This is a genomic window from Shewanella sp. KT0246 (assembly GCF_019654955.1).
GTDB classification, from domain to species: domain Bacteria; phylum Pseudomonadota; class Gammaproteobacteria; order Enterobacterales; family Shewanellaceae; genus Shewanella; species Shewanella goraebulensis.
In genome coordinates this window covers 57,672-115,342 of record NZ_BPEV01000015.1, presented here as the reverse complement: position 1 = coordinate 115,342, position 57,671 = coordinate 57,672, and the positions used below count along the sequence as shown (strand labels likewise).

The window sequence follows — 57,671 nt, the reverse complement described above, 5'->3', positions numbered from 1 at the left end:
TAACGAGTGAGCGAGTCAACCAGTAACAGTACGCGTTTACCTTGGTCGCGGTAGGCGCAAGCAATGTGATGACATAAGCGCATTGCGCGCATGCGCATTAATGGTGTGGTGTCGGCGGGGGCGGCAATCACCACTGAACGCTGCCGACCTTCTTCACCTAAAGATTGTTCGATAAATTCGCGTACTTCACGGCCACGCTCACCGATTAAGCCAACGATGACAATGTCGGCTTCAGTAAAGCGGGTCATCATGCCTAGCAAAACACTTTTACCTACACCTGAGCCTGCGAATAAGCCCAAGCGTTGGCCGCGTCCGACTGGCAGCAGGGCGTTGATGGCTCTGATCCCCACATCCAGTGGTTCACTAATCGGCTTGCGCTTGAGTGGGTTAGTGCTCATTGGCACCATAGGAATTTGTTGAACTTGAGTCAGTGGGCCTAAGTCATCTAATGGCTGGCCTAAGCCGTTTAATACTCGACCCAATAATCCGTTGCCAACTGGAATTTGGCAGCGATCAGCGATGGGCATGACGCGTGCCCCAGGCATTAAACCTGAGGTTTGCTCAATAGGCATTAAGCACACGGTATCTTTGTAAAAGCCAACAACTTCAGCTTCAACGAGGCGACCATCGCGGCACTCAATATGACAGCGATCGCCTGTACCTAACTGACAACCAACAGCTTCAAGTAATAGACCGTTAACCCGAGTTAGCTTGCCGTAAACCTGCGCCACAGGCACTGTTGGCCAGTCAATAATTTGGGCGCTAGCCGGTGACGTATTAGCTATTAATCCAGCATCAGCCATGGGCTGTCTCATTCGCCAGCACGTCATTTTCGTCAATGTTAACTTCAGCGTTTTGTGCTAGTTTTTGTTCGATATCTGCGCGCTTTAAATGGTTTTCGACTTGGTCTAAACAGGCATTTAAACGGGTTTCCATTGAGGCATCAGCATCTGATTTTTCACTCACAATACGGCAACCGCCAGCGCTGATGCTGCTATCAGGCACTAATGTCCAGTGCTGAATTTTATCTGCTGCCAGTTCTTTGAGTTTATTCACAGCCGTTGGCTCTAAGTGAATTTTTACTTCGGTTGGATCGTCAGGAATAGCGGCTAATGTCTCTTCTACTAGTGCAAGAATTTGCTGTGGTTGTAGGGTGAGTTCGCAGCGAATCACTTGAATTGATACGCGGCGGACTAAATCTACAATCAGCTCTTGTTGTTGCATGATTTGATGGCTGTGACCTTCTTCCAGCAAGGATTTGACTGCAGACAGTGGTGCGATAAGCTGATTTAGCTGCTCATCAATGGCATCTTTGCCTTTTTGTTGGCCTTCAATTCGGCCTTGGTTAAACCCTGCTGCGTAACCAGATTGTTGACCTTCTTCATGGCCAGACACTAAGCCTGCTTCATGACCTTTTACAACACCTTCATCGTAGCCTTTATCGAAGGCTTGTTGATAATCTTGCCACGAAGGTTCACCTTGTGCTGGATCTGCTTCATTGGCGTGTAGTGGACTAAATTGGTGACGGCGAATACGCTCTCCATTGAGGCGAAATCGAATATCGGAGCTGCGAGTCTTGTTCATAAGGGCACTCTGTTGGTCGCTCAAAAATTGGCTCATTATTCAACAACCTGTTCTTCGAACAATTGCAGTTCAATTTGACCTTCATCCATCATTTGCTTAGCGAGCTCCATAATGTCTTTACGGGCTGCTGTTGCTTGGCTTAATGGTACTGTGCCGATGGCTTCAATTTGGGTTTCAATGGCGGAAGACATACGTTTTGGCAGTGCACGCAGTAAGGTCTTTTTCAGCTCTGGCTCAATGCCTTTTAGCGCTAACGCTAAGGTATCAGCCGGAACGAGTGCCATGATTTCTTGTAAGGTTTCAGCTTTTTGGCGACCCAAAATAATAAAGTCGAACATGTTGTCAGCGACTTCGCCTGCGAGCTTTTTATCATGGAGTTTAATCATTTCCATTAACTGCTCACGGTTACCTTCGAAGCGATTTAAGATATCTGCCACTTGGCGAACTCCCGACACTTGGGTATGGCTTTTTTCCATTGCAATCAGCATGCAGCGTTCAACTAAATGACGTAATTCTTCAACCACGCCACGTTCTAATTCGCCCAGTTGCGCAATACGTACCAATAATTCATCTTGGCCTGCCTCTGGTAATCCAGATAATACCTGTGCGGCACTTTCTGGTGGCAGTAAACCTAATAAAACAGCTTGTAACTGGCTGTGCTCATTAGTGATTTCTCGCGCTAGTAGTTTTGGATCTACCCATTCTAAGCGTTTGACTAGTGTTTTAATTTCATCGCCATAAATATTGTCGATTAAACTTTTAGCCACGCGATCGCCTAAGGCTAAATCTAACGTTTTTTGTAAGTATGAACGCGAAGCTCTGGCGATACCTGATTGCTCTTGGTAGCGTTTAAAAAAGCGTCCAATAACAAAGTCAGCTTCGTTTTGGGTAATGCTCGATAGCCTTGCCATCTTATGACTGAGATGCTGCACATCATTGCGGTCTAAATGTGCCATCACCTGTGCAGCGCCTTTTTCACCCATACTGAGCAGGATCATGGCAGCTTGATCTAGGTTATCTAAGTTGATATCAAGTTCATTCATCATTGTATTTATTCCTGTTCAGCAATTACTGTTGTTTAGCGTCTTTATCGCTGATCCAGTGAGCGATGACTTCAGCAACGCGTGCCGGTTCTTTTTCTGCTAGCACGCTAAGGTGTTCCATTTTCACTTTCAGTGGAGAGCTGGTTTCAGGTAACCCAATACTCATTAAGTCATCATCTGCTTGCGGTTGACCTAGACCCATTAGTTCATCTGCAAGGGATTGAGCATCATCACTGCTGCTGGCCAATTTCGCGTTACTGGTTTCTTGATATTGGTAATTTTCTTTTTCTTCTTCCACGTCTTTAAGCGCACTTAAATCAACGGTCTTGGTTAAGTGACGTACTAGCGGACGCAAGACAAAGAAGATTAATCCGATACCGAGCAATAGTCCGATAAAGTAGCGAAGATAAGATTCATACCCTTCAGTTTGCCACCAAGGCATTGGCTGGAATTCAGCGATTCTTACTGGAGCAAAGTCAAAGCTATTGATACTGAATTGATCGCCACGAACTGCCGCAAAGCCAATAGCGTCTTGCACCATAGAACTCATCGAGTCTAGTTGTGCTTGAGTCCAGCCATTTTCGCCAGCAGCTTGGTTGTTAAGCAGTACAGAAACCGAAATATTCTCTAACTGCATTTGCTGGAAACGAGTATGGGTGACGGTGCGACCAACGTCGAAATTACGATTGGTTTGCTGGGTTAAATTACGACGTTGGTTATTGTCTTCACCTTCAACAGCAGGGGCTGGCGGCTGGTTAGCTAACGCACCAGGAATACCCATGGCCATATCACCGTTAACTTCATTAGAGCTTTGCTGCTCAGTACGCATCACAGATTGTGGATCTAAAGACTCGTTTGTTTCTTCAACTTGGTTAAAGTTAACTTGGGCTGCAACTTGTACTTGGAAATTTTCTTGACCCAAAATAGGCATTAACATGCTAGATGCGCGGTTGATTAAGTTTTGTTCAAGCTCGTGAGTATATTTAAGCTGACGGTCACGGGCTTGGGTGATGTCATTGTTGAGCGTTAATGCTGAACTTAAATGATTACCTTGCTGGTCAACGACTTGCACTTGCTCAGCTGTCATGCCTGTGACGCTGCCTGCCACTAAATTTACAATCGATTCCACTTGTTCAGATTGAATATTGCTGCCCGCATAAAGGTCTAGCATGACTGAAGCTGACGGCAACTCAGGTTGCTGGCGAATAAATAAGGTCTTTTTAGGGATAGCAAGATGTACTCGCGCTGTTCTCACTGCGCGTAAAGCCATAATAGTGCGAGATAACTCGCCCTCTAAACTATAGCGATATTTAGCTTGCTCCATAAATTGGCTCGTGCCTATGCCTGAGTCCCCAAGCGACTCCATACCCATAGGCATTTGAGCTTTAACGCCACGAGCTGCCAAGATCATTCTTGCTTTACCCAATCTATCTTCAGGTACGAGTACTAAACCAGAATTGGTATCAAGGCGATAGCTAATTCCTTCAGTTTCAAGCACTTCAATAATTTGCGCCGTCTCAACTTTTTCTTGGCTGCCATATAGCGGGCGATAACCTTGACTGGCTGTCCATAGCATTAATACGATGACACAAGCCACTACAATGGCAAAAATAGCTAATACAGCGACTTGTTTGTCACCTTGGTTAAAGCTAGTCCATTTCTCTTTTATCGTCTTAAATGGCGATGCTTTCTCACCAACATCAGTAACGGGTTGGTTTGGTTGAGTAAGAGTTGTAGGCATTGTTTCTAATATCCTTGGGCTGAGATGCTTATTTATCTATAGGGATTTATCGTTTTTGAGCTCGTTAAGACTCTACATTTAAATAGGCATTTTCATTACTTCATCAAAGGCTTGCACTAAGCGGTTACGAATTTGGATCATGGTTGAAAAAGATAAGCTGGCTTTTTGAGAAGCAACCATAGCGCCAACTAGATCATCACTTTCGCCACTATCTACGGCGCGCATTAATGCGGAGGATGTATTTTGGTCGGTGTTTACGGCTGCGACTTTTTGTTCCATTAATTCTGTAAAAGAGGGTGTTTGTGTGCCAAAGTCCCGCGGGTTTGCAGCGACTTTGATAGCCCCCTTGGCCATTTCTGAATGCACATTCATCTGATCCATCATAGATTGAACGTTCACCATAGGTGTATTCACCATAGTTGCATTAGACATCTATTTTCCTATCTATTTCTAAGATACTAAGAGTAAGAGGGTTATTTAAGCCACTTTTCCAAGAGCAAGTTCAATATCAATGCCTTGTTCTCGCATTTGAGCCAGCTTGTAGCGCAGTGCTCGGGTCGTCATGCCTAAGGAATCTGCGGTGAGATTTCGTTGGCCGTTAAAGCGCTTTAAGGTATCGAGAATATATTGGAACTCAGCTTGACGTTTTGAGCCTTTAAGTCCCGATTCTTGGGTAGCTAATTGGGGCGATTGTGCTTGTTCAATACCAAGCTCGGCAACTTGTATTGCTTGGCCGCGGCGCATGACTAAAGCACGTTGAATCGTGTTTTCTAATTCTCTGACATTACCGCTCCAATCATGGCTCAGTAGTAAGTTTCGCGCTTGATCGCTGAAATAACAGGTCTGCTCGGTGTTGTTATTGTGGTAAATCGCTAAGAAATGTTCAGCAATGGGCAATATATCTTCGCGGCGCTGGCGTAATGGGGTGATTTTTAATGGCAACACATCAAGGCGATAGAATAGATCTTGTCTAAACTCTCCGTTATCTACCGCCAGTCGCAAATCTTTATTGGTTGACGCAATCACGCGAATATCTAAAGAAATAGATTTATGGCTACCTAAACGTTCCACTTCTCTCTCTTGTAGTACGCGTAGTAATTTTGCTTGCAGTAGTATTGGCATTTCGCCTATTTCATCGAGTAATAGGGTGCCACCGTTAGCTTGTTCGAATTTGCCTGGTTGATCGTTGACTGCACCAGTAAAAGCGCCTTTAACATGGCCAAACAAAATCGACTCTAAAATGCTTTCTGGGATTGCGGCGCAATTGATTGAAATAAACGGTGCATCAGCGCGGCTCGAGTGACGATGAATATATCGAGCTAGCGGCTCTTTACCTGTACCACTCTCGCCAGTGAGCAATACGGTGGCATTAGTGACTGCAGCGCGTTGAGCTAGCATCAATAATTGGCGACTCACCGCAGATGAAGCAATAATCTCAGAATCTGTTTTATCTAAGGTTTTGAGACGATTCAGTAAGGAAATAAGCTGTAGATTATCAATAGGTAATAATAAATAATCTTGCACACCTGACTGCATGGCAATCCCAGCGAGTTCAGTTTGTTCAGGATCTAGCAAGGCAATTTGATTATTGCTTGGATACATGGCTAATCGTTGAGCGACTTGTTCAGGCTCACAATCTGATAAGTTAACCAAATTAAGCCAAGGCTGAGTTTGCGGTGTATTCCAAAGTTGAAACCCATGTTTTAACAGCAATGTGGCACCGGCTTCAGATATCTGGGTATCAACTAATTGAATTGAATATTGCTGCTTCATCTAACTGCCTTATATGGCTGAACTGCAGCGAGCGTATTGCCTTTCACTAATCTCACCATTACGCGACGATTTAATTCACGACCTTGAGCGTTGTTATTACTGGCAATAGGATTTCGTGAACCATGGTTTCTGACTTGAATCATGTTTGCCGGCACGCCTAGCTCAACTAATCTTGATTGGATCTCGAAAGCACGTTCTTTACTCAGCTGTAAATTGACCAAGCGTTCGCCAGTTGCATCAGCATGTCCATCTATCAACACTTCTGTGATATTGGCATCGGCTTCAATGTAGCGCGCAATTGCCACAAGGTCAGGTTCGAAATGATTTTCTAAACGACTAGAGTTACTGTGAAAATGTAAGTCAACGCGACGTACATAGGAAAAGGGCTTTGGCAATAAATCTTGTTTGCATAAACGAAATTGTTTCACGACCCCACGGGTCGCTACAGGGGTAGATTTCACCTGATATTTGACGTTGCTGTTTGGGTCAATATTAACTTGCCACGTGAGCCCTTGTTCAAGCGCTTCTAAAAATGCAGCACTGTTGCGACTCGTGTGAGCAAAGTGACCTTGCCAGTTTAATTCAGACATTGCGAAAGGCTTATTGCGCTGCTGTTGCCAAGTAGAGCTTTCAATCACTATCTCACTGGATTGGTTCTGAAGTTTTAACCAATCGGCTTGCAAACTTATGATTAACTCTTCACCTGGAGTTGCTGTGAGTTTAAATTTCCCGAACCCTTCAACGTCATGGCTAATATCACACTGAAAGATATTGCCTGAGAATTCCCAAGAAGATTTTTCCATAGGTGTCTTATAAATATTCTCTATGGTTTCGGCATGGGAATGTAATGAAAAAATAAGAAATATAATTGTAATTGGTATTAATTTTTTCAACTATCAATATCCTATATTAATTTCTATTTGAATGGCTTAATAAAGTTTTGCAGTATTAAACACTAAATAAAAAACTATTCAAATGAATTTTTTGTAAAAGTTATAAATAGAACAAACTTTGTGAACTATTAATGATATTGGCGTTGTTATTGATTTAATAAATGATGTAGTATCTTGCCGAAATACTGGTTTTGCTGAGATATCTTAAAAGGAAGAGTAGATGTTTAATGTTTAAATATCTGATTTAAATCACTAAAAATTACTTGCTAACTTATTTTTAAATAATGTTTTAGTTTTTGTTTGATTAGGTCGCCTTGTATAAAGATTTTATTATTTAATTAAGCTTGTATTAATTTATTTTGTTATTTTGTTGTTTTGTTTTTTGAATGTACTGTCGCCATCATTAATTGTTTTACACCTTATTAATTTTTGCAGTATGTCAAAATTCATTATTTAGTCAAAATAATGTCGATTTAGTTTTTAATTGATGAGTTTGATTGGTTTTAGTTCGATTAGCTTCTTTGTAAGGTTAAGTGGAGCGATACAAATTATTACCAGTATTAATTATTCATTAATAAATGTATTTATGTTGAAGTGAGTTTTAAATTAAAATGAAAACCACAGCCAAAGCAAGTTTAATAAAAAAACAGCAACTTCAGAAAGTCAGAACTGTCGCGCTAGTACAAGAAAAATTAGCCCGTAGTCGCCTTGTTCTTCAATTAGAGCGGTGTCATCGCTCGTTGCTAGATAATATTAATGACTTACTCGGCCCAATTATCGGTCAAGGTCATCATGCGTTATCAAGAGTTGAGCTATCTACTGAGCTTAGCCCTGTCACACCTAACTTGAGTCATGCTTGGTTTTTAATGAGCTATAGACGTACGCCATTAGCATGGTGGCGAATTGATAAATGCACTTTAGATCAGCTAGCTAGTGGCTATTACGGTAGTTTCTCAAGTCCACTGCAGTCACCACTGCGAGCGCCAAGTTTGTCTGAATTTCGTCTAGTGAAACGGCTAATGCGTTCAGCATTAGATGTGTTGCCTGTAACCGAATTGGATGAGGATGGCTTAGATCTCGAATTGGTGGTGAATACCACTCCTATGGATGTGCCACTGGCATGGACTTTAAGTTTTCCTGCAGAACATGTTGGGCCGCCAATGATGTTATGTATGACGGAGTTTGCTCTCGGGCTTATGGCTGAGCAGCCAAGTGAATTTCAAGCTGCGACAGATCTAAGCGCTAAATTGAGCCAACGATTAAGACAAATCCCGATTAAAGCGACATTAGAGCTTGGTCATCAATTGGTGCCCGTAACGTCTCTTGAAGGATTGAAAGTGGGCGATATTTTACCGATGAATTTACATTCTCGCTGCCCCGTTACTATCGGTCGCAGACCATTATTTTACGCCACTGTTCATAATGATGATGGACAAATGGTTGCCAAACTTACCCAGGAAGCGTTTCGCTCAGAGGACACTACCCATGCCTGAAAATATACTTTTACAAGATGATGATTTCTTACTTGATGACGACTTATTGTTAGAAGATACCTTGGTAGAGTCTCAACCAGCACCAAAAGCAAAAACATTAAAAGATATGTCGTTTTTTCATCAACTGCCAGTGCAAGTGACGCTTGAGTTAGCCAGCACTGAAATGTCATTGGGTGAGCTAACCCAAATGGGTGAAGGGGATGTTGTTGCGCTTGATCGTATGGTAGGTGAGCCATTGGATATTCGTGTTAACGGTGCCTTACTCGGTCGCGGTGAAGTGGTTGAAGTGAATGGCCGTTACGGCGTGAGATTGCTAGAAGTAGAAGCTATCAGTTTAACTGGAGCGAACGACTAATATGGTTCGTGTCATCCTGCTATTGTTGTGCCTATTTTTAGCTCCCAATGTTTATGCTAATGATGGCTTAACGTTATTCACATTAGCGGATGGCGACCAGTCACAGACCGTCAACGTCAAGTTAGAAATCTTAGCCATGATGACCATGCTAAGTTTCATTCCAGCGATGTTGATGATGATGACCAGTTTTACTCGGATCATTATCGTATTAGCGATTTTAAGGCAGGCTTTAGGTCTACAGCAAAGCCCGCCTAATAAAGTGCTTATTGGTATCGCATTAGTGCTGTCGGTATTTATCATGCGCCCAGTAGGTGAGGTCATTTACGACGATGCTTTCTTACCATATGACCAAGGTGAAATTGAATTAACAGAATTGATTGTCCGTGCAGAAGTGCCAATCAGGCAGTTTATGCTGGCGCAAACTCGTGAGACCGATTTAGAGCAGATGTTAAAAATTGCTAATGAGCCAGTCACTTTAACTGCTGATGAAATTCCATTTTTTGTGTTGATGCCTGCGTTTGTACTAAGTGAGCTAAAAACGGCTTTTCAAATCGGTTTTTTACTTTATATCCCCTTTCTAGTGATTGATTTGGTGGTTGCGAGTGTGTTGATGTCGATGGGGATGATGATGTTGTCACCTCTGATTATCTCCTTACCCTTTAAATTAATGGTTTTTGTACTCGTTGATGGGTGGGCGATGACCGTTGGCACCTTAACAGCGAGTTTTGGTTAGCTGTGTTCAGTCAGAGTATTCAAATGATGAACGCCAGTCACGCGTCATTGATCAAACATGTAAAGCTCGTTTTCCTGCAGGAGCAATCTAATGGATGTGAATGAGTTAACGTCATTCTTTGCTGAAGCCATATTTTTAGTGGTGATGATGGTTGCGGTACTTGTTGTACCGGGCTTACTGGTGGGTTTATGTGTTGCAGTATTTCAGGCTGCTACCCAAGTCAACGAGCAAACCTTGAGTTTCTTACCTCGTTTAGTGCTGACATTATTGATGGTGCTGTTTGCAGGAGAATGGTTACTGATGAAAATCAGTGATTTGTTCGAGCGCCTGTTCTTTAGCATTCCCCATGTGATTGGCTAGGTTACTGTTAATGAATGCGAGTTTATCAACAAATGATTCAGCCTTAGCGCTAAGTTCAGCCATAACATGCTGTCGCTAACATCAATTCAAATCAGTTCATTTATCGGTACCTTTTGGTGGCCGTTTTGTCGTTTTATGGGGGCATTTATTGTGATGCCTTTTTTAAGCAGTAATTATATTCCTGCGAAGATTCGAATCTTATTTGCAGTATTGCTTAGCGCTCTAGTGGCTCCATTATTGCCGCCAGTGCCAGCAGTTGATGCTTTATCATTTGGTGCATTACTGCTCGCTATTGAACAATTACTAGTGGGCTTTATGTTGGCACTGTTTTTATTATTGCTTATTAGTGTGATGACAAAAATGGGCGCGATGATGTCGATGCAAATGGGTCTAGCCATGGCGATCATGAACGACCCTGCTAATGGCAACTCTAATCCAATATTAGGTCAGTGGTTCTTGCTATACGGCACACTATTATTTTTAGCTTTAGATGGCCACTTAGTGGCTATTGGGGTGATTGTTGATAGTTTCTATTTATGGCCAATTGGTAGGGGTGTATTCGAATTGCCGTTAATGGGACTTGTTGAGCGAGTCGGCTGGTTATTTGCTGCTGCATTTATGCTGGCTTTGCCTGCTATTGTAGCCATGCTGATGGTTAACCTGACCTTTGGTGTTCTCAGCAAGTCTGCGCCATCATTGAACGTCTTTGCTCTTGGTTTCCCCATGTCGATGTTAATGGGGCTGTTTTGCGTGTTCTTTTCATTTAGTGGTTTAGCAAGCCGCTATAGTGATATTTGCCTCGATGCCTTGTCTGCTATGCATCAGTTTATCGGGGGGTAATGCATGAGTAATAAAGATACTGGTCAAAGCAAAACAGAAGACGCAACTCCGCAGAAGTTAAAAAAAGCCCGCGAGCAAGGGCAAGTTCCCCGTTCAAAAGATTTAGCTGCATCAGCGTTGATTATTGGCTGCGCGGTTATGCTAACTAGTAGTGCCGATTGGATTGCCAGTGAAATGGCTGAAATCACTCGCTTTAATATGAATATCACTAGAGAGCAACTCGATGAACCCAAAATGCTAGAGATGCATATGGGCGCAGCTGTAATGGGTATTCTGCATATTCTTGGGCCTTTATTCATCTTAGTGGGCGCGATTGCGATGATTGCAGGGGCTATGCCTGGTGGGCCACTTTTTAGTATTAAAAATGCATTTTTTAAATATAGCCGTATTGACCCTATAGCAGGTTTAGGGCGAATGGTATCGATAAAATCCTTAGTTGAACTCGTTAAGTCGATACTTAAAATTACCTTGTTGATTGGCATTATGCTGTATTTCTTAAAAAGTAATATGCAGGGCATTATGGCCAGCAGTCAGTTGCCTGTTGATGAAGCGGTGCGATATAGCATTGATACGATTTCCGCTGGTATGTTCTACCTCGGTGTGGGCTTATTGATCATTACTTTTATCGACGTGCCTTATCAGTATTGGCATCATCACAAAGAGTTAAAAATGTCTCATCAAGAAGTTAAAGATGAGCATAAACAGCAAGATGGTAAGCCAGAAATAAAAGCTAAAATTCGCCAGATGCAGCAAAAAATCAGTCGATCTCGCGCTGATAATGCGGTGCCTCAAGCGGATGTATTACTGGTTAACCCAACTCATTATTCCGTTGCACTTCGTTATGATGCCGGTAAGGCAGATGCACCTTATGTCATTTCTAAAGGTGTAGATGAGCTGGCCTTATATATGCGTGAAGTTGCCCAGCGACATGATGTTGAGATTATCGAAATCCCAGCGCTTGCTCGCGCAATATATTATTCCACCAAAATTGAACAACAAATTCCGGCGGCATTATTTGTCGCCATTGCACATGTATTAAGTTACGTGCTGCAAATTAAAGCAGCAAGAACGGGCTCTCAGGATAAGCCTGAACCGTTACCGCATTTTTATATTCCTCCACATTTACGACATGATTAAAGGAAGCATTAAGCCATGAATTGGTTTGCGCAAGTATTTACTGGCAATCGGAGCTATATCGGTATTCCGATAATGTTATTAGCCATTTTGGCAATGGTGATTTTACCTTTGCCACCTTGGTTACTGGATATTCTTTTCACCTTCAACATTGTCTTAGCTGTGATGGTGTTACTGGTCAGTGTGTCTATTCGTAGGCCGCTAGAGTTTTCGGTGTTCCCGACAATTTTGCTCATCGCCACTTTAATGCGTTTAACCCTGAACGTGGCCTCTACTCGTGTGGTATTGATCGAGGGTCATAATGGTGGAGATTCTGCAGGTAAGGTAATTCAAGCCTTTGGTGAAGTGGTTATTGGCGGTAATTATGTTGTCGGTGCAGTCATCTTTTTAATCTTAATGATCATTAATTTTGTGGTGATCACCAAAGGTGGCGAGCGTATTTCAGAAGTATCAGCTCGTTTTACACTAGATGCCTTACCAGGCAAACAAATGGCCATTGATGCCGACTTAAATGCTGGAGTTCTTACTCAAGAGCAGGCACGAATTCGTCGCCAAGAAGTAGCGCGAGAAGCGGACTTTTATGGCTCGATGGATGGTGCTTCTAAGTTTGTTCGTGGTGACGCCATTGCTGGTATTTTGATTCTGATGATTAACATCATCGGCGGTATTTCCATTGGTGTGTTCATGCACGATATGGGCGCATCTGATGCTTTTAAAACTTTTGTACTCTTGGCTATTGGTGATGGTCTGGTTGCGCAAATCCCGTCGTTATTACTGGCAACAGCAGCTGCAATCATTGTTACTCGTGTTTCTGATGCTGAAGAAATGCCAGAGCAACTACAAAAACAGCTGCTTGCTAATCCAAAAACCTTAGCGACCGCCTCTATAGTGATGCTGATACTCGGTGTGGTGCCAGGTATGCCTGCGATGGTCTTTATTTCGTTTGCAGCGATACTTGCATTTGCATCGTGGAAACAGAGCCAGAATAAGCCCGAGGTGGTGGAAACCAAGCTTGAGCAAAAGCTAGAAAGCAATACCGCTGAACCGTCACCGCCCAGTTGGGATGCGCTGCCTTATACTGACTTAATTGAAGTTAGATTAGGCTATCAATTAGTGCATTTGGTTGAGCGCACTAAAGGTGCTGAGTTGCAAAAACGTCTAACAGGTATTCGCCGCACCTTGTCAGAACAAGCAGGATTTTTATTAGCAGAAGTGCGGGTGAGAGATAACCTGTCATTAGCACCCAATGCTTATCAAATTAATATGATGGGTAATCCAGCGGTGACAGCAGAGCTGCAATCTGAAAAGTTAATGGCAATTCAAAGTGGTCCTGTTTTTGGGGATATTGATGGCATTATTACTAAAGAACCTGCGTATAACATGGATGCTATTTGGATTGAGCAGGACTTAAAAGCCCGAGCGCTTAATTTAGGTTATTCAGTGGTTGATAACGCCACTGTGATAGCTACGCATGTGAGTAAACTCATTCGCGAAAACTTACCTGATATGCTGCAGCATGATGATGTTCTAGCATTAAGCGACCGCTTAGCTAAGCAGTCGCCTAAACTGGCTGAAGCATTAAATAATGCGCTAACGCCGATTGTGCAGTTAAAGGTGTATCGCTTATTGCTTAAAGAGCAGGTGTCGCTTAAAGATATCCGGACTATCGCTACGACGTTATTGGATTGCAGCGAAAACAGTAAAGATCCAGTGTTGTTAGCAGCTGATGTACGTTGTGCCCTTCGAAACAACATTGTTCACAGCATCGCGGGGGCCGAACCTAAGCTTAATGTGTTAACTCTTGCGCCTGAGCTTGAGCAAACATTGATGAACGCGCTTACTCAGTCGCAGCAGCAAGGGCAAGTGGCTTTAGATAGCTTCCCAGTTGACCCAACATTACTGGCTCAACTGCAACAAGGCATGCCGCAGATTTTAGCTGACGCGAAAGAGCAAGGTCATAGCCCTATGTTGTTAGTAGCGCCTCAATTAAGACCAATTCTCGCACGCTATGCACTAGCCTTTGCCAGAGGGTTACATGTGCTGTCTTACAATGAAATCCCTGAAAACCGAGAGTTAATGGTAGCGGGGCAGTTAGGCTAGTTATGATAGCTAACAGAATAAGTCTTAAGCCTTTTAAAGCGCTTTGCTTATGATCTAAGCGTGGCATATGTGTAAACGAAAAAGCCCAAATCAAGCTGATTTGGGCTTTTTGTTATCTGTTTAATGTGCGGATAATTTGGTTTTTTACTTAGCTTCTTATTCCTATTTAGAACTTAAGTCTTAATTCTTTAATTTTAACTCTGAAACCTTAATTAAAACCTCACTTGGTTACGGCCACGATCTTTGGCGCGATATAAGGCTTTATCCGCTTGTTTCATGCTTTGTTCAAAGCTTTGGTCTGACTTATGTTCAGCGCAGCCAATAGAGACAGTCACATTAACGGTTTTCTTTTTCACTGGTGCTTTACTGCGGTTTTTCTTGGAACTTGTTTTACGGCTCTCATCACGAAGGACAATGTCATAATCTTCAATGCTTTGTCTGACATCATCAAGGTGTGAGTAAACTTGGTCTATGTCTTTACGTGGGAACACAATGGTAAATTCTTCTCCGCCATAGCGGAATGTCTTACCACCGCCAGTGACTTTAGCTAGCTTTACTGCTACCAGCTTTAATACGTCATCCCCTACATCATGGCCATAAGTGTCGTTGAAGCTCTTAAAGTGGTCGATATCGACCATGGCTACGGTGTATTTTCGGCCTAAAGCTAGACTTAAATTGAACAATGCACGTCTTGAAGGCAGGCCGGTTAACTCGTCTCGATAGGCTAAAAAGTAGGAGTCAAATAACACTGTGACTAAGAAGCTCACCGCAATACAGCAAAATAAAATAGATAGGGGAAGGTTGGTTGGCACTAAAAAATAGCAAAGCCACAATAGTAAGCAAATGCCTAAGCTAGTTTGGGCTAAATTGCTGTTCCAACTGAGTTTGGCAAATAACACGATTGCCAGCGGATAAATGGGTAATAAGTGTAAAGGAGAGCCTTCGGTGCTCAGGCCAAAGCTCTGCTGAAATTGGCTTATAGCAACAGGGTACTTCATGGTGAGATAGACCCAAATATAAGCAATAATACCGCAAATAACGATCCCACCTATACGGAAGAAGCTATGCACACTTAGAACTCCACGGTCTTTAATAAAACAGAACATGCAAATCACTAAGGTGCCAAATAGAGGTGAAAATTGATGAATAATGGGTGAGAGAAATAATCGATTATTTTGTAATGTGTAAAAAATTAGCAGTAATAAGCCAATATAAAATAATCTACTGCGATTAAACTGTAAGCAGATTAATGAGGAAGCTGCGAGTAGCCAATAAGGCGCAAAATGTAGGGTGTCTTGCCAGTCTATCCAATGACTTTGAAAATGTACTAATAAGCCTAATGATAAAAAAGTGATAAAGATAGGCAGTATAAAAAAGCGCATGGTATGCATTAAGCTGCTCATTGAATCCACCGTAATAAAGCTAACGTTAGCGAGTTGAAAAGAAAATATTCACGGCGGCATTGCTGAATGAACCGTTTAAAACTGACAAGTTACATTTTTAATAAATTAAAAACTCCTCTATCAAAGCGACCTTGTCATCACCAAACTGAAATATAAATCAAATGGATTGATTGCTAAAGCGATTTGCAGATAATTTTGCAGCGCCAGCATATTCTGTTAATGCGTTATAGCTGGTATAAAAAAGCGCAACGGGTTAGGTTGCGCCTTTAGCGTAATGATTTAGAAAGTCAGTAATGAGCAAAAGGCTTAACCTTTCTCCATCGATTCGATGAATTTATTTGATTCAGCAATCGACTTATTCATTTCTGTTATCAAGCTTGAGATGTCAGACTGTAAGCTATTAAACTCGCCTTTAATAGCACCAATCGCTTGGGCATTAAGGTTATGTTTTAAGTACAGCATGTTATCTTTCATTGCCGTCAAAATTGGTGGCATTTTTGCTTCAGCGCGGCGCATTCCTTTCACTAGTGAGTTATATGATCGCTGAGTTTCGTTTAACTTATTAGTGCTGTTGCGGCGAAGATTCGCTTTGCTGATTTCTTGTATTTCGGTTTCCCACTCGTCAAATAAAGCTTCGGCAACGTCTTCCACTTTATCAATACGGTTACCGACTTCATCAGCTGCTGACTGGGCTGATTCATATTCATCTTTAGCTTTGTTGTAAGCGTCTTCTAAATCACCACCATCAAACGCGAGCAAAGCTTGCATTTCTTCTAGTGCTGAACTGAATTGCTCTTGAGCTTCTTCTTGAGATTCTTTCGCTTCTTGTACGCGATCGACCATGATGTCACGCTTGTGATAGCCCACTTTTTCCATCGCACCGTAATAGGCACTTTGACAACCACTAAGTAGTAAACTTACGCTGAGGAATGTGAGTGATATCCATTTCTTCATCTTGTGCTCTCTTATTGTCGTTAATTGTTGCTATTCGGCTTTGAACGTTGCCGCATCAATGATGCTCCAAAGATGGATTACCGCACCTATGATTGCTGGGATAATTAATACCCAGAAGAAATAACACACCGCTGTAATACAGAAAAATAGAATTGCAGCAATAATGCGGCCTTGAACCAGTTGTCCTAAGCCTGGGAAAAATACGCTGGCAATTGCAGCAATCACATTGCCTGCCGAACCTTGTTGAGACATTAAATTACTCCCTAGGAGTGTAACTATCGTGTTATAACATTGTACGAAGATAACCGCATAATTGAAATTAAATAATCAGAGAATATTGTGACAAATAAGATAGATGTAGCGTATTTCAAAAATATGAGAGTCAGTATTTGGCAATTTTTAGTTCATCTAAAGTGCAGGCTGCAGGAAGATCAAATAAATGTCAAAGCAGGTCATTTAGCTTATGTGACCTTATTATCACTGGTGCCGATGGTGGCTGTGATGATGTCGATGTTATCCGCTTTTCCCGGTTTTGAGGGGCTCCGCGGTAAAATCGAAAGCTTCATTTATAGTAATTTCATGCCAGCGTCGGGCGATACCGTGCAGATTTATATTAATGAGTTTGTCGATAATGCTTCTAAAGCCACCTTTGTAGGTGTCATGGCATTGGTCGTCGTGGCGTTGATGCTGATCTCAGCCATTGATAAAGCATTAAATAATATTTGGCGAACAACCGATAAACGCTCCTATGTGGTGTCATTTTCAATGTACTGGATGGTGCTGACATTAGGGCCGGTATTAATTGGCGCCAGCTTAGTGGCAACGTCTTACGTCGTTTCACTTAAAGTCTTTGAAATGTCGGAAATATCTGGATTAATGACTTGGCTGGTTGAACGTTTGCCTATGCTATTTTCTGTGGCTTCAATTTTGCTGCTTTATATGGTGGTGCCGAATAAAAAAGTCCATTTTTGGCATGCGTTAATCGGTGCGATAGTGGCTGCAATACTATTTGAAGCGGGTAAAAAGGGTTTTGCTTTTTATGTTACTCAGTTTCCGAGCTATGAGGCGATTTATGGTGCGTTAGCGACGATTCCTATTTTGTTTGTTTGGGTGTATTTATCTTGGGTCATTGTACTGCTGGGAGCTGAAATTACCGCTGCGTTACCTGAGTATTTAGATTCAGGCATTTTTTCGCTTAAAAAAAATAAACAGACTATTACACCTAATACGGTGGTTGAGCAGCTTGCCGAGTCGAATGTAGAGAGTGACATCAAACCTACATAGTTAAAGATAAAACTTAGTAACAGAGCGCGCGATGAGAATAGCGATAAAATAAAGTGTCTTAGATGAATAATTTAGTTGTGCTTAAATTGTCTCTACACGGTATATTGCTATGTAAGTGTTAAATAAAAAAATCTAAGTTGTTTTCACTCTAACCAAGAGTTTATGCAGCTGTACTCTACAAGGATAGCAAATGAAAAAATTGATTATTGCAGCATGTGTATTAGGTTTAACAGCTTGTGCTGCAACCGACAATTCATCAGAAACCAGCGAAACGAACGCGGCGCCTAAAACAATTAACATGGCTGGCATGACAGATCAGCAAGCGACTGATGAGCTTTATAACGCTTTATTAAAGTCGAGCTATTTAGCAACTAAACTTAGCCCTAATAGCGTCGCTGTGCAATTTGGTGATAACCAGTTTGTGTTACAGCCAAGCATGAGCGAGCAAGGCGTTGATAGAATTTTAACAAACCGTTTGTTCGCTGTTCATCCGCAATTACATGGCAGTAAAGAACTTTTGGTATTGATTGGTTCACTAAACCAAAAACTTAACTTTGCTAAATTTGTTATTCGTGAAAATGGTGGCGTGATTCAGGTGCAAGGTGCAGCTACTTTTGTTGATTCTATTGAGTTAGAAGAGTTGCGTCGTTTCATGCTGTGGACTGATGAAGGCTTGAAGCAAGTAGGCAAATCACTTCCTAAAGGCTCAGAAGAGCTGATTAAACCAATTCCTGTAATTAAGCCTGACACAGGGGCGTAATAGGGGAGTAATATTGTAGAATGTGTTCATCAACCATATGATGAACACAGCAATAGGAAATAACATTGATTGGGTTAATCCAAAGAGTGGCACATGCAAGTGTCACTATCGATACTGTTGAAGGCAAGCAGGTCACTGGCAGCATCAATAAAGGCTTATTAGTTTTGTTAGGTGTCGAGAAAGATGACGACATTGAAAAAATGCGTAAGCTTGCCAAGAAGGTAATTGGTTACCGAATTTTTAATGATGAAAACGGCAAAATGAACCTAAATTTGCAGCAGGCAGATGGTGAGCTATTAGTCGTATCTCAATTTACCTTGGCTGCAGATACGGGACGAGGCTTACGTCCAAGCTTTTCGAGTGCAGCAACACCAGATAAAGCTCACGAGCTATATGAAGCTTTTGTCGCGTTTTGCCGCGAACAAGGCGTTAATACACAAACGGGCTCATTTGGTGCAGACATGAAAGTCGAATTGCTCAATGATGGTCCTGTCACGTTTAACTTGCAGGTATAACTTACTCCTGATGAATACTGACTCAACTCAAACTCATATATGTTTGTCGCCACAAGATCTGCAAAAGTTTGAGGGATGGTTAACTGAGTTAAAGCAAACTTGGTATCAGACCATTCCGGTGAGTCAGTTTATGCAGATCTCACCACAGACCTTTAATAGGCAACACTTCACTGTGACCGCGCCCATGGCACCTAATATCAACCTTCATCAAACCATGTTTGCCGGCAGTATTTACACCTTAATGACCCTAACGGGCTGGGGGATGATGTGGTTGCGACAGCGGCTGCTAGGTGTTGAAGGTAATATTGTATTGGCCGATGCGCATATTCGTTACCATGCGCCAATCAATCAAGCTCCTATCATCAGTGTTGTTTGGCCAGAAACAGCCTCGCTGATGCCTCTAACAACAGGTGGAAAAGCGAAAGTAAAACTTGAAGTACAACTACATTGCGCGGATAAACTGTGCGCAACGTTTAGTGGCTTGTATTTTAGTTATTAAGGTTCAACAGAGATTTAGCGCTCAATAGTTATCAAGCACTCAACGACTCACAACACAGCAAGTCTTTCATTGCTCCGCCATTCACTGCGCAGCTAAACCCCTTTGCTTCAAAGATATCACAGCCTTTTTGAGCTCTAATACCAGCACCACAATAAACAACAAACTGCTGTAATTTATCATGTGCAGATAACCAATTATCTAATTCAGTAAGTGGTACATTAATCGCTTCAGGTAAGTGACCAGAGGCAAATTCATCTGGATTTCTGACATCTATTAGCGGTGCACCTTGCTTAACTAGTTGCCAGCAAATATTAGTTTCTTGTTTGCCTGAAAGCTTTATTGCAGTGCTAGTATCAGTCTCAGCCATCTTTTCTAAACTTACATCTTGCATTACTAGCCCACCTGTTTAGTTATAATTCACGAGTTATATCAGTTAATTGAATAAAGTTCATTAGATTTAATTTAATAAGATTATTCTAATGTGATATTTTAAGCAAGTTAAAAAAAGATAGTCTGTATTGATAGGTTGTTTATTTATCGAGAGGAGTTGAGCGGGAAGATGAAGGTAAGGTGCTAATATTTATATGAAATATTAACGATTTTAATTAAGCTATTGAGTTCCCATAAAATATTGCCAGGTGAAGTGATTATTTCTAAATGGTTTTTCGAAATGATTTTAGGTGTTTAACGTCAGATTCATGTCATGAACAAAGTATTCTAAATTCAATAAACGTGCTTTAACGATATAGTTTTGAATCCAAGGAAGGTATTTACCTTCCTTGAAATCACCGTTTTAAGCCTGCCAACGTTTAAAGATCAATGAGGTATTAATGCCGCCAAAGGCGAAATTATTACTCATGACATAATCGGTACTAAGCTGTCTTATATCGTCTTTAATATAATCAAGTTGGGCGCATTCAGGGTCGACCTCTTCGAGGTTAAGGCTAGGCGCAAACCATCCGGCATTCATCATTTCAATACTTACCCAAGCTTCTAAAGCACCACAAGCACCTAGAGTATGGCCGGTGTAACTCTTGAGTGATGAAATAGGTGTTTGTTCACCAAAGACGGCATAAGTCGCCTTAGTTTCAGCGATATCTCCGCGATCGGTCGCTGTGCCATGGGCATTGATATAGCCAATTTGGCTAGCATCAATATCAGCATTACTCAGTGCTTGTCTAATGGCCACTTCCATAGTGTCTGCATTCGGTTGAGTGATGTGCAAACCATCAGAGTTAGTGCCAAAACCGACAAGTTCTGCATAGATAGTTGCTCCGCGGGACTTGGCATGTTCGAGCTCTTCAAGCACTAAAGTGCAAGCGCCTTCGCCAATCACTAAGCCATCGCGCTGACTATCAAAAGGCCTTGGTGTGGTGTGTGGCTGCTCATTTTTAGTGCTGGTTGCGAATAAGGTATCAAATACTACCGCTTCTGTTGGGCATAGCTCTTCACCGCCGCCTGCAAGCATCAGTGTTTGCTGGCCAAATTTAATTGCTTCATAGGCATAGCCAATCGCCTGACTGCCAGATGTACATGCGCTGCTAGTGGTGTGTACGCGACCTTTAAGACCGAAGAAAACCCCGACATTAACCGCAGTCGTATGGGCCATCATTCGAATATAACTAGTGGCATTGATACCCGACATATCACCATTTTTTAGCATATCGCCAAAGCCAATAATGGGTTCAGTACTGCCAGTTGAGGAACCGTAGGCAATGCCCATTGCTCCCGATGACACGATAGGATCATCTAACAGGCCTGCATCTTCTAAAGCCACTTCGCTGGCGCGGGTAGCCATGATTGAAACTCGCCCCATTGAGCGGATTTTTTTGCGCGAATAATGTTTTGGTTGCTCAAAATCAGTAATCGGTGCAGCAAGGCGTGTATTAAGAGAAGGGTACTTATCCCACTCATCCATAGTGACGACACAATTATGTTTTTGTTGTAACCGCTTGGCGATCGTTGGCCAGTCATGACCTAATGCGGACACTCCACCAATGCCTGTAATAACAACTCTGCGGCTCATATCATGCCTCCATTAACAGAGATCACTTGGCGAGTAATATAAGCTGCGTCATCGGACATTAAAAAGTTAGCCAGTCCGGCGATTTCATTAACTTTGCCCATACGGCGCATTGGCACGATTTGATTGACCATATCTTTAGGGAAATCATTGACCATATCGGTTTCAATTAAGCCTGGTGCAATACAGTTAACAGTAATTTTTCGTTTGGCTAGCTCTAAAGACAGCGCTTTGGTTGCACCAATTAGTCCAGCTTTTGAGGCGCTGTAATTCACTTGTCCGCGATTACCCGCAATACCTGAGACTGAAGCCATAGTAATAATACGACCACCATTTCTGGCTTGTATCATTGGCATAATGGTGGGCTGAATGACGTTATAAAACCCATCGAGATTGGTGTGAATAACACTGTCCCATTCTTCTTCTGTCATGGCAGGAAAAGCGGTATCTTTGGTGATCCCAGCGTTTAAGATTACGCCATAATAGGCGCCATGTTGTTCAATATCTTGTTCAATATGCGCTTTAGCAGCTTGTCTGTCAGCAACATCAAATGCAATTAAACTGGCGCTGACACCAAGAGCTTGGATTTCAGCTTGGGTTTGCTTGGCTGCGGTAATATTGCTGTGGTAGTGAACTGCAATATCAAAGCCTTGGGATGCGAGTTTTAGTGCTATCGCTTTACCAATACCACGGCTAGAACCTGTGACTAAAGCTCTTTTATTTGTTGTCATCTTTTATAAATACCTCTTAATCTCCATAAAGTGCAGCATCAGCTCGATATTGTGTTGAACTGACATGATTGGCTACACCGAACTTTCCTGTATATATGCTTGGGTATCTTGGGGCTGAAATACGTTCACATTGGCTGAGGCTATAACGGTTTCATCTGCTAATATTTGGCAGTCAAAAACTGCTAAACCAGAGTCTTCTTGATATAATCTTGCTACGCTAATTTGATATTTATGACCCAGTTGATAAAGGGGCTGGTGCATTAGTAATTTACGCGTGCCCAGTAAAAATCCAACACGAATTTTATCATTTCTAAGGTGCGCTTCAACACCAGCTAAAGCGGCAATACTTTGCGCCATATATTCGATGCCGACGTAATTGGGGACGCCATTGATAGCTGCATTAAAATAAGCGCTTTGTTCAGTTATCTCAACTTGTGTAATCAGACTGTCTTGCTGATGTTTGATGACTCTATCTATCAATATCATCGGTGCTCTATGGGGCACAAACTCAGCAATATCCTTGGCTAGTAAAGCCATAGTTGCAATATGTTCAGACATCTTGGTTTCCTGCTTTCGCGAAAATGATACTGGCATTGCTGCCACCAAAAGCAAATGAGTTACTCATAATATAATTAAGCGGGTTTGACTGTGCTGAGCCCACCAAAGGTAATACTGGATTGTTTGGATCTTGTTGCTTATCCCATATATGAGGGGGCAGTAATTGATCTAGATTGTATGAGCTTAATAACAAATAGCAAAATGCAGCCTCAATAGCGCCTGCAGCACCTAAACAATGACCCGTTAAAGGCTTAGTTGAGCTGCATTGAGGGATTGCATTTGGAGTACTAGTGTTAGAAATAGTATTGGCTATTTTACCTGCAAACACATGATGCATGGCGACTGATTCCATCGCATCATTCTTAGGGGTCGCAGTGCCATGTAAATTAACGTATGACACTTGGCTTGCATTGATATCTGCATCATTAAGTGCAGCTTCCATTGCGGCTATTGCACCTAAACCTTGCGGATGGGGCGCCGAAATATGGTGTGCATCAGATGACTCGCCGATACCTGCCAATAACACTTCAGGAGCTGATTGAGCTTGAGTATCTTCAGCATCTGTAAGCTGTAACATAAATAATGCAGCACCTTCGCCAATGTTAATGCCATCACGATGTTCGCTGAATGGATTGCACAAACCTTTAGAAACTGATTCGAGCGCATTGAACCCATTTAACGTTAACTGACATAAACTATCGACTCCACCAACGATAACCACATCACACATGTTTGCCTTGAGTAATCTCTGTGCACTGGCAAACACTTTGGTACTTGAAGAACAAGCGGTTGAAACGGTATAGCAAGGGCCATTTAAGTCGTAAAGCTTGCGTAAAAAGTCACTGGTGCTGCCAAGTTCTTGTTGAGCGTAATGGTAACTTGGTGGAAATTTACCGTGTCGCTGATGATACTCAAGCGCTGCTTCGCCTTTTGAAATACCAGAAGTACTCGTGCCTAAAACCACGCCAACTCTTTCTTTACCATACACATTTTTGGCATGTTCAATACTGCGTGTTAGCTGCATAGCCGCTGTATACAACAAGCGGTTATTGCGACAATTAAATTGCTCTAGCTCATCAGGAATGGTCAACAAGTCAGTATCATTGATGGCGCCAACTCGCGTTTCAGCATTAAACATTAAGTCATCTCTCATCACCATCGCATCAGTATTTCCAGCAAGTAAATTTGCCAGTACTGACTCAGGCGTATGACCTATTGGGGTACATAGTCCAATGTGTGTAATTGCTATGGAACGGCGCATAGTGATTGACATAGTTATTGGTACTTATCTTAATGATGATGGTTTACATCAGTTTAGTTATAGGCTTTTATTAACGCTATCGAGTTAAAGCAATGGCGAAATCGATAAGGTGATATTCGCTGCAGGAAAATGCAATGTCACCTCAGAAATCCATGGATTCTTATTTGAGTAATCAATGGTAATTGCAGGCTCGTTATTGACGAACAAAGCGCTACAACGCTGCTGGTCACAATCTATATCGCGCATTTCACCTTGGCTAAAGTATGGGTTAACTTGCTCATGAGGCCAATATATCAACTGCATGATTGCCATTAAATACTCAGCTTTAAAATCCTCACCCATTAATACATTTTGCTGACTAATAACTTCATCGCCATCAAAGGTGACAGTGAATAAAGCTTGGCCAATAGGCGCAAGACCGACCATGGTCATTTTAGTTGTCGTCAGTTCAAGTTGAGTCAGTAATTCATGATGTTTCTCGCCATGGATGAAACTGATTTTTTGACTTAAAAATTGCTCGTCACTGGCCTGTGTTTGCAACATAGGTGCGAGGCAATAATTGACTTCAGGCGTCAGTTTAACGCAGGTTTGGCGCAGTAATTGTTGACTACAACCTGAAACTAACAAGGCTATAATCACAATCGAAAATTGAATGAATCGATGCATCATTAACTCGCTTTAGTGTGGTCGCGACATAAGTCGACAATCATATTCAGTCGACGCTCTGAATCTTTCACAAATGGGTTATTAGTATCCCAAGCATAACCCGCCAAGATAGAACAAATCATTTGTTTTATGATTGGGTTTGGATCTTCGTAAAAAATCACATCCTGAAAACGGCCATCGTACCAAGCTTGAACATAAGTTCGGAAGGTATTAACCCCTTGCATTAATGGCTGGGCGTAATCTTGTTGCCAGTCTATTTCTTCACCATCAAGCTGTTTGATTAAGGCCTCAACGGCCATTGCGGCAGATTGCATGGCGATGGTCACCCCTGATGAGAAAACAGGGTCTAAAAACTCACCAGCATTGCCGAGCAGAGCAAATTGCGATGTGGCTAAGGTTGATACGTTGGCAGAATAGCCCTTTAAAGTTGCACAAGGCTGTAAAACTGTCGCGTTGGCAAGTAACGCCTTTAGGCCCGGTTCCTCATTGATTAACTGCCAAAGTTGTTGCTCTAGTTCGTCTTTGTTGTCGTCTTTAATTTCACCTTTGGCGCCACGTTCAACCCCAGAGCGATAATGTTCAATTAAATGTGGCTCAGCCACTACGCCCACCGAGCAGCGACCATCACTGAAAGGAATTAACCAATACCAAATATCTTTTTGAGTTGGATGAACGCTAATTAAGATCTTTTCACGATCAAAATTAGGATCAGTAATATTGTCTTTGATATGGGTAAATATGGCGCTACGAGCTGGTAAGTCAGATGGCTTTTCTAAATCTAATAATCTCGGTAACACTCGGCCAAAACCGCTGGCATCAAGGACATATTTCGCGGTAATTTGATATGGCTTTTTTTGCTCATCTGTGACACTTAGCTTAGGTGATGATGACAGGCTATCTCCCAAATCGATATCGTTAACGCTATGCCCGTAACGGATCTCTACGCCTTGGGATACAGCAGTGTCTGCTAACAATTTATCAAATTGACCACGCTGAACTTGAAAAGTGGTACCTGGGCCTTGGGTGAATTTCTCAGTAAAGTTAAATGTGGTGTATGTGCCATCATGGCGAAAAGCTGCGCCATTTTTAAACTGAAATCCAGCCTGCTTAACTGCGTCTAACATGCCCGCTTGTTCAATAAACTGCATGCAATAAGGCAGTAAACTTTCACCAATTGAGAAACGAGGGAAATGTTGTTTTTCAATCACCAAAACTTGCTTGCCTTGCTGATGTAATAAGCTTGCGGCAATGGCTCCAGAAGGCCCAGCACCTATGATAACCACATCAGCATCAATATTATTACCACTGATAGCTTTATCTTGTATTGCATCCTTGCTTAAACTTACTGGGTTACTTTCCATTATGTGCTACTTCTCTAGTTGTTTTTTCAACATGCATGCTTATGAGTGGTGCGAGTAAAAATGTAAATCCGATACCAAATAATAACGTGAGGCCAAAGTAATGAATGGCGTTTGTTTGACTTAAAGCGAGTAAGCCAAAAGCCAACAGCGTTGAGCAGGCTGACATTAATACTGCCATCATTACTCCGCTTGCAGAAGCCGTAGAGTTTGATTTAACGGAGGCGAAAAACAAACTGTAATCAATACCAATTCCCAAAACGAGGATAAGCGCTAATGCGTGGAATAAACTCAGTGGTGAGCCTACTAAACCAAGGCAAGCTAGAGTCAGTAGGATTGAGCTAGCTGGAATCATTACAATACGAACAGCAAGTTTAACCCCAAATTTGAAGCTAAAGATGCCAATGGCAATCACGCAGACCAAGACTAATAGCTGCAGAGTGAGTTGTTTGAACTTAGCCATTAATGCTGATATCTCACCGACCTTATCAACCACTTGCATTGATAATTTACTTTGAGTGACCCGAAGGTTAAGTGCCGCTAAATCATTAATTCCGCCTAATAAAATGATACTGCCAAATTGTGTTGACTGGGCCCCAGCTCCGATATCAGTTCCGGTATCAGCTCCAACATCAGGGCTTAACCAAAGCCCCGCTAAGTCTTTACCAGCAATATCAAGAACCGCATCGGGCGTTATAAAATCATTTTTACTTTGAGCAAGACTATTTAGTAAGTCAGGCTTGATGGACTCATCTAAACCAAGGGTATCAATAATTTCATCTAAATGCTGATGATATAACTGCTGGTAAGCGAGGTAATTATCTTGTTGTATTTGCTTGCTAGGTAAATAGCGACTCAAGCTAACAAAACTACTGATTTCTTTCGCATTAACTGCTGTTGATAACACTTTTGCGGCGAGTGTTAACTCAGCTAATAGGCTTTGCTCGGTGGCAGCGCTGACGAGGATAAATTGATTATCTGTGCCGCCGCTTAATACCTGTCTTAACTTATTTTCTTCGGTGATAATATTCGCTGGGCTTTGCTGAAGATTCCGAATATCGTCATTACTGGTGAGCTTGCTAAAGCCTACAGTTAAAAAGGCTACCGTTGCTAACGCTAGTAATGCCATTTTTAGGGGTTTATTCGTAGATTGCTGAGCCGTGACGTTATGCGTAAGCTTTGTTAGCCAAAGCAAATATTTTTCTGACCACACAAGCAGGTAAGGTGAAGTGGGCAGATTATGATTAGCCAGTAATGGATAAGCAAATACCAAAGTCAGATACGCGCCTATAAGGCCTGCAGCGCAGAATATAGCGACCTGCTGCATGCCCGGAAACGGTGTAAAGCCAATTGCAATAAACGCGATTGCACTGGTTAACAAAGCTAATGTCATCGCAGGTAAAATCTGTTGAATAACATCAATTGCGCTTGAGATTTTAAGCCGCAGTTTTTCGCAGTAAAAATGAAAGCTGTAGTCGATGGCAACGCCAATCAAGCTAGTGCCAAATACTAATGTGAGAAGGTGTAACTCGCCAAAAATGGCCAATGTAGCTACGGTGGCAAACAAAAAACCACAGGATAAGGTCAACATCGCTAACGACAGCGGCATGATACTTCTAAAGCCAAGCCAGACTAATAGCATCACCCCTAATAACGATAAGCTGCCGATAGTAGACACTTCGAATTTGGCGGTTTGCGTTGCCGCCTGAGCATGGAAGAGGGTGCCCGCCTTTATCACTTCAATATCAGGGTATTGAAGGGTTAACTCGGAAAAGGCATCGTTTAACCTAGAGATCTGTTGTTGCTGGCCATCAGGGTTAAATGCACTTTTGACCCCTTTAGCAATGATGATCGCGACGGTTTTGTTGCCTGATTGACCCAATAGAATATCTTGCTCGCTGGTTAACCGCTTAGATGGTGCCAGTGCCATGATGTTGTTAGGAAATAGCATTAATGGGTCTTGAGTTAACAGTGCGCTACTGGCGTATCCAAAACTGCTATATAACTGCTGCTGTGCCGCCTGTAATAACTGTCGCCACTGGTTCGAGGCTTCATCGTCACTTAGCTGTTTTTGTTGTTCATCAGTTAGCAACATAAAACGCTTATCAAAGTAATATTGACTCAACGCCTGCATCTGTTTGCTTTCACCACTTTGAATGTCAGTAAAGACATCTGGTGATTGCTGTAATTGTTCAATAAACTGAGTTGCCGCGCTAATCGCTTGCTGCTTATTCTCTACAGCTAAGCCAATATAAACTTGATCGGCAAGGCGAAACTCAACTTTGTCTAACGCCTTTTGAGTCAATGGCGCTTCGCTGAGTGTTGGCAGCATGGCCAATATGTTACTTTGTATTTTTGCGCCTGATTGCCATAAACTTGCCCCATAAACGCAGACCGATATAACCAGTAAACACCAGATAATAAAACGAGAATAGGCTTGTTTGGGTGAGTTAAACCAACTAACCAATTTGGCCATTAGTTGGTTTCGCTATCAGAGTTGTTAGAACGAGTTACTTGTTCTTTAGATTCTGACTCTTTAGTTGCTGAGAGCTCAAAACTTTGAATATCAGCAGGAGTAAGCTTTTGAACCACATTGAAAAAATTAATGATGGTTCTATCGCCAGTATCAGTAACTGTTGATGTTTTGTTTGGGAGTGTAGATAGCATAGTGAGGCGGTTGATTTGCTGCTTAGTGTCAACAGCGCCTCCTTCTAGTACCATTGCGCCAATGGCTTTTTGAATTAATGGGTCTTTTGCCACTAAACCTAATTGCCAATTTATTATCTGCGCCGAGTCACTGCTAGTCGCTATATTCTCGGGCATAAATAATTCAAAGTCTTGGGCTAAAGCGTCAAGATCACCTGTTAACAGTGCCTGCATCAATTGTGGTAATTGCTCAGCCATTGCAGAGCTGGTTTGATTTGCTTGGCTGTGGGTAATATTGCCAAAACTATCTTGTTGTATCAGGGTATTTTGCTTTAACACTAACGCGCTGGCAAATGGCGTTGTTTGCTTCCATAACAAGCCAATGTCTTGGCTGAAGATAAATTCCCCAGTACTTTTTAGCGGTCTTTTAAGCGCTGCGAGGTAACGGGTTTGTTGGAACTCACCTTTAGCTTGCGAACCAAGTTGCAGTTGCTGCGCCAATAGGCTGAGCTGTTGATTATTAACTTGTACGGTGCTGTTTGAGTTAGCGCTAGTGCTAAATAAGCTGGCTAATTGATCATTGGTTAATTCAGCCTGCTCAGCTTTTGCTGTGCCTAAGCATAAAGTGAAGCTGAGTAACGCAGTTAGCAGCAGTCTCATTGATTACCAAGCTCATGGTTAAGTTCATGTTTAAGAGGAGCACCTTTAGCAAGTTCAGCTGCTAGCTCTTGTTTTAGTTCACCCTCTTCAAGTAATGGCAAGATTTTTTGTCTAAATACTGGTGGGGTGACAAAACAAAGCTCTTCTGTTTCTATCTCAACAGCCGCTTGAATGGTATAGCCTTTAGTTATTCGCTGGCCTGTTTCGGCATCTCGAATTTGGTAATTAATCTTAAGGCGATTTTCCCACTCAACAATAGCTGCATGCACGATCAAGTGTTGATCAAAGGTGCTGCTTTTTACATATTTAAGTTGCGTGTCCACAATGGGCCAAGCGTAGCCAGAATGCATCATTTGGCGGTAGTTATAGCCCAGTTCATCGAGCAATTTACAGCGCGCGACTTCAAAGTAACGTAAGTAGTTACCGTGCCAAGTGATGCCCATAGAATCCACATCATGAAAAGGCACTACCATAGTAAGTTCAGTGCTGAAAATAGCTTTCATATCAGCAAACCTCCCACTGACCCAATTGAATCTTCTCGACCGTTTGACGTAAAACGGCTTCTAGTGGGCGATCTTCGGTCAGTAGTTCAAAGTCTTCACTAACTTGGATAACGGTTTTAGCTAATGAAGGAGTTAACGAATCATGAGCTAACTCGTTTTGAGCAATACGTAAATGAATACCTTGAGTCATGGCAAGTAAGGCAGCTGCAGCAACTTGCTCAGTAAGTTGTAATACTCGCATGCAATCTCGAGCTGCAATGGTGCCCATGCTGACTTTATCTTGGTTATGGCACTCCGTTGAGCGAGAAAACACACTGGCAGGCATGGTGTTTTTTAACGCTTCAGCAGTCCACGCTGATACACCAATTTGCACCGCTTTAAAGCCGTGGTTAATGGCTTGGCGTGCGCCAACTGAGGCCGATAAGTTAGCTGGTAAACCATTATTAAATTTAGGGTCCATCACTAACGCCATTTGACGATCAATTAAGTCTGCTAAGTTGGCAACGGTGTTTTTCATAGAGTCCATTACAAAGGCGATATGACCACCGTAGAAATGGCCGCCATGAAGGATGTGTTCACCTTCACCATCTACAATTGGGTTGTCATTGGCGCTGTTTAATTCGGTTTCAATGAATTGGCGCATGAATGGCAATGCATCTTGCAATACACCGATGATATGAGGTGCGCAGCGAATTGAGTATCGGTCTTGTAATCGGTCAGAGTTTCTTGGGTGAGTGTGATGATTTAAATCTTCACGGATCCAAGTGGCAATTTGGTTTTGACCAGGATGGGGTTTAGCATCAAATAAGATGTCATCAAAATGGTTTGAATTACCTTTAAGAGTGAGCGATGCCATTGCGGTAATACGACTCGACAATCGAGCAAGGTATTGGGCGCGATCGTAAGCTAAACAGGCTAAAGCGGTCATGACTGCCGTGCCATTCATTAACGCTAAACCTTCTTTGGGGCGCAATGTTAATGGCACAATCTTAAGCTCAGCATACACTTCTTTTGTTGGGCGGCGTTTGCCTTGATAAATCACATCTCGCTCACCAATCAATACTGCAGCTAAGTATGATAGTGGGGTTAAATCACCGCTGGCACCCACTGAACCTTCTTCTGGAATTACTGGGGTTATATCAAGATTTAACAGCAACTCAATACGTTGTAATAACTCGTAGGTAACGCCAGACTTACCCACTGCTAGTGAGTTTAATCGACAAGCCATAATGGCTCTAGATTGCATTGGCGAGAAAATATCACCTAAGCCACAACCGTGAAATCGAGATAAATGCAGTGGTAACTCGTGGACCAAATCGAGCCCAACAGTGACAGTACAAGAATCACCGTAACCAGTGGTTACGCCATATACCACACCTTCTTCACTGAGTAGGCTATCGATGAAGCGTGCGCCTTTTTGAATGTACTCTTGGTATTGGGCTGTTTCATTTAACTTCACAGGTGCGCCTTTTGCCACGCTCACTACTTGCTCAAGGCTAATAGATCGTTGACCAAAGTTTACCGTTGCCAAGGTCGATGCTGATGAAGGTGAAGTAGATTGGCTCATGGTATTACTGTTCCTGCTTAGTGTTAGGTTGGTTTTGCTGTGATTGACAAGTCTCGTTTTGAGGCTCATTCAGAGGCTTCGTTGATTCAGATTTTGCTCTTTGTGAGTGCTCGTCACGACGCCAAAAATCATAAAAGTTAAACCACTGTAGCGGTTGGCTGGTAGCAAAGTGTTCTAGGCGGCGGCTATATTCAGTCGCGGCTTGAGCTAAACGTTCTGTGCGGCCTTTGCGAGAGCCTTTTAAACTATTTGATAAGTGCTCTACATGAACACGATAGCGACCTTGTTCTTGTAAACAGAACATGGTGTATACCGGGCAATCTAGCAAGCCTGCAAGGATAAACGGACCTTGAGGAAATGCCGCTTGCTGATTGATAAAATCATTGTAAAAAACCCGCCCAGCAGTATCTGATGAGGTGCGATCTGCAGCAATAACGACAAGTTCCCCTGCAGCAATTTTGTCTTGCAGTAGCATTGCAGTGCTTGGTCCAAGCTCATTGACTTGAATAAGGTTTAAACCGCTGTTTGGGTTTAATTGCTTTAGCACATTATTAAAGTTTGCCGCATGGCTGGTGAGCACCATGACATTGACTTTAACTTGCTGCTGGTGGATTGAAATTGCGCGGCAAAGTTCGAGGTTGCCTAAATGAGACACTAACAATACAGCGCCTTGGCCTGATGCCACTTGGTCAGCTAAAACGTGTCTATCTGGAAAATCGACTTGAGCCAGCTTAATCCTGTCGCACCAAGCATCAATTCTATCTAAAGCGGCATTACCAAAAGCAAAAAAGTGCTTAAGACTGTCGCGCCAAGTGATAGGGTCAGTTAGTTGCTCATGCTCAGGATGCTTGAGTTTGACGCGGCGTAAAAAGTCCATCGAGGCATTTCTTGCGGTAACGCCAGTAAGGAAAAAATAGCAAATCACCGGGTACATGATGGCTCTACATAACCAATGACCGCCTAAGCGATAGCTATCGGCGATGAGTTTAATGCCCCAATAACTGCCACGTTCACCCATGGCTGACCAATGTTTATTGGCGTTTTTTTTTGACAATATTTGCGGTAAACGCTTTAACATGCCGAAAAATAACCCGGTGTGCATTGCTGAGATGCGAATGTTATCTTTTACGCCCTGAAAGTGACTAATACCGTCTTCAGGATAAATCACTTTGGTAGGAATATGAGTGACTGGTACACCTTGCCAATGGAGTTTCACCATAATTTCAATATCGAAATCCATGCGCTCGCCTAACGCTTGCTCACGAAAAAGCTGCTCAGTTGCGGCTAAAGGGTAAATTCTAAAGCCACACATTGAATCCTGAATATCAAAACTTAAGGTTTCAACCCACACCCAAAAGTGGGTGATATAACGGCCGTATAAACGACCTTTAGGTACCGACTCATCATATTGTGGTTTACCTGAAATCAGCGCAAGCGGCTCGGCTTCACTGGCTTCTATCATGGTCGGTATATCGTCTAAGCAGTGCTGACCATCCGCATCGACTTGTAATGCATGAGTAAAACCATCGGCCAATGCTGCACGCAGACCTGTGGTTACCGCTGCGCCTTTACCGCGGTTAAATGGGTGAGTTAACAACGTAACCCAGTCATATTTATCCGCTAAGGATTGTAATAAATGACGAGTTTCGTCATTACTGCCGTCATTAATCAAATAACAAGGAAGGCCAAATGGCTCCAAAGCGACTAAGGTGTCTGCAATGGCTTGTTGATGATTGTAGTTGGGAATAATAAGAGCCAGCTTCATGATTGGCTTTCCTTATTTTGAGTCGGCGCTAATGCAATCCGCCCTGAAGCGTAACGCTTATCGCCATCACGATAACTGAACGTCAGCTTTGATTTAGCAGAGTTATGACTAATCAATAATTCTACTTGGCTATCTGGCAACATAAGTTGTTGAAACTTAAGAACTTCAAGACTAGCAACTTCTGGCTTATATCCAAAAGCCTGACAACCTAGTTGAATAGCCCAATCAAGTTGAGTGACTCCAGGTAATACGGCTTGCTCTTCAAAGTGGCCTTTAAAATAGTCGAGCTCTGCTGCGACAAATATTTGCCAACAGATCCCATCGTCAGTGGTTTGCTGACTGATTATTTGGGGTAAAGCTGATTTAATCATCATTGAATACTGTTAATAAATCCGTTTGTACTCGCTTACCTTGTGCATTGACCGGTAAGGTTTCTGGGTAGCGCCAACGACGAGGTAATGTCACTCGCTCGAACTCGCTAAGTAAATGTTTTTTAAGATGGTTGTTTACGCTTAACTTACCTGATTCATCAAGTTGAGTCAGGCCTTCATCGGTCAATGTTATTGCTGCGCCAAGCATCATTCTTGGCTCTGTTAATTGAACTACTGCCGCTTCATTAACAAATGGGTGGGTGCATAACAGACTTTCCATTTGTGCCAATGATAAGCGTTTTTCTTCCACTTTAACGATGCGATCTAGTCGATGCAGCAGACTAAAACGACCATCGGCAGCAAGCTCAATTTTGTCATCACATTTAAGCCACTCAGCATTTGAGGCTAAGTAAGGTGACTTGATCATCAAGGCGCCATCTACAGGATCTGCCGCGATATCGATTTGACTGAATGGCAGCCAAGTTCTGTTAGGGGACATTTGGCGGCGATACGCAATACCGCCAGTTTCAGTGCTACCAAAGACTTCAATAGGGAATTGTCCGTAACAAGTATGAATATGTTGCGATGCTTCGTAGCTTAATGGACCGCCAGAACTAAAGATAAGACTTGGCGCGAGTTGTTGCTGCTCAAATTCTAGTGCTTCAGGTAAGCGCGATAATTGTGCGGGACTGCTGACTAAGCATAAGTTTGGCATCAAGGCGATGTAGTAGCTTAAGGTTTCAGGATACTCAATTAAGTCGCTTAAAAATGGGCGACTTGCAGCTAATGGCCATAAAATCTTAAATAATAAGCCGTAAATATGCTGATGAGAAACCGTTGAGACAACGCTACATTGGGGTAACCTTGATGCAAATGTGCTTTCAAGTACGCTGACTTCGGCATCAAGTTGTTCAATAGACTTTTTAACGGCCTTAGGATCACCGCTGCTGCCTGATGTGAACAGTACTAAGTCGCCAATTTGCGATGATTGTGGCCAAGGCTTATTGGCTAAGCCCATTTCTTTTTTTAATAAAATAAAGTGCTTAACTTCAGACAAAGGCTGATCGGCAATAATGCCATCGTAAGCATGGTTTAATTCATTTAATGTGCCGCCTTGGGTGTTAGACGGTAATACCACTTGTTTGCCTGCAAGTAGCGCAGCGCAAATGCCAGCGGCAAATAAATCACTGGTCTCGGCTGCCAATAACCAACGTTTAATAGGACTGGCATTAAGTTGCTCGAATAGATGGGCAACATGAGCAGTAAACAGAGAGCCTGTCACGATGTCATGATGATTGAAACTAATCAGTTGTTGCGTTTTAGGGCCTGTATTGAGCCAATTTATCAGCAAGTTATTCATGTTTTTTCAACCAAAAGTTGCGGTATATCCATTCTCCACCGAGCAATAAACCCATGAAGATATAGGCAATTAATCCATTATAAAGTGTCCACAATTCCAAAGTGGCAAATTCTGCAGTGTAAAACGCAGCTGAGCCATTAATGATAAATAATCCGCACCAAAGTCGGGTGACATTATTTAAATATGGAATTGCTGAGTCTGGTAAATCAGGCTCTTTTAATTTGGCCAAGCGCTCTATCATGCTTGGGCCATTTTTTAGCGAGTAACTAAACAAACCAAGCATGGTTAAGTTAATCACCACTGGGTAATACAGCAGCCAATCATTACGTTTGGCAATAAAACTAGCAGCGGTTAAACCAATACCCACCAATATAGGCAGTGCCATGGTTTTTAACTGCTGTTTATTTAGCACTAACCGAGCGATTAATATTCCACAAAGTAATAGTGCTATGGTGCCAGGTGGAAGGTACTGCAGGCCAAAGTACACTGCTAACGGGTAACAGATAATGACGATGGCGGTGACGATTTGCAGTAGCAGCACCATTAATCTTTCATTAGGCCTTCGATGGCATTAACAACATCTTCAACCGTACGCACGGTTTTAAACTGCTCAGGCTGAATTTTTTTGCCGGTCATTTGCTGTAGCTTAATGACTAAATCTACCGCATCGATGCTATCTAAATCTAGCGACTCATAAAGTGAAGCATCTAGACTGATATCATCAGCGTCGATTTCAAATTCATCGACTAGAATTTGCGTTAGCATCTCAAGGATTTGATCACGATTTTGCATGATGACTCCTACGAACGCTGAGATTCAATAAAGCTGGCTAAGCTAGCCACACTGAAAAAGTGTGCTTTAGTGGCATCTGAGTTTGCTTCGATTTTAATGTCGAATTGTTTTTTTATTGCCAAGCCTAATTCAAGCGCATCAATCGAGTCTAACCCCAGACCTTCACCAAAAAGTGGTGCATCGGTTTCAATATCATCAATACTGACATCTTCTAAGTCGAGACAGTCGATAATGAGTTGTTTAATTTCGTTATGTAGATTCATATTAATATTCTAATTTATCTGATTGTAATTATTTGTTGTTCGTTTCAGGTAACGGCGGTAGAGCGGTTATCTGTTGCGAATAAAGCTGCTCTAACTCTCTGGTTAGTACACGGGCCATTTTTGCGTCACTACTTTGACTTGTATCATACCTCAGGTGGTCAAAAGCTGCGCCGATTTCTACTGACATATTTACAGTTTGTCTTGGTGGTTCGTACCAAGGTTGTTGCTTTGTCAGTCCGGCCACATCCACATGCAGCATCACTGGCACAATATCAGTGCGAGTGCGAATGGCTATGTTAGCTGCACCGCGGGCAAAAGGATTAATCTTAGTACCAACGATTGTACGTGTGCCTTCAGGGAAAATGATCAAGTTTGTATGGCTATCTAGCACTTGTTGGCAGTCACTTAGCAGTAAATCTGCGCCTCGATTAGGGATATAACCCGCCGATGACAATACCCCGCGCATAAAGGGATTTCGCCAAAGCGCTTGTTTTACAATACATCCAGCATTGGGTATCAAGCTAATTAATACCACCACATCAATTAGAGTGGGGTGGTTAGCTATCACAATCACCCCCTTGGCATGACTTAATGCTTGGGTATGTTGGCTATGTACTTTTATTAAACCTGTGAAGGTTAGCATCCACACAAAGCCTTTAAACATGATGTGAACGGCTTTTTGCACTCTAGCGATACGCTGCTGTTTCGTGCCAGGCCAAAAACGTAATACTGGCAATACAGTGAGTGAGCTTAACAACCCACCTAGACCAAATACCACGTAACACATAACTCCGCCTATCCAGCGTGGGATATAGGCCATGCCTGTTAAATAAGGAAATGGCTTGGGACGGATTAGGTTATCGTTTGGGCTCATTGATTAGAGCCGTGCGCCAAGTTCAGATGGCATTGATAGCTGCCAATGCCAATGACATAAATGGCCTGATAGTGCCTTTTGACAAGTAATTGCGTTAATTAATTCTGCAAAACTTAGTGCTTTGCTTGTCGCGTTATCGCTGGCTGTTTGGCTTAAGGTCAACTGCGCAATAGCTGGCTGGTTATCATTATTGGCTGGCGCTAAATACAAGCCTAATGCTAACGGTAGTTCAAATTCTTGAGTGTATTGGTTATAAACAGGCGGCACAGGGTCATCGCCAAACACCAGTAATACAGGCGCAGGGTTTTCTGCGAGTTGCGCATAAGCTTCAATGAATGCTTGAGATAAAGTCTCTTCACCCGCGGCAATAGAAGTTGATGGCGCGGTATTGCCACTGACAATGCCGTAAATGCCGCTGGCAGTATTGTGCACCGACTGACTAAAGGCGAGTGGGGATAGCGCTTCTTTAGCGACAATATCTTTTAATAAACCAAGCGTGCGGGTGAGTTCGCCATGTCTTGAGGCAAACACACTGCGGCAATCGTTCGCGGGCTGACAATCATGGGCAGCAGTGAGCATCATTTTAGTCAATCGGCTAAAACGGCGGCGCTGCATCGCTGGAACGTGAGCTAATGCAGGGGAAGTTTTATTGTCTGATGACGATGTTGCGCTGGGATCCCACTGGCGCCAACTTTCTTTATCTTGAAAATCGACAGACCATGCGCCCCACGACAGAATATCAAATACTAATTGCACTACATTGCCTCTGATATGGCTCAGTGATCCCTCGCTGAGCTAAGTTTTCGTGCTTTGATAGTTAGAAACGTTATTAACTAGCCGTTCTAAAGTAGCTATGAGATTGTACCGTAATATTAGCAATTTAATGAAGTTTTTTACTACAAGCAAAAATAAAAAATAGCGACACGAATGTCACTATTTTTAAACGATTCAAACCTTAAGCTTACACCTCAATAGAGATAAAAATTAAGCAATTACGTTAAAGGCTTATTTCAGTTGCTGTTGTAGCTTTCTCACTGCGCCTTTAATCTTACGGGTGTTTTCAGGGCCCATTCTGACCATGAATTTTTGCACATTAGGTAAGGCTTCAAGTTTAGTGTCGACGAACTGGTAATTCACACTGATTGAAGAGAGCTCAATCGGATCTTCAATGATTGGCGCTGCTAAGATCATTTTGAAGGCATCTTGCATTCTGTCTTCAAAGCTCATGTCACCGTAACCTAGTTCATCAAATGCTTGATTGAACAGTGGTGATAACTCTTTAAAGGTGGCAACCAATTGTTCGTCATTCATGCCAGCAATCATGTCTGCATATAAGTCATAACGATGGTAACTGTCAGGGTTTAGATAAGTTTTATCAGTAATCTCACTTACACTAAAGCTGTCTTTAGGACCTTTTAACGGGCTAGCTTTACGAATAACTTCGCCTTGAGCCATATTATCGACAAATACCACAAACTGACGCGCGATATCCTTTTTAAGGATTATCGAATCGATTTTCATGCCATCAGCCATTTCAATGGTTTTTTGTTCAACAAAATCATCACTTTCAGTCAGTGCTGGTAATGGCTCAACGACGACTTCAGGCTCAGCAGGAATGACTTCAGATTCAATAACCTCAGGTTCTACAATCACTTCTTCAATCGGCTCTTGCTCGATTGGCTGTTCAGGTACAGGTTCAGGTAATTGAACTGGAATTGGTGCTACCACCTCAGGTTCTTTCTCTGAAGTGAAATAGAAATAACCAGCCGCCGCTAATAATACGGCTATAGTGATTCCGATGACGCCTGCATTGCTACCACTTGCTTTATCTGATTGTGGTGTCGCTCTGTCTTCTTGATTGACTTGCATTTCTATTCCTTAGCTTTAAACGTCGAAAGTGGAACTGAACACGGGATAAATAGATTAAACCTTAAGCTCAAATCTCATTCTGCAATATTCCTAAGACTTGTCTAGTGATAACAGACTTAGGTTAACAATAATTTATGCTTGTACATATTGTTGGCGATCACCCAACCAGCGGTGAATGATGCCATCAACATTATCTGGTACTTGTTGCATGACATGTACCGCTAATTTTTGGGTGTTCTCAATTAAATACTGGTCACGAACCAAGTCGGCAATTTTCATTTCTGCAAGACCGGTTTGGCGGGTACCAAGCACTTCACCTGGGCCACGAATTTCTAAATCTTTTTGTGCAATCACGAAGCCGTCGCTGCTTTCTCGTAATACCCCTAAACGTTTAGTCGCGGTTTGCGATAAAGGCGCTTTATAGAGCAGTACACAATGGCTGGCAATTGAGCCTCGGCCCACTCGGCCACGTAGCTGATGCAATTGCGCCAAGCCTAAGCGTTCAGGATTTTCGATAATCATTAAACTGGCATTTGGTACATCTACTCCAACTTCAATCACTGTGGTTGCCACTAATAAATGTAGCTCACCTGCCTTAAATTGGGCCATTATTTGCTGCTTTTCGGCGCTTTTCATCCGCCCATGTACTAAGCCAATTTTAAGTTCTGGCAGCAATCGACTGAGCTCTTCTGCTGTATCTTCAGCTGCTTGGCACTCTAGTACTTCAGACTCTTCAATTAAGGTACAGACCCAATAAATTTGTCGGTTGTCGTTCAGTGCCGCTTGTTTTACCCGCTCTATTACCTGATCTCGGCGGTTATCACTGACCGCGACGGTCGATACGGGTGTTCGCCCTGGTGGTAACTCATCAATCACGGAGGTTTCTAAGTCAGCGTAAGCTGTCATCGCAAGGGTGCGTGGTATTGGAGTGGCTGTCATGATCAATTGGTGCGGATGAAAGCCCTGGCTAACGCCTTTTTCACGTAATCCTAAACGCTGGTGAACCCCAAAACGGTGTTGCTCATCAATGATAATTAACGCCAGTTTATTAAAGCTAACTTGCTCCTGAAATATAGCGTGAGTACCAACCACCATTTGGGCACTACCGTCAGCAATATCTGCTAGAGACTGCGTTCTTGCTTTACCTTTTAACTTACCTGCAAGCCAGCCGACTTTAAGGCCCAATGGTTCAAACCAAGTGGCAAAATTTATTGCGTGCTGCTCGGCCAATAATTCAGTGGGCGCCATCATGGCAACTTGATATCCATTTTCAATCGCTTGCAGCGCGGCAAGTGCAGCAACGAGCGTTTTACCTGAACCTACATCACCTTGCACTAGGCGCATCATTGGGGTTGGCTTTTCAATATCTTGGGATATATCTGTGCCCACTCGTTGCTGAGCGCCAGTTGGCTTGAAAGGTAAGGCTTTTAAAAACGGATTAAGTAATTGGCCTGTAGCAGGCAAGATTACTGCTTTATCAAGGTTATTACGTTGGCGAAGCTTTAGCATACTCAGGTTATGGGCTAGCAATTCTTCTTGTACTAACCGCTGCTGGGCTGGATGCATGCCGAGTTCTAAATCTGCTTGTTCGATATCGTTAGGTGGACGGTGAATAAGATGAAGCGCACGGCCAATACTCATGTTATTAGGCTGCAATTCATTGGGTAATAGTTCGGTAAGGCCGCCTTGGGTTAGTTTACTCAAAGCTTGTTCTGTTAGCTTAATCCAGCTGGCTTGTTTCAAGCCTTCAGTGGATGGATAAATAGGCGTAAGCGACTCGCTCAAAGCAGGGTTTTCACCTTCTTTGATGATTTTGTATTCTGGATGAATGATCTCGAAATGGCGCTTGCCGCGCTTAATTTCACCATAGGCACGGATAATCGCGCCGTTTTGCATGCCGTTACGTTGGGCGACAGAAAAATTAAAAAAACGTAACGTCAGCATGCCACTGTCATCTGCAATGGTGCAGGTCAGCATGCGCCTACGACCGGGGACGATTTGAGTCGAAATGATTTCTGCTTCAACAGTGCCGTACATGGCAGGGTATAAACCGGCAATAGGGTAGATTTGGGTGCGGTCTTCGTAGCGCATAGGTAAATGAAACAGTACATCTTGCACTGTTTTAATACCGAGTTTTTCGAGCTTTTCGGCGACTTTTTTAGCGACGCCTTTTAAGTCGGTTATAGGAACCTGATCCAATGGTTGCAAATCCACAATGCCTTTATATTGTCGTTGACGCCTTTATGTACTGTTTAGCTAAATCCGTATTTAAATCGCTAAATAGAGTTATCCAAAGAGTTATACAACTCACTATTCAGCGTTGATGGCTGCTAGGGACAATAGTACTGTAAATATATACAGATGTATGGCTTATCTTAGCAGAGTTTTAAAACAAGGCAATATTATTACCGTTTTGTCTGCTAAGCGACTCTATAACCAACCTTTTTGCTTAGCAATACGGGCAGCATCAATTCGATTTGTAGCATTTAGTTTACTGATGGCTTCTGACAGATAGTTACGCAGGGTGCCCTCGGCAATAAAAAGCTGAGCGGCAATATCGCTGGTGGATAAACCTTCGCTGGCAAGCCTTAGTGCCTTGCGCTCTTTATCATTTAGCGGATCGATATCACCAATGGCACTGATCGCAAGTTCAGGGTCAATAACTTTTTTACCCGACATCACTTGCTTGATGGCGGACAATAAGCTTTCGGTTGGCGCATCTTTCAGTAAAAAACCTTCAACCCCAGCGCTGAGTGCTCGCTTGATATAACCTGCGCGGCCAAAGGTCGTTAGAATAATTATCTTGGTCTTTTGGTCAGATTTTGACTGAAAGTCCTGTAACCACTGGGCAAGTTCGAGCCCAGTATGTTGGGGCATTTCAATATCGCTCAGCAGTAAATCAAATGATTGCTGTTTCAGTAGCGCCATGGCTTGTGCGCCATCTTCGGCTTCAGTGACTTCTACTTGCCCAAGCTCAGCGTCGTCAGTGAGGGTTAATAATGCTGAAAGTGCACCGCGCACCATAGCTTGATCTTCAGCCAGCAAAATTCTCATTAATTCACGTCCTTGTTGGGTGTTATTTGCTCGTCATTTATCTCGCTCGTGGTTATTGGCAGTGAAATCATAAACCGATAACCATTAGTCGTTTCATAGTTGAATTCACCAGATAATAATTCCACTCGCTCTCGAATGCCTTTAAGACCATTGCCTTCAATGATTTCTTTAGTGGCGGCATTGTCGCTAAAGTTTATGGTTAATTGTTCATTGGTAGTTTCAAACTGCCACAGACATTGTGTCGCGTTTCCATGTTTAATCGTGTTGTTGACCAATTCAGTGAGCATTAATCCTAATTGGGACGCTATTAGGCTGGGCATATTTGGCAGTGAACCACTCACTTGTACTTCAATGCTTTGCTCACGTAGTCGCTCGGTTAATTGCTGAAGTGTATCGGCCAGTCCTTTATGTTTGTAGTCAGATACAGTTTGGCGAATTTGGCTTAGACTTTCTCGGGCTATATTGGCTAGTTGGCTCAGGTGCTCTTGAGCTAAGGCTAAATTGCCAGTTTCCACAAGCTTTTCTGCCAGTTGGGCTTTAAGGGCAATAGAGGACAAGTTGTGACCCATAATGTCGTGTAAATCACGGGCTATACGTTCACGTTCCAATGCGGTAGCAAGACTGGCTATTTCATCTTTTGATTGGCGCTGCTGACGCCTAAAGCGTTCACTATTATGTTCGATGACACCAAAAACACCGACAATGAATACGATTAACATTCCGTAGAGTGGGAAGTAATAGCCTTGATAACCAACCAGGTAATCGAGCGCCCATAGCCAAGCTGATATGACAATAAAGCTTAATGCCGCAGTACGCAGCGAATAGAAAAATCCAATAAAAAAGGCGGCAAAACTGAAAAATGAAATTGCGCCACTAGTAAATGGCGCTGCAACACTGGCGGTAAGTAGCATCAATCCAATAGGGTATATGCCTTTTGCTGATGAGCTTTTATATGCCCAAAAGTAGCTGTAAAGAAAAGGGATTAACAGCAACAAACTCACACCGACACGCAATAGATCTTCTTTCATAAACCACAGCGGGATGAAATAGAAAATCAGGTTAAATAAATATACCCATGCGGTTTTTTGTTTATATTCCCGTTCAGGGTGAATGGTATTGTTGTTAGCCATTATTTGTTGAACCTTTCCTTGCTCATTTTGACGGGTTAATCCTTGATTATTCATAACCTCTCCTTGCCAAGTTAGCATACTGTAACAGTAGCACTATTCAAGAGGCTGACTTTACCGTCAGCCAATTTCTGGGTTGGTTTCTTTACAAAACCGATAGGGATAAATCCATTCGCTAGGCTAATCTGTGCTGCTAGTTGCTGCAGGGTTAAGTAAAAAGCTTGCCCATGCGTAATTAGGGTTAATGTCGATAGCCTGTTGCCAGTCTTGCTCGGCACCTTGTTGATTACCTAACTCTTGCTGAGCAAGTCCTCGCCACGTATACGCTTCGCTGTGTCCCCAGCAAATGTCATCACAAGGATTTTGATAACGTTCAATGGCAATGGATGCATATTGCTTAGCTTTTTCAAAACCGCCACCATACTGAGTGGGAGTGTAAAAAGCGCTCATGGCTTTAACTAAGGCAATGCGTGGGTTTTCAGGTTCAAGTTGCTCTGCTTGCTCAAGTAAAACCCCAGATTTCATTCCTAGGCTTCTTCCTTTGCTAGGATCCGCTGATATTTGCATGCCGTAAACCGAGGCAAGTAACGTCATAGATTCGACGTCATCTTCACGAGTCAGAATACTTTCTAAGGTGGATTGCGCTTCATCTAATGCACGTTTTGATACACCACGTTGACCAACAATGTTGGCAGTAATGGCTGTACGGTATTGAGCGTATGCACGTTCATAGTCAACGCTTTGTTCACTCAATTGCTTTAGTTCATTGATGTTCATGGTATTGGCTGCAGCATCAATTGCGCTGATATCTGCCATGCTGCTATGGCTAACTAATGACAAGGTAACTGCAATAAATAATGTTTTCATGAGTAACTCCGTTTATTCAATGGATTGATGTGTTTGGGTACAGAGCTAGTATTCAAGATTTGGATTAATATATGCAGGCACAAACGTCATCAGTTTGATATGACAAATGTCATCAATGTAAAAGCACCGATATTAAATTATTGATTTTAAAACATTGGGTTTAGTGACCAACACACAAAAACGCCAGCATATCTTTCGATAGGCTGGCGTTAATGCTTGCGTTAAAGGTGGAGCTGAATTGCTTATCTGTTAAGACTGAAGGTTGGGTTGAACTCGATATGCCATCGCCGCAATCATGCTTGCACTACCAAGTAGCCGATATAGCCTAAGTAGCTTAATACTAAAAAGCTCGCTTCACGACGGCCAATGCGCAGCCCTGTATAAGCAAAAGGCAGCAATACCATCGCAAGGGCAATCATGGTGAACCAATCTATCGAGCTGATTTCACTATCCAAAATTGGATGAATTAATGCGGTGACACCTAAAATCCCTAGGATATTAAACAGGTTTGAGCCAATCACATTACCAATGGCAATATCACTCTCACCTTTCATTGCAGCAACAATGGAGGTAACCAATTCAGGCATGCTAGTACCAATCGCGACGATGGTTAAACCTATAATCACTTCGCTAATACCAAATGATTTAGCCATAGCTACCGCGCCATCAACAAATAATATTCCGCCACCTACAAGCATTGAAATACCAATAATAATCAAGACTACTGACAACCAGTTACTTTGCGTATTAACTGCTAATCCGTCTTCATTACTTTGTTTGTCAGCGGTGATATAGCTAAAAGATAAGTAACCGACTAATAACGTGGTAAGCAACATACCATTCCAAATGCTTAAGCCACCGTCGAGAAGCAGACTCCAGAATAATACAGATGCGGCAATCATAATTGGAATATCGCGGCGCACCATTTGCGACTCAATTTTAATGGGACGGATTAATGCCGTAATACCTAAAATAAGGCCAATATTGGCAATATTGGAGCCAATTACATTGCCTAAAGCGATACCACTATTGCCTGCCATAGCCGACTTTACACTTACGGCTAACTCAGGTGCACTGGTACCAAAAGCCACAATCGTCAGACCGATAATTAACGGAGTTAGGCCTAACTTGAGTGCTATCTGACTCGCCCCCCTTACTAGGGCTTCAGCCCCTATTGTTAGGATTAAAAAACCGCCAATAATCGATAATAGAATTAACATGATCAACGCTCACAAATGGGTTAAATCGAAAAGGATGGCAAGCATAGAGACTTTTTATTTTTGCGCAATTTAAATTTGCTTGTTGATGGTTAACTTTTGTTTAGTCATCACTCGTGCTGAGACATTAACATCAAGAAAAAGCACACTCGAAAGTGTGCTTTAAACTGATATTTATTTAGTTCAACGAGCAAGTGTTGCTAAGTTAAAGCTCATCTTCCCAGACCACTTTAGCGCCGCGTACACCATCAACTTTGGCACTAAACTGCTTTTCAAGCACATGTCGCTTAATTTTTAAAGTCGGCGTTAGTGCATCATTTTCGACAGTCCATGGTTCTTTAACAACCAAAACCGCGTCTACATGTTCATGTGATTCAAGGTTAGGGTTAATGCTATCAAGCGTTGCCTTGAGCGACGAACGCACTTCTTCGCGAGGCTGAAGGGCTGAACCTTCAGATAACTGCACTAAGGCTACTGGATGCGGTAAACCTGAACCAATGACACACAATAATTCAATGTGAGAATCCTGCGCTAACTTACGCTCAATTGGCACTGGCGCTACGTACTTACCTTTTGAGGTTTTAAAATTATCTTTAACGCGGCCAGTAATTGAAATGTAGCCATCTTCATCGATTTCACACAAATCACCAGTGTGGAAAAAACCATCTTCGTCAAAACAGGCTTTAGTGGCTTCTTCTTGCTTGTAATAACCCGTCATTAAACCAGGGCTTTTCACCATTAGCTCACCGTCGTCAGTACGGCGCACTTGGCAACCTTCTACAGGGCGGCCAACGGTGCCTATTTTGCTAGCGTCGAACGGGAAGTTAATAATGGAATAAGCACAGTTTTCGGTCATGCCCCAAGCTTCAGAGATGTTCATGCCTATTCTGTTGTACCACTCTAATTGAGTCGGTGGAATTGGCGCAGAACCTGAACCCAATAAGCGACAATGCTCAAGACCCAATCCTTTTTGGATTTTACGTTTTACTAAGCTGCTAATAACTGGGATTTTAAGTAAGAAATCCAATTTTGCTTCGCCCGCTTTATTAATAATATTGAGCTGAAACAGAGTCCATAAGCGTGGCACTGAGAAAAATACCGTCGGTCGGCAGCGCTGAACATCAGCAACAAACGAGTCGAGGCTTTCAACAAACGCCACAGAAGAACCTGAATAAAATGAAGAGCCCTGAATCGCCACGCGTTCAGTAATGTGTGCTAAAGGCAGGTATGAAATTAATCTGTCAGATGTGGTTGTTTTTAAGTCGCGAACCACGGCTTCACACGTCCAACCATAACTGCCAAAAGTTTGCATTGCGCCTTTTGGTTTGCCTGTTGAACCTGAGGTATAAATCAGGGTCATCATTTGTTCTGCGGTTGGCGTAGGTGCATCAACTAACGGCGTGCCTAACTCAAGGAACTTATCCCAGTGATACTGAGAAGGCATCGTTTCATAAGGCATCGAAATACGTAAAATTTCGCCGCCAACACCAGCTTCTTGATCGGCCCAGTAATCGAGTTTACCCGTAAAAATAGCTTTCGCGCCGCTATGTTCTAGTACATAACGAATCGTTTCAGCGTTAGCGGTTGGGTAAATAGGCACGCTAATATAGCCGCCATGCATTAAGGCTAAGTCAGTAATAAACCACTCAGCACAGTTTTTTGAAAGTACAGCGATTTTATCGCCAGGTTCTAGGCCTAGGTGGCGTAATGCGCCAGCTACTTGCTGTACTTTTTGTTGTACTTCACGCCATGTAAAGTCAACATACTGACCGTTTATAGGTTGGCGTAAGTATACTTCGTCGCCTTGAGTCTCAACCCAGTGCGATAACATTTCTACTGGTGTTTTCATTAGATTTTCCATCGACAATTCCGTGTTCGTTTTTGTTTTAATGTAGGACGTACATATTTCAATGTCATTAACGCAATAATCTATTGTAATCGTATTGAATATTTAATCAGTTCAGACCAGTCTAAATCCGCTATAAATTAGTTTTATGCAGCAAAAGCGAATAACAACTTCTGAATGCTCAAACTAAAAAACGCACCTTGATTAGCCCCCAATGAACGATAAGATTTTAAATACGATTGGTATCAGTATGGCTTTATAAAGATACCCGCGCAAACGATAACCTATAAAATTTAGGCAATTACGACTAATAAACTAGCAGGTTTTGCTGAAAAGTGAACTAATATCGAGTAATGACTCTAATAAAAAGGGCGCCAATAGGCGCCCTGTAGTGGAAAGTTCGGTTTGTGACCTAGATCTCCATTATTCCATCCATTTCTACTAAAGAGTCTTTTGGCAGTTGTTTTACGCCAATTGCAGCTCGTGCAGGGTAAGGTTGAGTGAAGTAACGAGACATAATTTCATTCACGGTGGCAAAGTGCGATAAGTCAGTTAGGAAGATATTAAGCTTAACGATATCAGCCATAGTGCCGCCGGCAGCTTCAGTAACAGCGGTTAAGTTTTCAAAAACTTGAACCACTTGCTCAGAGAAGTCATCGCTAACCATTTGCATGGTGCTAGGTACGAGTGGAATTTGGCCCGATAGGTAAACAGTGCTACCTACTTTTACAGCTTGAGAATATGTGCCAATTGCTTGTGGAGCTTTATCGGTTGCGATAATGATTTTTTCTGCCATGACGCCCTCTGCGAAATTAAAACCTACGAAATAAAATTAAGATGCAAGCAAACCTAAGCTGCCTCATTAAGTTAGAGTGATTCAGCTTAGGAAAGTTAGATTAGCAATCTTACTAGCGATTACGTGAGGTACGCAAGACTTCCGGTAATACGCGAATTCGGCGCATCACATTGGCGAGGTGAACACGGTCGTCGACCGAAATTCGAAGGTTGATTAAGTACACGCGGCCATCGCGTTCTTCAGTGCTCAAGTTATGAATATTTGAGCCTGCAGCTGCGATGATATTGGTGATTTTAGCCAGTGCGCCTTGATGATTCACAATCTCAACACGCAGATTAGCTTGGTAAGTTTCGCCTTCAACGTTATCCCAATGAACAGGAATATACTTGTCTGGCTCGCCTTGATAACCACGGATATTGGCACAGTTTTCCATATGGACCACTAAGCCTTTGCCTGGGCTGACATGAGCAACAACCGCATCACCTGGAATAGGGCGACAACAGTTAGCAAAGGTCACTAACATCCCTTCAGCGCCACGAATCGGCATCAAGTGCTCTTCCGTGTCGTCATCTTTATTGGTGGTCGTCAGTTTTTGACCTAACAAACGCTGAGCAATCACAATGCTCATGGCGTTGCCTAAACCGATATCAGCCAGCAATGACGCTAAGTCGTCATGCTTGGTTTCTGAAATCACTTTATTGAGCTGCTCAGGATCTATGCTATCAAGCTTGGTTTCACCCAAGGCGTGATTCAATAGGCGTTTACCTAGTGCTACAGCATCGTCACTGGTTAAGCTCTTTAATACCTGACGTATTTTGCCACGGGCTTTACCGGTTACCACAAAGTTTAGCCACGCCGCATTCGGGCGAGCGCCTTTAGCGGTAATAATCTCAACAGTTTGACCGGAGATTAATGGCTGGCTTAACGGGTAAGCTTGACGATTTACACGTGCGCCAACACAGGTATTACCTACATCGGTATGCACTTCGTAAGCAAAATCGACTGCAGTTGAGTTAACGGGTAACTCTAAAATGCGGCCTTCAGGGGTAAACACGTAAATTTCTTCAGGGAAGAGTTCGGTTTTAACGTTTTCCACAAACTCAAACGAGCTACTAGCACTTTGCTGAAGTTCAAGTAGGCTTTGCATCCACTTATGGGCGCGAATTTGAGTGGTACTTTGTTGCGAACTACTGGTGCCGCTCTTATACATCCAATGAGCCGCAACCCCTTTGTCCGCCATCAGATCCATTTCTTCAGTACGAATTTGTACTTCAACTGGAACCGCATGAGGGCCAAATAATGAGGTATGCAATGATTGGTAACCATTGGCTTTTGGTATCGCGATATAATCTTTAAAACGGCCAGGATGTGGCTTATAAAGACCATGCATGGCACCTAATACGCGGTAACAGGTATCAATAGAGTCGACCATGACTCTGAACGCATAGATATCCATGACTTCTTGAAACTGCAGCTCTTTATTGCTCATCTTACGATAGATGGAATAAAGGTTTTTCTCACGACCTTTGACTGTGCCTTTAATGCCGGCATCTTCAAGACGAGTCGTAATAGCACCTTCAATACTGTTAATTAGTTCTTTTCTATTACCACGGGCTGCTTTAACGACTTCTTTTAGCACACGGTAACGCATTGGATAATAGGCTTGGAAACCTAAATCCTCTAACTCGCTTTTGATATTATGAATACCAAGACGGTTGGCGATCGGTGCGTAAATTTCTAAGGTTTCGCGAGCAATACGACGACGCTTGTCAGGACGTAATGCACCCAAAGTACGCATGTTATGCGTTCTGTCTGCAAGCTTGATTAAAATAACGCGGATATCCTGCGTCATTGCCATCATCATCTTGCGGAAGTTTTCTGCTTGGGCTTCTTTTTTATCGCGGAACTTAATTTTGTCGAGTTTTGACACGCCTTCAACAAGTTCAGCCACAGTTACACCAAATAACTCAGTGAGTTCTTCTTTGGTAACAGGGGTGTCTTCGATGGTGTCATGAAGCAGGGCTGCCATTAATGTCTCGTGATCAAGACGCATGTCAGCCACGATGCGGGCTACCGCAACGGGATGGGTAATATAAGGTTCGCCACTTGTGCGCATTTGCCCTTCATGGGCATCACGCGCAACAATGTACGCCTGCTTGAGTAATTCTACTTGCGCGGGTTCTAAATACCCTGACGCAGACTCCTTAAGACCTTCAAACAGATACAAGTGGCGCTACTCCTTAAAGTGAACGGCCTTCGGCAATTGCTGCAACAGCGGCAATTTCAGCGGCTTCGCGTTCACGAACAGTTTGACGCTCATCAGCATCTAAAGTGTTAGAGGTGACTAAGCCTAATTCGATTTCGCGTAAAGCGATAACCGTTGGCTTATCATTCATCTCTTCAACCATTGGGTCTTTACCTTGCACAGCGATTTGGCGTGCACGACGCGCTGCAACCAGGATCATATCAAAACGGTTGCCGATTTGTTCTACGGCGTCTTCTACAGTTACGCGAGCCATGTGGTGAAACTCCAGTGTTATATATGGGAAAAAATGACGCAAAATTGTACACTATGACAATTAATCTGCCAACAGATCGTTAATCATATCATTGTGAGTATGGATCTGACTAGCACAGGTTGATCTTTGACTGCGAATGATCGCGCAAAGATCGCCTAAAGCGACATCAAAATCATCATTTACAATAATATAATCTGCATCTTTATAGTGTGACATTTCAGATACAGCCTCAGCCATACGTCCATCAATCACGTCTTGGCTGTCTTGACCACGGCCAGTTAGGCGGCGTTCAAGCTCAGCTCTCGAAGGAGGTAAAATAAATACCCCAATAGCTTCAGGCATGACTTTTTTGACTTGCTCGGCGCCTTGCCAATCAATATCTAAAAATACATCAATACCATTTGCCAATGTTTGTTCAATAACCGTGCGGGATGTGCCGTAATAGTTGCCAAACACTTCAGCCCACTCAAAAAAAGCCTCATCAGCGATTAATGCTTTGAACTCTTCAACTGACACAAAGTGGTAATGTTGACCATTAACTTCACCTGGGCGCGGTTGACGGGTGGTGTGTGACACAGACACTTGCATGTCGCTTGGCTTATCTTTTAGTAAAGCAGAGATAAGTGAAGATTTACCGGCGCCACTTGGGGCTGACACAATAAATAGATTTCCACGAGCGCTCATAGTGCAATTTCCAACCAGATTATTTATCAGGGCGAGTATTATACTCAAAGCGATGCAATTTGCGAGATTTGTGATGGATAAAAGTGCACAAATCTACACTTGAACAGTTAGTCGATTATTGTGGTTAATAGTTATCAAAGGCCTTTGCAGCGTTAGCTTCAGGGCGCTGTAGGCTGAAATTAACCTTAATTGAAAAGCTGACTGGCTGTGCTTTCGAGGTGATTTAGCACCAAATTGATATTTTTAGAATTATTTTAGGCCATTTTTACTTGGTTTCACTGACTTTAGCGGTGAAATTGTTTAGTCTGCCAACAGATCATTTTTTAGATATTAGGATTTCTCGTGTCATTCGCATCCTTATTTTGTCGTCAAGGTCGAGATAACGGCCTCAGAGCCTTAGCCATTCAATTAAGCTGCTTAGCTTTTGTATTGATCTTCGCGCTATTATTTTCAAACAGCGCTGTGACCTTAATTGCAGCAGTGATAGCTTTGCCTATTTGTGGTTTGAGCAGCTTGCGCCGTGTTAAAGACGCTGCAAAACCAAACTCGATAATTGCTATCCCGTTAACCTTATTATTGCTATTCAGTTTATCGTTGAGCTTAAGCTTTCCTGCCGTTGTCACTAGCATTTTATTTATACTTGCCGCGATTGTGAGTGCTGGTTTTGCGTGGCTTCCTGCCCCAAAAACTAATCAACGTAAAACCATTTATGTGATGGGTTATAACGGCCCGCACATAAAAGCAGGTGAGGCCTCAGGACAAGCGCGTCGCAGACGAGAGCCAACCATTGGCGAGTCTGGGCATAGTCATCAACACTTTGATGCTGAATTTGATGAAGCGCAAACATACGAACAAAATTTTGAGCCGGGATATCAGCAAGAAACCGTTTATAGAGAAGAGTCAGATAACTCTGCTAACCACTCAAAAGTTAACCATTTAGGCCAAAGTCAGCAAGATGGTGAGTCACATTATGCCGCCGATGATAAACCCACATATCGGGTCGATCGCGGTGCGTTAGAGTCAGGTTCGTTATCGGAACTATTAAAGTCTTGGCTTATTTGGGCCCAAAGCAATCAAAAAGTATTGCTGATGGTGGCTAAAGGTTTAGGCATCGTATTAGCCATTACCTTGTTTATTTACCTCATTAGCCTGTTATTTACAGGTGGTGAAGTAGAGCAGGAACCTGTCGAAATCGCGCCAATAGCCCAACCAGAAACTATTAACGAAACCGCAAGGGTTAAACTGCCAGATGGTTTTTGGCTGATACTCCAGCAAGATGTATTAGTGCTTCGTTGGTTAGGTGATGAAGGCGATGCCCAGCCTATTTGGCGTTTAGACACCGCCAAAGGTGACAAACGCTGCGCTGAACTGACTTTTAACGATGGCAGCAAATTCCGCCCAATGCAGGTCGATTTAATGGCTGACAGTGGCACAGAGGCGAGGTTCTCACCACTAGATAACAATCAAATTATCAATAATGTGGCCATGCGGGGCAGCTTTAAGCTTTGTGGTTATAACTTTAGCTTAAAAGGCAGCCAGGCAACGCTATCAAGTCAGCCAGCCTTTGCAAAATATATCAAAGGATTATGATGTTCACGACTGAGTATTACGCCAAACTGGGCGATACTCAGTAAATTAGCATTGTAAGTGTTGTGGTTTATATCAATCGTATTAAACTGTCTCGCTCGCAACAAAAAGATATGGAGAGTTGGGTGGTTGAGTTTATTAGGCAAACAATTTTGCCTTTGTATGGAATTATTGATGAAAATGCGAGTGTTTCGCCGTTAGGCAATGGTCATATTAACCAAACTTACTTAGTAAGGTGGTCAACAGGCCACATAGTGCTACAAAAAATTAATACGACGGTGTTTACTAAGCCAGAAGTGTTAATCGACAATGCCGCAAAAGTCAGCCATCACCTCATTCAAAAAGCCAATAATGGCGAATACCAGCTCGACGTGATTTCCCCTGTGGTGTTAAAAGACGGCCGCTTGTCTGTCAATTTAGGCGACAAAGGCTTTTGGCGTGCAATCCGCTATTTGGCTAACAGTCACACCATTGAAGTGGTCACAAATCAAGATGAAGCTAAAATGGCAGCCAGTGCTTTTGGCCACTTTGCTCATGCATTAAGTGATCTAGATGCCAATAGCCTTGAAGATGTTATCCCTAACTTTTTAAACCTTCCTCAGCGTATAGAGCAGCTTAAGCAAGCGGTTGCCGATGACAAATCGGGCAGACTGGCTGACTGTCGCGAGTGGGCCGAATTAGCCTTGTCGCAACAAAGCTTGTTTGATGAACTTGCAAAAGTTGAAAGCCAATTACCGCTACGTATTTGCCATAATGACACCAAAATCAACAACATGCTGTTTGATAAACGCGACATGTCGAGCATGGCCGTGATAGATATCGACACCTGCATGAAAGGCTACTTGATGTATGACTTTGGTGACATGGTTCGCGCTTTTTGCTCACCAGAGGAAGAGGACTCAACCGCACTTGATAAAGTCGTTGCTCGTCCTGAAATTATTGCCGCCGCGTGTGAAGCTTATACCGAGCAATTGGCCGATATTTTAACGCCAATTGAAAAGCGCAGTTTATGGTTAGGCCTTAAAGTCATGGCGCTCATGCTGGGTTCGCGCTTTTTAACCGACCACTTAAACGGTGATGTGTACTTTGGTATCCATCGTGAAGGCCATAACCTAGACCGAGCAGCTAACCAGCTTACGGTATTCAAGAGTTTAGTGGCGCAAGAATCAAGCCTTAAAACCCTATTTGAATAACGCTTTTTAGTATCTTGATATAACCCCCATAAGGGCTAGCAATGAAGTACCAATGGATATTGTTTGACGCCGACGAAACCTTGTTTGATTTTGATATTTTTGCAGGGTTAAAGTTAATGTTTTCCCGTTTTGATATCGACTTTGATACTACTGATTACGCATTCTATCAGTCGGTAAACAAACAACTTTGGGTAGATTATCAGCAAGGCTTAATCGATGCCGCTGAGCTGCAACACACACGTTTTTTACATTGGGCGCAAAAACTTGGCGTAACCACAAAGCGTCTTAACAGTGACTTTTTAGCCGCCATGGCTGATATTTGTCAGCCACTGCCGGGTGCTAAACAATTGGTATCAAGCCTTAAAGGTAAAGCGAGCCTTGGCATTATTACCAATGGTCTTACTGAGCTGCAAAATGTTCGTTTAGAACGCACAGGCTTTAAAGCATCATTTGAACATGTGGTGATTTCAGAGCAGTTTGGCAAAGCCAAGCCCGATGTGAGTATTTTTGAGCACACCTTCGAGTTAATGGGTAACCCAGACAAAAACACCGTATTGATGGTGGGTGATAACCTACACTCGGATATTCTAGGCGGCGTAAATGCAGGTATTGATACTTGCTGGCTTAACCACCATGGCAAACAAACCACGGACGGCATTACCCCCACGTTTGAAGTAAAAGACTTACATCAATTGCACGATTTACTGCATTCAGCTAAGTAAGTTTTCTCTTATCTTAACAAATAGAATTTTTAAGGTTTGAGTAGCACAGCGTTTAAAATGACACATCAAAAAGCCACTCGATTGAGTGGCTTTTTTGGTGTTATTGCATTAGAAGCGCATTGGATATTGAGGTTAACGCATCAAGCTTTATCCGATTTAGGGAAAGCCTCATGGTAAGCCACCATAAAGTCTTTTCTGATATGTTGCTCTAAATGCGTTGCGCGCTCAGTGGGGCAAAAAATCATAATATGGACGACTTGTTCGCCAGCAGGCCCACTGTGAATATGAATGTGTGGCTCAGGCCCTGGTAGGTCAACACCCGCGTGCCTTTCAATAATATTATTATATCGGGTCGCGACTTCTAGAAAGTCTTCGCAGTGTGCTTCAATCTTTTTAACTAAATCTGGGAACAGCGGATACAGGTTTACAAACTCAACGACCGTAATATTAAAGCTGTGATAAACATAGCGCTTCATAAAGTTGAGGTTTTTCACCGCATAACTAAAGAACATACTATTAGGGAAGGTGACCGTTTTCCCCGTGTAATGGTACTGACCATGGTGTAAATCAATCTCTTGGATCACCGTCGCCATTAGATTGTGCTCGATGACCTCACCACACAGCTTGCCCACTTCAATCCAGTCGCCAATCACAAATGAGCGCGAACTCGCCCGTTGAATCGAGCCGGTAAAACACAAAATGATTTCTTTTGACGCCACCACAAAGGCAATCGCAATAGCGGTAACAGACAGCGCAAACTTATTAATCTCGGTTTGCCACAGTAAAAACAACACCATGACGATTAAAATAAAGGTGCCGTTTTTAGTACGAGACATCCATTTACGTTGACCTTCACTCACAAAAGCCACATCACCACGGATCTTAGACACCACAAAGCGTTTAAGCATCGACAGCAGTAGGATAATTAGTACAGTAACAAACAACTTATAAGTTGCTAAAAAATCAATGACGATAGTAACTTGTTCCACAAAACCTTCTTTAATAACGATAACTTGGTGATGAATTCAGATATAAGGCTCACTGTAACATAGCCATAGATTAAGTCAGCTTTGACCAGTGATTTTAATGGAAAAATCTTTCGCTGTAAGAAGGACAAATTAGCTGTGGTAATAGCGTTAAAATGCAGAAAAGTAAATGAAAGCGAAGCTGCCAGAATGCCGTTTTTATAAAAATCCAGCTTTGATAAAAACGACAGCTTCGCTAACATGCAATTGCACTAGAAGTGATAAAGCGGATTAATGCTTCAAGAATATATAGCCAGCCTTTTCTGCGCCCCACACTTGCTTATCCTCGCTGTCATAGCCGCGATCCCAACTAACAATACTGTCTTTGGTTACGGTCACTTCAGATGTGGCATAGGTTGCCCCGCGCAGCTGACTTAAACAGGTTTTCTCATCGGTGGAGCCTGCAAAGTGCTGCTCTGCCTCAGACCAAGTTAAAAAGACCGTACACCCTGCTTTTTCAGTTAAGTCACTTGGTGTGAGCTCGTTAAGCGGCGCCTCATTTTTGTAAGCACCCGCAAAGCGCTTATCATTTTCAAAGGTGTAAACCTTGCTGGCAAATTTAGTGTCAGACAATGCCGTCACTTCATAAACGCGTTGACGATATGGCTTATTTAAATGCGTTGCAGCAGCTTGCTCTACGTAAAGCCACGTCGAGTTATCTTTAGGCCAAATCTGCACCATATTAAGGTGAATATTATAAAAATCTTTATCGTCGATTGATTGCTGCTGACTATCGAAATGTCCCTGCATCCACTCAAGTAACAAAGCCTGTTTGTCTTGTTCAGTCGCTTGAGAGGTGATTGGCACTAGAGCTAAGGCAGAGAGTGCGGTGGTTAGAGCAATATGAGTTATTGATGTTTTCACAGGAAGTCCTTTCCGTTAAATGGTTAAGTTGAGTAGCTAAAATTTAACGATTGCTCTCATTTGCAAAGATCAAACTATCCGTTTTATACATACTTTTCAGTTTTGATGAAAATCAATAAAGAGTAACAATAACATTGTGTTGTTATATCGTCTCTGTAATATTAGCTGCTATCAAGCTTTGTTGTTAGTAGGCTAAATGAAAATTCAAATTGGTGATGTTCTTAGATATAAAAAGCCTGCATGTGCAGAGAATCTTTATGAAGGTGGGTATCTTAACTTTCATTTTTTAACTAAGTCTCCAGAAGTAAAAAGATTGCAACTGGAGAAGGGCATTAACCCATCCGCTAAAATAAAAAACTGCTCTGGTGAATCAGTTCGTCCTGCTATTCTCATTTCTAGTAGTCCTAATAAGAAAGGTTCAGCAGAAACACCATGGGAAGATTTCTATGATGTGGATAATGGTCATATTCGCTATTTTGGTGACAACAAAGAACCCGGTAAAGATCCGGCTACAGCATTAGGTAATAAAGCGTTACTGGAAGCTTTTCGTTTATCGCACTCCCATTGTGTTGAGCAAAGATCATTAACCCCGCCAATATTGTTTTTTAAACGTGCAACCGTTAATGGTGTCGCTAAAGGTTATCCGCAGTTTCATGGACTGGGGATTATTAATTCTGTTGAGTTAGTGACGCAATGGGATAACAAGCTAGAACGAACATTTACTAATTACGCTTTTGATTTTACCGTGCTTTGCATAGCGAATGAGCACGAAGCGTTTGAATGGGATTGGATTAACAACCGGCGTAAGGTAGGTTTTTCACTCAATTTAACCAATAACACAGCCCCTAGTAGTTGGCGAAAATGGTTAACTGAGGGCAGCAACTCACTTAATAAACTTCGTCGCAGAGTGTCTAAGTTAAGTCTTGAAAAAACTATTAATCAAAAACCGATTCCGGGATCTGATTCTGAGCGTGTCCTCAATGAAATTTATAATTACTACGCTAACAAAAAGCACCGATTTGAGGCATTAGCAGAAGTTATTGCAGCCCGCGTTATTGATCGGGAACATGGCATCTATCAAAAAGGTTGGGTCACACAAGGCTCGAGTGACGGTGGTGCTGACTTTATTGGTAAAGTCATATTAGGCAGTGGCTTTTCCAAAGTTGAGTTAATTGTATTAGGCCAAGCAAAGTGTGAAGCATTAAAATCGCCTACTGGCGGCAACCATATTGCTCGAACCGTCGCTCGCCTAAAGCGCGGCTGGCTAGGTGTCTATGTGACGACTAGTTATTTCTCTGATTCGGTACAACGGGAAGTGATTGAGGATAAATATCCCATCATCTTGATTCATGGTCGCAGAGTGGCAGAAGAAGTCGCTAAAATTGTTTATGAGAGTGAAGAGTTTGGGGATGTTAATGACTTTTTAGTCTCGATGGATA

57 protein-coding genes (2 of these 57 cut by a window edge) are annotated in these 57,671 nt (G+C 42.6%); 15 read left to right on the top strand and 42 right to left on the bottom strand.

What is annotated here, in order from left to right:
• From K5Q58_RS09605 to K5Q58_RS09575, 7 genes are all read right to left on the bottom strand, one after another.
• Nucleotides 1-803: the 5' portion of a FliI/YscN family ATPase gene (locus K5Q58_RS09605; RefSeq protein ID WP_220753717.1), read on the bottom strand. The gene continues 568 nt to the left of window position 1, outside the view; 803 of the gene's 1,371 nt are visible here — the first part of the coding sequence; its start codon is at nt 801-803; the stop codon falls past the left edge of the window.
• Entirely contained in the window at nt 796-1,584 is a 789-nt protein-coding gene (fliH, locus tag K5Q58_RS09600; RefSeq protein ID WP_220753704.1) for a flagellar assembly protein FliH, read from the bottom strand. Before fliH ends, K5Q58_RS09605 begins: the two co-directional genes overlap by 8 nt.
• A gap of 35 nt (nt 1,585-1,619) precedes the next feature.
• On the bottom strand, nt 1,620-2,630 hold the full coding sequence (locus K5Q58_RS09595) for a flagellar motor switch protein FliG (RefSeq protein ID WP_220753703.1): 1,011 nt from the start codon (nt 2,628-2,630) through the stop codon (nt 1,620-1,622).
• A 22-nt stretch (nt 2,631-2,652) separates the two neighbouring features.
• The gene (fliF, locus tag K5Q58_RS09590) at nt 2,653-4,368 is read right to left on the bottom strand and encodes a flagellar basal-body MS-ring/collar protein FliF (protein ID WP_220753702.1); all 1,716 of its coding nucleotides are present in this window, start codon (nt 4,366-4,368) and stop codon (nt 2,653-2,655) included.
• Nucleotides 4,369-4,446: 78 nt separating this feature from the next.
• A complete protein-coding gene (gene fliE / locus K5Q58_RS09585; protein ID WP_374758492.1) occupies nt 4,447-4,785 on the bottom strand; it encodes a flagellar hook-basal body complex protein FliE in 339 nt (112 codons plus the stop codon).
• A gap of 60 nt (nt 4,786-4,845) precedes the next feature.
• Nucleotides 4,846-6,141: a sigma-54-dependent Fis family transcriptional regulator gene (locus tag K5Q58_RS09580; RefSeq protein ID WP_220753700.1), complete on the bottom strand. Its 1,296-nt coding sequence runs from the start codon at nt 6,139-6,141 to the stop codon at nt 4,846-4,848.
• Nucleotides 6,138-6,944 (bottom strand): OmpA family protein, encoded by an 807-nt coding sequence (locus K5Q58_RS09575; RefSeq protein ID WP_220753699.1) that lies wholly within the window; start codon nt 6,942-6,944, stop codon nt 6,138-6,140. The genes K5Q58_RS09580 and K5Q58_RS09575 overlap by 4 nt, the downstream gene beginning before the upstream one ends.
• Nucleotides 6,945-7,645: 701 nt before the next feature.
• Between K5Q58_RS09575 and K5Q58_RS09570 the strand changes: the two genes are divergently transcribed.
• The 7 genes from K5Q58_RS09570 (at nt 7,646) to flhA (ending at nt 14,049) form a co-directional block, all read left to right on the top strand.
• Nucleotides 7,646-8,527 carry a FliM/FliN family flagellar motor switch protein gene (locus K5Q58_RS09570; RefSeq protein ID WP_220753698.1) on the top strand — a complete coding sequence of 294 codons (882 nt, stop codon included), beginning with the start codon at nt 7,646-7,648 and terminating at the stop codon, nt 8,525-8,527.
• The gene (gene fliN / locus K5Q58_RS09565; RefSeq protein ID WP_220753697.1) at nt 8,520-8,882 is read left to right on the top strand and encodes a flagellar motor switch protein FliN; all 363 of its coding nucleotides are present in this window, start codon (nt 8,520-8,522) and stop codon (nt 8,880-8,882) included. Before K5Q58_RS09570 ends, fliN begins: the two co-directional genes overlap by 8 nt.
• Nucleotide 8,883: 1 nt before the next feature.
• Nucleotides 8,884-9,615 (top strand): flagellar type III secretion system pore protein FliP, encoded by a 732-nt coding sequence (gene fliP / locus K5Q58_RS09560; protein ID WP_220753696.1) that lies wholly within the window; start codon nt 8,884-8,886, stop codon nt 9,613-9,615.
• 90 nt (nt 9,616-9,705) lie between these two features.
• Nucleotides 9,706-9,975, top strand: coding sequence for a flagellar biosynthetic protein FliQ (locus K5Q58_RS09555; RefSeq protein WP_220753695.1), 270 nt, complete (start codon nt 9,706-9,708; stop codon nt 9,973-9,975).
• A 66-nt stretch (nt 9,976-10,041) separates the two neighbouring features.
• Nucleotides 10,042-10,815, top strand: a complete 774-nt coding sequence (gene fliR, locus K5Q58_RS09550; protein ID WP_220753694.1) for a flagellar biosynthetic protein FliR — start codon at nt 10,042-10,044, stop codon at nt 10,813-10,815.
• Nucleotides 10,816-10,818: 3 nt separating this feature from the next.
• Nucleotides 10,819-11,952, top strand: a complete 1,134-nt coding sequence (gene flhB / locus K5Q58_RS09545) for a flagellar biosynthesis protein FlhB (protein WP_220753693.1) — start codon at nt 10,819-10,821, stop codon at nt 11,950-11,952.
• Between the two features lie 15 nt (nt 11,953-11,967).
• A complete protein-coding gene (flhA, locus tag K5Q58_RS09540) occupies nt 11,968-14,049 on the top strand; it encodes a flagellar biosynthesis protein FlhA (RefSeq protein ID WP_220753692.1) in 2,082 nt (693 codons plus the stop codon).
• Nucleotides 14,050-14,261: 212 nt separating this feature from the next.
• On the opposite strand, the gene K5Q58_RS09535 is transcribed toward flhA, so the two are convergent.
• From K5Q58_RS09535 to K5Q58_RS09525, 3 genes are all read right to left on the bottom strand, one after another.
• Nucleotides 14,262-15,452 (bottom strand): GGDEF domain-containing protein, encoded by a 1,191-nt coding sequence (locus K5Q58_RS09535; protein WP_220753691.1) that lies wholly within the window; start codon nt 15,450-15,452, stop codon nt 14,262-14,264.
• Nucleotides 15,453-15,758: 306 nt separating this feature from the next.
• Nucleotides 15,759-16,406, bottom strand: coding sequence for a DUF2959 domain-containing protein (locus K5Q58_RS09530; RefSeq protein WP_220753690.1), 648 nt, complete (start codon nt 16,404-16,406; stop codon nt 15,759-15,761).
• Between the two features lie 30 nt (nt 16,407-16,436).
• Nucleotides 16,437-16,658: a hypothetical protein gene (locus tag K5Q58_RS09525; RefSeq protein WP_220753689.1), complete on the bottom strand. Its 222-nt coding sequence runs from the start codon at nt 16,656-16,658 to the stop codon at nt 16,437-16,439.
• An 87-nt stretch (nt 16,659-16,745) separates the two neighbouring features.
• On the opposite strand from K5Q58_RS09525, the gene K5Q58_RS09520 reads away from it, so the two are divergent.
• The 4 genes from K5Q58_RS09520 (at nt 16,746) to K5Q58_RS09505 (ending at nt 19,464) form a co-directional block, all read left to right on the top strand.
• Nucleotides 16,746-17,690, top strand: a complete 945-nt coding sequence (locus K5Q58_RS09520; RefSeq protein WP_220753688.1) for a virulence factor BrkB family protein — start codon at nt 16,746-16,748, stop codon at nt 17,688-17,690.
• A gap of 190 nt (nt 17,691-17,880) precedes the next feature.
• Nucleotides 17,881-18,450: a hypothetical protein gene (locus K5Q58_RS09515; protein ID WP_220753687.1), complete on the top strand. Its 570-nt coding sequence runs from the start codon at nt 17,881-17,883 to the stop codon at nt 18,448-18,450.
• 65 nt (nt 18,451-18,515) lie between these two features.
• Entirely contained in the window at nt 18,516-18,965 is a 450-nt protein-coding gene (gene dtd, locus K5Q58_RS09510; RefSeq protein WP_220753686.1) for a D-aminoacyl-tRNA deacylase, read from the top strand.
• 10 nt (nt 18,966-18,975) lie between these two features.
• The gene (locus K5Q58_RS09505) at nt 18,976-19,464 is read left to right on the top strand and encodes a thioesterase domain-containing protein (RefSeq protein WP_220753685.1); all 489 of its coding nucleotides are present in this window, start codon (nt 18,976-18,978) and stop codon (nt 19,462-19,464) included.
• 31 nt (nt 19,465-19,495) lie between these two features.
• Here K5Q58_RS09505 and K5Q58_RS09500 read toward each other — a convergent pair whose 3' ends face one another.
• The 30 genes from K5Q58_RS09500 to gmk form a co-directional block, all read right to left on the bottom strand.
• Entirely contained in the window at nt 19,496-19,855 is a 360-nt protein-coding gene (locus K5Q58_RS09500) for a rhodanese-like domain-containing protein (RefSeq protein ID WP_374758491.1), read from the bottom strand.
• A 402-nt stretch (nt 19,856-20,257) separates the two neighbouring features.
• Nucleotides 20,258-21,490, bottom strand: coding sequence for a beta-ketoacyl-ACP synthase (locus K5Q58_RS09495; protein WP_220753684.1), 1,233 nt, complete (start codon nt 21,488-21,490; stop codon nt 20,258-20,260).
• Nucleotides 21,487-22,218: a 3-ketoacyl-ACP reductase FabG2 gene (locus K5Q58_RS09490; protein WP_220753683.1), complete on the bottom strand. Its 732-nt coding sequence runs from the start codon at nt 22,216-22,218 to the stop codon at nt 21,487-21,489. Before K5Q58_RS09490 ends, K5Q58_RS09495 begins: the two co-directional genes overlap by 4 nt.
• 72 nt (nt 22,219-22,290) lie before the next feature.
• Nucleotides 22,291-22,776, bottom strand: a complete 486-nt coding sequence (locus K5Q58_RS09485) for a hotdog family protein (protein ID WP_220753682.1) — start codon at nt 22,774-22,776, stop codon at nt 22,291-22,293.
• Entirely contained in the window at nt 22,769-24,037 is a 1,269-nt protein-coding gene (locus tag K5Q58_RS09480; protein WP_220753681.1) for a beta-ketoacyl-[acyl-carrier-protein] synthase family protein, read from the bottom strand. The genes K5Q58_RS09485 and K5Q58_RS09480 overlap by 8 nt, the downstream gene beginning before the upstream one ends.
• 84 nt (nt 24,038-24,121) lie before the next feature.
• Nucleotides 24,122-24,706 carry a DUF3261 domain-containing protein gene (locus K5Q58_RS09475; RefSeq protein ID WP_259651302.1) on the bottom strand — a complete coding sequence of 195 codons (585 nt, stop codon included), beginning with the start codon at nt 24,704-24,706 and terminating at the stop codon, nt 24,122-24,124.
• Nucleotides 24,706-26,064, bottom strand: a complete 1,359-nt coding sequence (locus K5Q58_RS09470) for an NAD(P)/FAD-dependent oxidoreductase (RefSeq protein ID WP_220753680.1) — start codon at nt 26,062-26,064, stop codon at nt 24,706-24,708. The genes K5Q58_RS09475 and K5Q58_RS09470 overlap by 1 nt, the downstream gene beginning before the upstream one ends.
• Nucleotides 26,054-28,537, bottom strand: coding sequence for an MMPL family transporter (locus tag K5Q58_RS09465; protein WP_220753679.1), 2,484 nt, complete (start codon nt 28,535-28,537; stop codon nt 26,054-26,056). Before K5Q58_RS09465 ends, K5Q58_RS09470 begins: the two co-directional genes overlap by 11 nt.
• Nucleotides 28,537-29,367 carry an outer membrane lipoprotein carrier protein LolA gene (locus K5Q58_RS09460; protein WP_220753678.1) on the bottom strand — a complete coding sequence of 277 codons (831 nt, stop codon included), beginning with the start codon at nt 29,365-29,367 and terminating at the stop codon, nt 28,537-28,539. Before K5Q58_RS09460 ends, K5Q58_RS09465 begins: the two co-directional genes overlap by 1 nt.
• Nucleotides 29,364-29,870: a thioesterase family protein gene (locus K5Q58_RS09455; RefSeq protein WP_220753677.1), complete on the bottom strand. Its 507-nt coding sequence runs from the start codon at nt 29,868-29,870 to the stop codon at nt 29,364-29,366. The genes K5Q58_RS09460 and K5Q58_RS09455 overlap by 4 nt, the downstream gene beginning before the upstream one ends.
• 1 nt (nt 29,871) lies before the next feature.
• Nucleotides 29,872-31,437, bottom strand: coding sequence for a histidine ammonia-lyase (gene hutH, locus K5Q58_RS09450; protein WP_220753676.1), 1,566 nt, complete (start codon nt 31,435-31,437; stop codon nt 29,872-29,874).
• A gap of 4 nt (nt 31,438-31,441) precedes the next feature.
• Nucleotides 31,442-33,202, bottom strand: coding sequence for a glycosyltransferase (locus K5Q58_RS09445; protein WP_220753675.1), 1,761 nt, complete (start codon nt 33,200-33,202; stop codon nt 31,442-31,444).
• On the bottom strand, nt 33,199-33,573 hold the full coding sequence (locus tag K5Q58_RS09440; RefSeq protein ID WP_220753714.1) for a thioester dehydrase: 375 nt from the start codon (nt 33,571-33,573) through the stop codon (nt 33,199-33,201). The genes K5Q58_RS09445 and K5Q58_RS09440 overlap by 4 nt, the downstream gene beginning before the upstream one ends.
• Nucleotides 33,566-34,933: an AMP-binding protein gene (locus tag K5Q58_RS09435; RefSeq protein ID WP_220753674.1), complete on the bottom strand. Its 1,368-nt coding sequence runs from the start codon at nt 34,931-34,933 to the stop codon at nt 33,566-33,568. The genes K5Q58_RS09440 and K5Q58_RS09435 overlap by 8 nt, the downstream gene beginning before the upstream one ends.
• Nucleotides 34,926-35,477: a hypothetical protein gene (locus tag K5Q58_RS09430; protein ID WP_220753673.1), complete on the bottom strand. Its 552-nt coding sequence runs from the start codon at nt 35,475-35,477 to the stop codon at nt 34,926-34,928. The genes K5Q58_RS09435 and K5Q58_RS09430 overlap by 8 nt, the downstream gene beginning before the upstream one ends.
• Nucleotides 35,477-35,725, bottom strand: coding sequence for an acyl carrier protein (locus tag K5Q58_RS09425; RefSeq protein ID WP_220753672.1), 249 nt, complete (start codon nt 35,723-35,725; stop codon nt 35,477-35,479). Before K5Q58_RS09425 ends, K5Q58_RS09430 begins: the two co-directional genes overlap by 1 nt.
• A gap of 8 nt (nt 35,726-35,733) precedes the next feature.
• Entirely contained in the window at nt 35,734-35,988 is a 255-nt protein-coding gene (locus K5Q58_RS09420; RefSeq protein WP_153912387.1) for a phosphopantetheine-binding protein, read from the bottom strand.
• 28 nt (nt 35,989-36,016) lie between these two features.
• Nucleotides 36,017-36,862 (bottom strand): 1-acyl-sn-glycerol-3-phosphate acyltransferase, encoded by an 846-nt coding sequence (locus K5Q58_RS09415; protein WP_220753671.1) that lies wholly within the window; start codon nt 36,860-36,862, stop codon nt 36,017-36,019.
• A gap of 3 nt (nt 36,863-36,865) precedes the next feature.
• Nucleotides 36,866-37,618 carry a beta-ketoacyl synthase chain length factor gene (locus tag K5Q58_RS09410; protein ID WP_220753670.1) on the bottom strand — a complete coding sequence of 251 codons (753 nt, stop codon included), beginning with the start codon at nt 37,616-37,618 and terminating at the stop codon, nt 36,866-36,868.
• A gap of 249 nt (nt 37,619-37,867) precedes the next feature.
• The gene (locus K5Q58_RS09405) at nt 37,868-38,731 is read right to left on the bottom strand and encodes a DUF3014 domain-containing protein (RefSeq protein WP_220753669.1); all 864 of its coding nucleotides are present in this window, start codon (nt 38,729-38,731) and stop codon (nt 37,868-37,870) included.
• 132 nt (nt 38,732-38,863) lie between these two features.
• Entirely contained in the window at nt 38,864-40,939 is a 2,076-nt protein-coding gene (recG, locus tag K5Q58_RS09400) for an ATP-dependent DNA helicase RecG (RefSeq protein ID WP_220753668.1), read from the bottom strand.
• Between the two features lie 222 nt (nt 40,940-41,161).
• Nucleotides 41,162-41,785 (bottom strand): DNA-binding response regulator, encoded by a 624-nt coding sequence (locus K5Q58_RS09395; protein WP_220753667.1) that lies wholly within the window; start codon nt 41,783-41,785, stop codon nt 41,162-41,164.
• Nucleotides 41,785-42,969 carry a sensor histidine kinase gene (locus K5Q58_RS09390; protein WP_259651301.1) on the bottom strand — a complete coding sequence of 395 codons (1,185 nt, stop codon included), beginning with the start codon at nt 42,967-42,969 and terminating at the stop codon, nt 41,785-41,787. The genes K5Q58_RS09395 and K5Q58_RS09390 overlap by 1 nt, the downstream gene beginning before the upstream one ends.
• Nucleotides 42,970-43,092: 123 nt before the next feature.
• Nucleotides 43,093-43,779, bottom strand: a complete 687-nt coding sequence (locus K5Q58_RS09385) for a tetratricopeptide repeat protein (RefSeq protein ID WP_220753666.1) — start codon at nt 43,777-43,779, stop codon at nt 43,093-43,095.
• Between the two features lie 293 nt (nt 43,780-44,072).
• Nucleotides 44,073-44,999 carry a calcium/sodium antiporter gene (locus K5Q58_RS09380; protein ID WP_220753665.1) on the bottom strand — a complete coding sequence of 309 codons (927 nt, stop codon included), beginning with the start codon at nt 44,997-44,999 and terminating at the stop codon, nt 44,073-44,075.
• Nucleotides 45,000-45,201: 202 nt separating this feature from the next.
• On the bottom strand, nt 45,202-46,857 hold the full coding sequence (locus K5Q58_RS09375; RefSeq protein WP_220753664.1) for an AMP-binding protein: 1,656 nt from the start codon (nt 46,855-46,857) through the stop codon (nt 45,202-45,204).
• Between the two features lie 397 nt (nt 46,858-47,254).
• Nucleotides 47,255-47,638 (bottom strand): RidA family protein, encoded by a 384-nt coding sequence (locus tag K5Q58_RS09370; RefSeq protein ID WP_220753663.1) that lies wholly within the window; start codon nt 47,636-47,638, stop codon nt 47,255-47,257.
• A 112-nt stretch (nt 47,639-47,750) separates the two neighbouring features.
• A complete protein-coding gene (spoT, locus tag K5Q58_RS09365; protein WP_220753662.1) occupies nt 47,751-49,865 on the bottom strand; it encodes a bifunctional GTP diphosphokinase/guanosine-3',5'-bis pyrophosphate 3'-pyrophosphohydrolase in 2,115 nt (704 codons plus the stop codon).
• A gap of 13 nt (nt 49,866-49,878) precedes the next feature.
• Nucleotides 49,879-50,157: a DNA-directed RNA polymerase subunit omega gene (gene rpoZ / locus K5Q58_RS09360; protein WP_102531199.1), complete on the bottom strand. Its 279-nt coding sequence runs from the start codon at nt 50,155-50,157 to the stop codon at nt 49,879-49,881.
• A 60-nt stretch (nt 50,158-50,217) separates the two neighbouring features.
• On the bottom strand, nt 50,218-50,841 hold the full coding sequence (gene gmk, locus K5Q58_RS09355; RefSeq protein WP_220753661.1) for a guanylate kinase: 624 nt from the start codon (nt 50,839-50,841) through the stop codon (nt 50,218-50,220).
• 342 nt (nt 50,842-51,183) lie between these two features.
• Between gmk and K5Q58_RS09350 the strand changes: the two genes are divergently transcribed.
• The 3 genes from K5Q58_RS09350 (at nt 51,184) to yjjG (ending at nt 54,343) form a co-directional block, all read left to right on the top strand.
• Entirely contained in the window at nt 51,184-52,431 is a 1,248-nt protein-coding gene (locus tag K5Q58_RS09350; protein ID WP_220753660.1) for a hypothetical protein, read from the top strand.
• Between the two features lie 122 nt (nt 52,432-52,553).
• Nucleotides 52,554-53,621, top strand: a complete 1,068-nt coding sequence (locus K5Q58_RS09345; protein WP_220753712.1) for a phosphotransferase enzyme family protein — start codon at nt 52,554-52,556, stop codon at nt 53,619-53,621.
• 41 nt (nt 53,622-53,662) lie between these two features.
• Nucleotides 53,663-54,343, top strand: a complete 681-nt coding sequence (gene yjjG / locus K5Q58_RS09340) for a pyrimidine 5'-nucleotidase (protein WP_220753659.1) — start codon at nt 53,663-53,665, stop codon at nt 54,341-54,343.
• Nucleotides 54,344-54,483: 140 nt separating this feature from the next.
• On the opposite strand, the gene K5Q58_RS09335 is transcribed toward yjjG, so the two are convergent.
• The gene (locus K5Q58_RS09335) at nt 54,484-55,332 is read right to left on the bottom strand and encodes a mechanosensitive ion channel family protein (protein WP_220753658.1); all 849 of its coding nucleotides are present in this window, start codon (nt 55,330-55,332) and stop codon (nt 54,484-54,486) included.
• A gap of 267 nt (nt 55,333-55,599) precedes the next feature.
• Nucleotides 55,600-56,232, bottom strand: a complete 633-nt coding sequence (locus K5Q58_RS09330) for a chromophore lyase CpcT/CpeT (protein WP_220753657.1) — start codon at nt 56,230-56,232, stop codon at nt 55,600-55,602.
• Nucleotides 56,233-56,428: 196 nt separating this feature from the next.
• Between K5Q58_RS09330 and K5Q58_RS09325 the strand changes: the two genes are divergently transcribed.
• On the top strand, nt 56,429-57,671 hold the 5' portion of the coding sequence (locus tag K5Q58_RS09325; RefSeq protein WP_220753656.1) for a restriction endonuclease. Its footprint extends 56 nt past the window's final position; the window shows 1,243 of its 1,299 coding nt (coding positions 1-1,243); the start codon lies at nt 56,429-56,431; the stop codon falls past the right edge of the window.

Excerpts from the sequence above, each read along its gene's own strand:
- fliH (WP_220753704.1), bottom strand. The coding sequence starts at position 1,584 with ATGAACAAGACTCGCAGCTCCGATATTCGATTTCGCCTCAATGGAGAG.
- K5Q58_RS09595 (WP_220753703.1), bottom strand. The coding sequence starts at position 2,630 with ATGATGAATGAACTTGATATCAACTTAGATAACCTAGATCAAGCTGCC.
- fliF (WP_220753702.1), bottom strand. The coding sequence starts at position 4,368 with ATGCCTACAACTCTTACTCAACCAAACCAACCCGTTACTGATGTTGGT.
- fliE (WP_374758492.1), bottom strand. The coding sequence starts at position 4,785 with ATGGTGAATACACCTATGGTGAACGTTCAATCTATGATGGATCAGATG.
- K5Q58_RS09580 (WP_220753700.1), bottom strand. The coding sequence starts at position 6,141 with ATGAAGCAGCAATATTCAATTCAATTAGTTGATACCCAGATATCTGAA.
- K5Q58_RS09575 (WP_220753699.1), bottom strand. The coding sequence starts at position 6,944 with ATGGAAAAATCTTCTTGGGAATTCTCAGGCAATATCTTTCAGTGTGAT.
- K5Q58_RS09570 (WP_220753698.1), top strand. The coding sequence starts at position 7,646 with ATGAAAACCACAGCCAAAGCAAGTTTAATAAAAAAACAGCAACTTCAG.
- fliN (WP_220753697.1), top strand. The coding sequence starts at position 8,520 with ATGCCTGAAAATATACTTTTACAAGATGATGATTTCTTACTTGATGAC.
- fliP (WP_220753696.1), top strand. The coding sequence starts at position 8,884 with ATGGTTCGTGTCATCCTGCTATTGTTGTGCCTATTTTTAGCTCCCAAT.
- K5Q58_RS09555 (WP_220753695.1), top strand. The coding sequence starts at position 9,706 with ATGGATGTGAATGAGTTAACGTCATTCTTTGCTGAAGCCATATTTTTA.
- fliR (WP_220753694.1), top strand. The coding sequence starts at position 10,042 with ATGCTGTCGCTAACATCAATTCAAATCAGTTCATTTATCGGTACCTTT.
- flhB (WP_220753693.1), top strand. The coding sequence starts at position 10,819 with ATGAGTAATAAAGATACTGGTCAAAGCAAAACAGAAGACGCAACTCCG.
- flhA (WP_220753692.1), top strand. The coding sequence starts at position 11,968 with ATGAATTGGTTTGCGCAAGTATTTACTGGCAATCGGAGCTATATCGGT.
- K5Q58_RS09535 (WP_220753691.1), bottom strand. The coding sequence starts at position 15,452 with ATGAGCAGCTTAATGCATACCATGCGCTTTTTTATACTGCCTATCTTT.
- K5Q58_RS09530 (WP_220753690.1), bottom strand. The coding sequence starts at position 16,406 with ATGAAGAAATGGATATCACTCACATTCCTCAGCGTAAGTTTACTACTT.
- K5Q58_RS09525 (WP_220753689.1), bottom strand. The coding sequence starts at position 16,658 with ATGTCTCAACAAGGTTCGGCAGGCAATGTGATTGCTGCAATTGCCAGC.
- K5Q58_RS09515 (WP_220753687.1), top strand. The coding sequence starts at position 17,881 with ATGAAAAAATTGATTATTGCAGCATGTGTATTAGGTTTAACAGCTTGT.
- K5Q58_RS09505 (WP_220753685.1), top strand. The coding sequence starts at position 18,976 with ATGAATACTGACTCAACTCAAACTCATATATGTTTGTCGCCACAAGAT.
- K5Q58_RS09500 (WP_374758491.1), bottom strand. The coding sequence starts at position 19,855 with ATGCAAGATGTAAGTTTAGAAAAGATGGCTGAGACTGATACTAGCACT.
- K5Q58_RS09495 (WP_220753684.1), bottom strand. The coding sequence starts at position 21,490 with ATGAGCCGCAGAGTTGTTATTACAGGCATTGGTGGAGTGTCCGCATTA.
- K5Q58_RS09490 (WP_220753683.1), bottom strand. The coding sequence starts at position 22,218 with ATGACAACAAATAAAAGAGCTTTAGTCACAGGTTCTAGCCGTGGTATT.
- K5Q58_RS09485 (WP_220753682.1), bottom strand. The coding sequence starts at position 22,776 with ATGTCTGAACATATTGCAACTATGGCTTTACTAGCCAAGGATATTGCT.
- K5Q58_RS09480 (WP_220753681.1), bottom strand. The coding sequence starts at position 24,037 with ATGCGCCGTTCCATAGCAATTACACACATTGGACTATGTACCCCAATA.
- K5Q58_RS09475 (WP_259651302.1), bottom strand. The coding sequence starts at position 24,706 with ATGATGCATCGATTCATTCAATTTTCGATTGTGATTATAGCCTTGTTA.
- K5Q58_RS09470 (WP_220753680.1), bottom strand. The coding sequence starts at position 26,064 with ATGGAAAGTAACCCAGTAAGTTTAAGCAAGGATGCAATACAAGATAAA.
- K5Q58_RS09465 (WP_220753679.1), bottom strand. The coding sequence starts at position 28,537 with ATGGCCAAATTGGTTAGTTGGTTTAACTCACCCAAACAAGCCTATTCT.
- K5Q58_RS09460 (WP_220753678.1), bottom strand. The coding sequence starts at position 29,367 with ATGAGACTGCTGCTAACTGCGTTACTCAGCTTCACTTTATGCTTAGGC.
- K5Q58_RS09455 (WP_220753677.1), bottom strand. The coding sequence starts at position 29,870 with ATGAAAGCTATTTTCAGCACTGAACTTACTATGGTAGTGCCTTTTCAT.
- hutH (WP_220753676.1), bottom strand. The coding sequence starts at position 31,437 with ATGAGCCAATCTACTTCACCTTCATCAGCATCGACCTTGGCAACGGTA.
- K5Q58_RS09445 (WP_220753675.1), bottom strand. The coding sequence starts at position 33,202 with ATGAAGCTGGCTCTTATTATTCCCAACTACAATCATCAACAAGCCATT.
- K5Q58_RS09440 (WP_220753714.1), bottom strand. The coding sequence starts at position 33,573 with ATGATTAAATCAGCTTTACCCCAAATAATCAGTCAGCAAACCACTGAC.
- K5Q58_RS09435 (WP_220753674.1), bottom strand. The coding sequence starts at position 34,933 with ATGAATAACTTGCTGATAAATTGGCTCAATACAGGCCCTAAAACGCAA.
- K5Q58_RS09430 (WP_220753673.1), bottom strand. The coding sequence starts at position 35,477 with ATGGTGCTGCTACTGCAAATCGTCACCGCCATCGTCATTATCTGTTAC.
- K5Q58_RS09425 (WP_220753672.1), bottom strand. The coding sequence starts at position 35,725 with ATGCAAAATCGTGATCAAATCCTTGAGATGCTAACGCAAATTCTAGTC.
- K5Q58_RS09420 (WP_153912387.1), bottom strand. The coding sequence starts at position 35,988 with ATGAATCTACATAACGAAATTAAACAACTCATTATCGACTGTCTCGAC.
- K5Q58_RS09415 (WP_220753671.1), bottom strand. The coding sequence starts at position 36,862 with ATGAGCCCAAACGATAACCTAATCCGTCCCAAGCCATTTCCTTATTTA.
- K5Q58_RS09405 (WP_220753669.1), bottom strand. The coding sequence starts at position 38,731 with ATGCAAGTCAATCAAGAAGACAGAGCGACACCACAATCAGATAAAGCA.
- K5Q58_RS09395 (WP_220753667.1), bottom strand. The coding sequence starts at position 41,785 with ATGAGAATTTTGCTGGCTGAAGATCAAGCTATGGTGCGCGGTGCACTT.
- K5Q58_RS09390 (WP_259651301.1), bottom strand. The coding sequence starts at position 42,969 with ATGAATAATCAAGGATTAACCCGTCAAAATGAGCAAGGAAAGGTTCAA.
- K5Q58_RS09385 (WP_220753666.1), bottom strand. The coding sequence starts at position 43,779 with ATGAAAACATTATTTATTGCAGTTACCTTGTCATTAGTTAGCCATAGC.
- K5Q58_RS09380 (WP_220753665.1), bottom strand. The coding sequence starts at position 44,999 with ATGTTAATTCTATTATCGATTATTGGCGGTTTTTTAATCCTAACAATA.
- K5Q58_RS09375 (WP_220753664.1), bottom strand. The coding sequence starts at position 46,857 with ATGGAAAATCTAATGAAAACACCAGTAGAAATGTTATCGCACTGGGTT.
- K5Q58_RS09370 (WP_220753663.1), bottom strand. The coding sequence starts at position 47,638 with ATGGCAGAAAAAATCATTATCGCAACCGATAAAGCTCCACAAGCAATT.
- rpoZ (WP_102531199.1), bottom strand. The coding sequence starts at position 50,157 with ATGGCTCGCGTAACTGTAGAAGACGCCGTAGAACAAATCGGCAACCGT.
- gmk (WP_220753661.1), bottom strand. The coding sequence starts at position 50,841 with ATGAGCGCTCGTGGAAATCTATTTATTGTGTCAGCCCCAAGTGGCGCC.
- yjjG (WP_220753659.1), top strand. The coding sequence starts at position 53,663 with ATGAAGTACCAATGGATATTGTTTGACGCCGACGAAACCTTGTTTGAT.